This window comes from Pseudomonas sp. NPDC089406 (assembly GCF_044900265.1).
Taxonomy (GTDB): domain Bacteria; phylum Pseudomonadota; class Gammaproteobacteria; order Pseudomonadales; family Pseudomonadaceae; genus Aquipseudomonas; species Aquipseudomonas fakonensis.
Map to the genome: position 1 here is coordinate 1 of NZ_JBJDNC010000049.1, position 42,807 is coordinate 42,807.

General features: G+C 63.7%; 35 protein-coding genes and 1 rRNA gene. 20 read left to right on the plus strand and 16 right to left on the minus strand.

Annotated features, from left to right (window positions below; all coding sequences use genetic code 11):
- Positions 1-340 precede the first annotated feature (340 nt).
- Complete coding sequence (locus tag ACI2KK_RS25095; RefSeq protein WP_404671077.1) at positions 341-805, minus strand: CopD family protein; 465 nt, start codon at positions 803-805, stop codon at positions 341-343.
- Positions 806-903: 98 nt separating this feature from the next.
- Here ACI2KK_RS25095 and dinG point away from each other — a divergent pair, with 98 nt between their 5' ends.
- The 5 genes from dinG to pdxH all read left to right on the plus strand — a co-directional run bounded on the left by dinG (position 904) and on the right by pdxH (position 8,458).
- On the plus strand, positions 904-3,048 hold the full coding sequence (dinG, locus tag ACI2KK_RS25100; protein WP_217842120.1) for an ATP-dependent DNA helicase DinG: 2,145 nt from the start codon (positions 904-906) through the stop codon (positions 3,046-3,048).
- A gap of 82 nt (positions 3,049-3,130) precedes the next feature.
- A complete protein-coding gene (locus tag ACI2KK_RS25105) occupies positions 3,131-5,353 on the plus strand; it encodes a beta-galactosidase (protein WP_404671078.1) in 2,223 nt (740 codons plus the stop codon).
- A gap of 207 nt (positions 5,354-5,560) precedes the next feature.
- The gene (locus tag ACI2KK_RS25110; RefSeq protein ID WP_404671079.1) at positions 5,561-6,706 is read left to right on the plus strand and encodes a serine hydrolase domain-containing protein; all 1,146 of its coding nucleotides are present in this window, start codon (positions 5,561-5,563) and stop codon (positions 6,704-6,706) included.
- A gap of 98 nt (positions 6,707-6,804) precedes the next feature.
- Positions 6,805-7,791, plus strand: coding sequence for an OmpA family protein (locus ACI2KK_RS25115; RefSeq protein WP_404671080.1), 987 nt, complete (start codon positions 6,805-6,807; stop codon positions 7,789-7,791).
- A gap of 19 nt (positions 7,792-7,810) precedes the next feature.
- Positions 7,811-8,458, plus strand: a complete 648-nt coding sequence (pdxH, locus tag ACI2KK_RS25120) for a pyridoxamine 5'-phosphate oxidase (RefSeq protein WP_404671081.1) — start codon at positions 7,811-7,813, stop codon at positions 8,456-8,458.
- A gap of 87 nt (positions 8,459-8,545) precedes the next feature.
- On the opposite strand, the gene ACI2KK_RS25125 is transcribed toward pdxH, so the two are convergent.
- Complete coding sequence (locus tag ACI2KK_RS25125) at positions 8,546-8,776, minus strand: hypothetical protein (RefSeq protein ID WP_404671082.1); 231 nt, start codon at positions 8,774-8,776, stop codon at positions 8,546-8,548.
- Positions 8,777-8,925: 149 nt separating this feature from the next.
- Here ACI2KK_RS25125 and ACI2KK_RS25130 point away from each other — a divergent pair, with 149 nt between their 5' ends.
- Entirely contained in the window at positions 8,926-9,390 is a 465-nt protein-coding gene (locus ACI2KK_RS25130) for a glycine zipper 2TM domain-containing protein (protein ID WP_217842126.1), read from the plus strand.
- Between the two features lie 157 nt (positions 9,391-9,547).
- Here the strand turns inward: ACI2KK_RS25130 and ACI2KK_RS25135 are convergent, their stop codons facing one another.
- Positions 9,548-11,155 carry an NAD(P)/FAD-dependent oxidoreductase gene (locus ACI2KK_RS25135; protein ID WP_404671083.1) on the minus strand — a complete coding sequence of 536 codons (1,608 nt, stop codon included), beginning with the start codon at positions 11,153-11,155 and terminating at the stop codon, positions 9,548-9,550.
- 103 nt (positions 11,156-11,258) lie between these two features.
- Positions 11,259-11,933 carry a COG3650 family protein gene (locus ACI2KK_RS25140; RefSeq protein ID WP_404671084.1) on the minus strand — a complete coding sequence of 225 codons (675 nt, stop codon included), beginning with the start codon at positions 11,931-11,933 and terminating at the stop codon, positions 11,259-11,261.
- A 506-nt stretch (positions 11,934-12,439) separates the two neighbouring features.
- Here ACI2KK_RS25140 and ACI2KK_RS25145 point away from each other — a divergent pair.
- Positions 12,440-13,831: a hypothetical protein gene (locus ACI2KK_RS25145; RefSeq protein WP_404671085.1), complete on the plus strand. Its 1,392-nt coding sequence runs from the start codon at positions 12,440-12,442 to the stop codon at positions 13,829-13,831.
- A 216-nt stretch (positions 13,832-14,047) separates the two neighbouring features.
- Here ACI2KK_RS25145 and ACI2KK_RS25150 read toward each other — a convergent pair whose 3' ends face one another.
- The 5 genes from ACI2KK_RS25150 to ACI2KK_RS25170 form a co-directional block, all read right to left on the minus strand.
- On the minus strand, positions 14,048-14,749 hold the full coding sequence (locus ACI2KK_RS25150) for an ABC transporter ATP-binding protein (protein ID WP_217842129.1): 702 nt from the start codon (positions 14,747-14,749) through the stop codon (positions 14,048-14,050).
- Positions 14,750-15,517: a high-affinity branched-chain amino acid ABC transporter ATP-binding protein LivG gene (livG, locus tag ACI2KK_RS25155; RefSeq protein ID WP_070094357.1), complete on the minus strand. Its 768-nt coding sequence runs from the start codon at positions 15,515-15,517 to the stop codon at positions 14,750-14,752. It abuts the gene before it with no gap.
- Positions 15,514-16,770: a high-affinity branched-chain amino acid ABC transporter permease LivM gene (locus tag ACI2KK_RS25160; RefSeq protein ID WP_217842130.1), complete on the minus strand. Its 1,257-nt coding sequence runs from the start codon at positions 16,768-16,770 to the stop codon at positions 15,514-15,516. Before ACI2KK_RS25160 ends, livG begins: the two co-directional genes overlap by 4 nt.
- Complete coding sequence (livH, locus tag ACI2KK_RS25165) at positions 16,767-17,690, minus strand: high-affinity branched-chain amino acid ABC transporter permease LivH (protein ID WP_404671086.1); 924 nt, start codon at positions 17,688-17,690, stop codon at positions 16,767-16,769. Before livH ends, ACI2KK_RS25160 begins: the two co-directional genes overlap by 4 nt.
- Positions 17,691-17,926: 236 nt before the next feature.
- Positions 17,927-19,042, minus strand: coding sequence for a branched-chain amino acid ABC transporter substrate-binding protein (locus tag ACI2KK_RS25170; protein WP_054891749.1), 1,116 nt, complete (start codon positions 19,040-19,042; stop codon positions 17,927-17,929).
- Positions 19,043-19,402: 360 nt separating this feature from the next.
- Between ACI2KK_RS25170 and ACI2KK_RS25175 the strand changes: the two genes are divergently transcribed.
- Entirely contained in the window at positions 19,403-19,708 is a 306-nt protein-coding gene (locus ACI2KK_RS25175) for a DUF2288 domain-containing protein (protein ID WP_404671087.1), read from the plus strand.
- Positions 19,709-19,933: 225 nt separating this feature from the next.
- Here ACI2KK_RS25175 and ACI2KK_RS25180 read toward each other — a convergent pair whose 3' ends face one another.
- Positions 19,934-22,117: a hypothetical protein gene (locus ACI2KK_RS25180; protein WP_404671088.1), complete on the minus strand. Its 2,184-nt coding sequence runs from the start codon at positions 22,115-22,117 to the stop codon at positions 19,934-19,936.
- Positions 22,118-22,309: 192 nt separating this feature from the next.
- Here ACI2KK_RS25180 and ACI2KK_RS25185 point away from each other — a divergent pair, with 192 nt between their 5' ends.
- Positions 22,310-23,197 (plus strand): NAD(P)-dependent oxidoreductase, encoded by an 888-nt coding sequence (locus ACI2KK_RS25185; RefSeq protein ID WP_404671089.1) that lies wholly within the window; start codon positions 22,310-22,312, stop codon positions 23,195-23,197.
- Here ACI2KK_RS25185 and ACI2KK_RS25190 read toward each other — a convergent pair.
- On the minus strand, positions 23,097-25,361 hold the full coding sequence (locus ACI2KK_RS25190; RefSeq protein WP_404671090.1) for a putative bifunctional diguanylate cyclase/phosphodiesterase: 2,265 nt from the start codon (positions 25,359-25,361) through the stop codon (positions 23,097-23,099). The two genes, ACI2KK_RS25185 and ACI2KK_RS25190, sit on opposite strands and share 101 nt — an antisense overlap.
- A 417-nt stretch (positions 25,362-25,778) precedes the next feature.
- Entirely contained in the window at positions 25,779-28,625 is a 2,847-nt protein-coding gene (gene rapA, locus ACI2KK_RS25195) for an RNA polymerase-associated protein RapA (protein ID WP_404671091.1), read from the minus strand.
- Between the two features lie 126 nt (positions 28,626-28,751).
- Here rapA and ACI2KK_RS25200 point away from each other — a divergent pair, with 126 nt between their 5' ends.
- The 7 genes from ACI2KK_RS25200 to ACI2KK_RS25230 all read left to right on the plus strand — a co-directional run bounded on the left by ACI2KK_RS25200 (position 28,752) and on the right by ACI2KK_RS25230 (position 33,892).
- Positions 28,752-29,447, plus strand: a complete 696-nt coding sequence (locus ACI2KK_RS25200; RefSeq protein ID WP_404671092.1) for a M949_RS01915 family surface polysaccharide biosynthesis protein — start codon at positions 28,752-28,754, stop codon at positions 29,445-29,447.
- 270 nt (positions 29,448-29,717) lie between these two features.
- Complete coding sequence (locus ACI2KK_RS25205; RefSeq protein WP_217842139.1) at positions 29,718-30,050, plus strand: aspartate-semialdehyde dehydrogenase; 333 nt, start codon at positions 29,718-29,720, stop codon at positions 30,048-30,050.
- A 58-nt stretch (positions 30,051-30,108) separates the two neighbouring features.
- The gene (locus ACI2KK_RS25210) at positions 30,109-30,270 is read left to right on the plus strand and encodes a hypothetical protein (protein ID WP_217842140.1); all 162 of its coding nucleotides are present in this window, start codon (positions 30,109-30,111) and stop codon (positions 30,268-30,270) included.
- Between the two features lie 135 nt (positions 30,271-30,405).
- Positions 30,406-30,522 carry a cytochrome c oxidase subunit CcoM gene (gene ccoM / locus ACI2KK_RS25215; RefSeq protein ID WP_011532604.1) on the plus strand — a complete coding sequence of 39 codons (117 nt, stop codon included), beginning with the start codon at positions 30,406-30,408 and terminating at the stop codon, positions 30,520-30,522.
- A 316-nt stretch (positions 30,523-30,838) separates the two neighbouring features.
- Positions 30,839-32,827 carry an FUSC family protein gene (locus ACI2KK_RS25220; RefSeq protein WP_404671093.1) on the plus strand — a complete coding sequence of 663 codons (1,989 nt, stop codon included), beginning with the start codon at positions 30,839-30,841 and terminating at the stop codon, positions 32,825-32,827.
- A complete protein-coding gene (locus ACI2KK_RS25225) occupies positions 32,814-33,020 on the plus strand; it encodes a DUF1656 domain-containing protein (RefSeq protein WP_217842142.1) in 207 nt (68 codons plus the stop codon). Before ACI2KK_RS25220 ends, ACI2KK_RS25225 begins: the two co-directional genes overlap by 14 nt.
- Positions 33,021-33,031: 11 nt before the next feature.
- Positions 33,032-33,892: an efflux RND transporter periplasmic adaptor subunit gene (locus ACI2KK_RS25230; protein ID WP_404671094.1), complete on the plus strand. Its 861-nt coding sequence runs from the start codon at positions 33,032-33,034 to the stop codon at positions 33,890-33,892.
- A gap of 147 nt (positions 33,893-34,039) precedes the next feature.
- Here ACI2KK_RS25230 and ACI2KK_RS25235 read toward each other — a convergent pair whose 3' ends face one another.
- Positions 34,040-34,798 (minus strand): SDR family NAD(P)-dependent oxidoreductase, encoded by a 759-nt coding sequence (locus ACI2KK_RS25235; RefSeq protein ID WP_404671095.1) that lies wholly within the window; start codon positions 34,796-34,798, stop codon positions 34,040-34,042.
- 114 nt (positions 34,799-34,912) lie between these two features.
- Between ACI2KK_RS25235 and ACI2KK_RS25240 the strand changes: the two genes are divergently transcribed.
- Positions 34,913-35,824, plus strand: coding sequence for a LysR family transcriptional regulator (locus ACI2KK_RS25240; protein ID WP_404671096.1), 912 nt, complete (start codon positions 34,913-34,915; stop codon positions 35,822-35,824).
- A 250-nt stretch (positions 35,825-36,074) separates the two neighbouring features.
- Positions 36,075-36,395, plus strand: coding sequence for a DUF2025 family protein (locus ACI2KK_RS25245; RefSeq protein WP_369990124.1), 321 nt, complete (start codon positions 36,075-36,077; stop codon positions 36,393-36,395).
- A gap of 5 nt (positions 36,396-36,400) precedes the next feature.
- Here ACI2KK_RS25245 and ACI2KK_RS25250 read toward each other — a convergent pair whose 3' ends face one another.
- On the minus strand, positions 36,401-38,983 hold the full coding sequence (locus ACI2KK_RS25250; RefSeq protein ID WP_404671097.1) for an EAL domain-containing protein: 2,583 nt from the start codon (positions 38,981-38,983) through the stop codon (positions 36,401-36,403).
- A gap of 51 nt (positions 38,984-39,034) precedes the next feature.
- Positions 39,035-40,111, minus strand: coding sequence for a diguanylate cyclase (locus ACI2KK_RS25255; RefSeq protein WP_404671098.1), 1,077 nt, complete (start codon positions 40,109-40,111; stop codon positions 39,035-39,037).
- Between the two features lie 127 nt (positions 40,112-40,238).
- Between ACI2KK_RS25255 and ACI2KK_RS25260 the strand changes: the two genes are divergently transcribed.
- The gene (locus tag ACI2KK_RS25260; protein ID WP_404671099.1) at positions 40,239-41,333 is read left to right on the plus strand and encodes an MBL fold metallo-hydrolase; all 1,095 of its coding nucleotides are present in this window, start codon (positions 40,239-40,241) and stop codon (positions 41,331-41,333) included.
- On the opposite strand, the gene ACI2KK_RS25265 is transcribed toward ACI2KK_RS25260, so the two are convergent.
- A complete protein-coding gene (locus tag ACI2KK_RS25265) occupies positions 41,330-42,190 on the minus strand; it encodes a formate/nitrite transporter family protein (RefSeq protein WP_404671100.1) in 861 nt (286 codons plus the stop codon). The two genes, ACI2KK_RS25260 and ACI2KK_RS25265, sit on opposite strands and share 4 nt — an antisense overlap.
- Positions 42,191-42,637: 447 nt before the next feature.
- Between ACI2KK_RS25265 and ACI2KK_RS25270 the strand changes: the two genes are divergently transcribed.
- Positions 42,638-42,807, plus strand: a 16S ribosomal RNA gene (locus ACI2KK_RS25270); the annotation flags it as partial.

The window sequence follows — 42,807 nt, forward strand, 5'->3', positions numbered from 1 at the left end:
GAGGGCGACCGGCATGGATGCCGGTCGAGCGCCGATCGGGCCAGGGACGGCCCGTCGGCGCGTACCTCCGGAGCAAGCCCGGAGCGAGGGAACCCGGAGCGAAGCGTAGGGCCGGATGATGGGAGCCAGCGTTTTTTGGTTACTTTTTGTCGCGTTTGACAAAAAGTGACCCGCCGTAAGGGCGGAAAGGTGACGAAAAGCAGCCATCGTCAATGAATGCGCATACATCTACAAAAGCAATCATCATGGACTCCGAACCCGAACCCGAACCCGAACCCGAACCCGAACCCGAACCCGAACCCGAACCCGAACCCGAACCCGACTCCGAACCCAATCCCAATCAAATCAAAACCCGAGAACTCGCCACCGCAACCACCCCAACCCCAATCAGAAGATTAACCCCCACCATCCGCCGAATCCGCCCCAAAACCCCAGCCCCCGAAGCCCAATCCTCAGCCTGCACCGCCGCCCGCAGTTCGGGCAGCAGCAACGACTGAATCCGCATGAACAGCGCAAACATCACGATCCCGCCGCCGATCATCACCTGAACGTACCGCGGCGCGGTCTCGAACCCGGCAAAGCGCAGGTGGATCATGCCCACCCCGCTGACAGCCAGAATCGCCACCGCCAGCCAGACCCATCTGAAGAACCGCTGGAAAACTTCCACCCACAGCCGCAGCCGCGCAGGCCCCTCCAGGGCCGCAACCGTTGCCGGGCGTAGCACCAGCCAGGCGAAGAACATCCCGCCAACCCACACCAGGGCGGCCAGGACATGCAGTGTGTAGGGCAGGGCAAAGGCGAGCATCCGGATCTCCATGCGGCACAAAGGGCAATAGCGGGGTATGATAGCCGGCCCATGCGAAACACTGAAAATATATCCAGCCCTCCGGGCGCCCGCAGACCATGATCAGTACCGAACTCAAAGCCACCATCCAGGGCGCCTACTCGCGTTTCCTCGAAGCCAAAAGCCTCAAGCCCCGCTACGGCCAGCGCCTGATGATCGCCGAAGTGGCCAAGGTGCTCGGCGACATCGCCACCGACGACGAAGGCCGCCGTGCGGGCGAGCCTGCCGTGGTGGCGGTCGAGGCCGGCACCGGTACCGGCAAGACGGTCGCCTACAGCCTGGCCGCCATTCCGGCCGCCAAGGCCGCCGGCAAGCGCCTGGTGATCGCCACCGCCACCGTGGCGCTGCAAGAGCAGATCGTGTTCAAGGACCTGCCCGACCTGATGCGCAACAGCGGCCTGAACTTCAGCTTCGCCCTGGCCAAGGGGCGCGGCCGCTACCTGTGCCTGTCCAAGCTCGACGTGCTGCTGCAAGAGGGCCACGCCCAGTCGGCCACCGCCCAGCTGTTCGAGGAAGAGGGCTTTCGGATTGAGGTCGACGAGCGCAGCCAGAAGCTGTTCAACAGCATGATCGAAAAGCTCGCCGGCAACCGTTGGGACGGCGACCGCGACAGCTGGACCGAGACCATCGAAGACCAGGACTGGGCGCGCCTGACCACCGACCACGGCCAGTGCACCGGCCGGCATTGCCCGAATTTCCAGCAGTGCGTGTTCTACAAGGCCCGCGAAGGCATGGGCAAGGTCGATGTGATCGTCACCAACCACGACATGGTGCTGGCCGACCTGGCGCTGGGCGGCGGCGCCGTGCTGCCCGACCCGCGCGACACCCTGTACGTGTTCGACGAAGGCCACCACCTGCCCGACAAGGCCATTGGCCACTTCGCCCATTACTCGCGCCTGCGCTCCACTGCCGAATGGCTGGAGCAGACCGCCAAGAACCTCACCAAGCTGCTGGCCCAGCACCCGCTGCCGGGCGATCTGGGCCGCTATATAGAGCAGGTGCCGGAACTGGCGCGTGAAGTGCGCACCCAGCAGCAGTTCATGTTCACCCTGTGCGAGCAGGTGGCGGACTTCCGTGCCGGCGAGGACATGGAAGGCCGCGACCGCCCGCGCTACCGCTTCGAAGGCGGCGTGGTGCCCGAGCAGATCCGCGAAGTCGGCATCGAGCTGAAAAAAGGCTTCGCCCGCCTCAATGACCTGTTCACCCGCCTGGCCGACCTGCTCAAGGAAGGCATGGACGGCGAGAACAACATCGGCATCGCCAGCCACCAGGCCGAGGAGTGGTACCCGCTGTTCGGCAGCCTGGTGACCCGTGCCCAGAGCAACTGGGAACTGTGGACCGCATTCACCGCCGAAGACCCGGAAGACAACCCGCCCATGGCCCGCTGGCTGACCCTGGCCGAAAACGGCGCGCTGTTCGACATCGAGGTCAACGCCAGCCCGATCCTGGCCGCCGAGATGCTGCGCAAGAGCCTGTGGAACGTCGCCTACGGCGCCCTGGTCACCTCCGCCACGCTGACCGCCCTGGGCAAGTTCGACCGTTTTCGCATGCGCTCGGGCCTGCCCCGCGATGCCGTGCAGTGCGTGGTGCCCAGCCCCTTCGTGCACGGCGATGCCGGGCTTTTGCGGGTGCCCGACCTGGGTGCCGACCCCCGCGATGCCACCGCGCATACTGCGGCGATCATCCGCGAACTGCCGGCCATGGTCGAAGACGCCCGCGGCGCGCTGGTGCTGTTCTCGTCGCGTAAACAGATGCAGGACGTGTTCGACGGCCTGGACCGCGACTGGCGCAAGCTGGTGCTGATCCAGGGCAACCTGTCCAAGCAGGAAACCCTGAACAAGCACAAGGCGCGGGTCGATGACGGCCAGCACAGCGTGCTGTTCGGCCTGGCCAGCTTCGCCGAGGGTGTCGACCTGCCCGGCGCTTACTGTGAGCACGTGGTGATTGCCAAGATCCCGTTCGCGGTGCCGGACGACCCGGTCGAGGCGGCTTTGGCCGAGTGGATCGAGGCCCGTGGCGGCAACCCGTTCATGGAAATCGCCGTGCCTGACGCCTCGCTGCGCCTGATCCAGGCCTGCGGCCGGCTGCTGCGTACCGAGCAGGACCGCGGGGTGATCAGCCTGCTCGACCGGCGCCTGGTCACCCAGCGCTACGGCAAGGCTATTCTCAACGCACTGCCGCCATTCAGGCGGGAAATCGACTGACCGCCGGAGCACGACGCACCGGCCCCGTTGTCCATCACTCAGTCGCGAGCCCATGAGGGCTCAGAAGGAGAGCAACCGCCCCATGATCCGTCGCACCCTGCCCGCCATGCTTACCCTGCTGTTCAGCGCACCCCTGCTCGCAGGGCAACAGACGTTGTTCAGTTTCGTGCGCCCCGCCTCGGTGGTGAACGTCGTCGCCCAGGACGCCGGGATGCCGCAGTACAACGCCGAGCAGACCGCCGAAGGCGAGGTGTTGCGGCGGGTGGTGTTCAACCCGGTGGCAAAGCCGACGCTGCAACTCACCCCGCAGGCCGGGGCCTGGGACTGGTCGGCCGGGCGCTACCTCACCCTGCGTTTGCAAAGTGCCATGGACTGGGCGCTGACCGTGGATGTGCAGGTGCAGGGCAGCGACGGGCGCACCCTCAGCAGCCGCATCGACCTGCCGGCGGGCCCTGCGCAGACGGTGATGATTCCGCTCACTGCCAGCTCGCCGCTGAGCCAGGGCATGCGCGCCGGCCCGCCGATGCCCTGGGCCCACGAAGGCCAGCGCCTGCTGCTGGCCAGCAGCAGCGGCGAAATCGACCTCAAGCAGGTGACCTCGGTCAGCCTCAGCATCCCCAGCCCCAAGGTCGCCCAGAGCCTGTTGATCGAAAAGGTCGGGCTGCAGGACGACGACCTGGCTTACCAGGCTGCTTACAGCCAGTTGGTCGACAGCTATGGCCAGTCCACCCGTGGCAACTGGCCGGAGAAGGTCACAAGCGACGACCAACTCAAGGCCGCCGACAACCGCGAGCAGGCGCAGCTCAAGGCCTGGCTGCTCGAGCGCGACAAGCTCGGCCTGGACCCGTACGGCGGCCTGCAGGCCGGCCCGGCGTTCGAAGCCAAGGGCTTCTTCCGTACCGAAAAACGTGACGGGCGCTGGCACCTGGTAACCCCCGACGGCCACCCGTTCTACTCGCTGGGGGTCAATGCGGTGGCCGCCGATGGCGGGCGCACCTACGTACAAGGCCGTGAAGGCATGTTCAAGGGCCTGCCCGCCGAAGGCGATGCCCTGGCGGCTTTTTATGGCCAGGGTAACAACGACGACGGCAATGCCTCGTCGCAAGGGCGCGGGTTCAAGCAGGGGCGCTGGTTCGACTTCTATGCCGCCAACCTGCAACGCACCTACGGCAAACCCTGTCCGAGCGCTACCGAGGCTTGCCCGCCGCTGGCGTTCGACGCGCCGCGCTGGCAACACCACACCCTCGACCGCCTGCAGGCCTGGGGCTTCAACACCCTGGGCAACTGGAGCGACCCGGGCCTGGAGCAGGCCCGGCGCATGCCCTACACCTTGCCGCTGGCGATCGTCGGCGATTACGCCAGCATCAGTACCGGCATGGACTGGTGGGGGCGCATGCCCGACCCGTTCGACCCGCGCTTTGCCATGGCCACCGAACGCGCCGTGGCCATCGCCGCCCGCGATCACCGCGACGACCCCTGGCTGATCGGCTATTTCGCCGACAACGAACTGGCCTGGGCAGCACCGGGCGATGACCCCAAGGCCCGCTACGGCCTGGCCTACGGCACATTGCGCCTGACCACCGACGTGCCGGCCAAGCGCGCGTTCTTGAAGCAACTGCGCGACAAGTACCGCAACCAGCAAGGGCTGTCTAAAGCTTGGGGCATCGAGCTGAGCGCCTGGGAGTTGATGGAAGACCCAGGCTTCGAAGCACCGCTGCCCAACCCCGAACACCCGGAAATCGAGCGCGATTACCAGTATTTCCAGCTGGTGTTCGCCCAGACCTACTTCAAGACCATTTCCGACGCGCTCAAATGGCACGCGCCAAACCACCTTCTGCTCGGCGGGCGCTATGCGGTGAGCACGCCCGAGGCGGTCAAGGCCTGTGCCGAGTTCTGCGATGTGCTGAGTTTCAACTTCTATACCCTCAAGCCCGAGGACGGTTACGACTTCGCCCGCCTGGCCGAGCTGGACAAGCCGGTGCTGGTCTCGGAGTTCCAGTTCGGCTCGCGCGATCGCGGCCCGTTCTGGCCCGGCCCGGTAGAGGTGGCGCGTGAGGAAGAGCGCGGCCCGGCTTACGCCAACTTCCTCAAGGCCGCCCTGGCCCAGCCGATGATCGTTGGCGCGCACTGGTTCCAGTACCTCGACCAACCTGCCAGCGGTCGGCTGCTGGACGGCGAGAACGGGCACCTGGGGCTGGTGGGTATCACCGACATGGCCTACCCGGGCTTTGTCGATGCGGTGCGCAGGAGCAACCTGCAACTGACCACGCAATTGCGCACCCAGTTGGAAAAGCCCGCACCGTAAGCGCCCCCCTGTAGGAGCCGGCTTGCCGGCGATAGGGCCATCAGCGTTGGCAACAGGCCCGGCCTCATCGCCGGCAAGCCAGCTCCTACAGGTTGCTACCTTGTTTCATGTGAGCAACCAACCACCCAGCCATCTCCAGTAGGCAAACCGTCCAACTACTGAAACAATGCACGCCTTTGCCAGCCAGGTCGTTCGGAGAGGTAGCGGGTGCAGATCCAGGGTCACTATGAGCTGAAGTTCGAGGCGGTGCGCGAGGCCTTCGCCGCGTTGTTCGAGGATCCCCAGGAGCGTGGCGCGGCGCTGTGCATCCAGGTCGGCGGGCAGACCGTGGTCGATCTGTGGGCCGGCAGCGCCGACAAGGATGGCCACGAGGCCTGGCACAGCGACACCATCGCCAACCTGTTCTCTTGCACCAAGACCTTCACCGCCGTCACCGCCCTGCAGCTGGTGGGTGAGGGCAAGCTGGCCCTCGACGCCCCCGTGGCCCGCTACTGGCCGGAGTTCGCCCAGGCCGGCAAGGACAATGTCACCCTGCGCCAGTTGCTCAGCCACCGCGCCGGCCTGCCGGCCATTCGCCAGCTGCTGCCGGCTGAAGCGCTCTACGACTGGCAAGTGATGGTCGACGCCCTGGCCGCCGAGACGCCCTGGTGGACGCCGGGTACTGAACATGGCTACGCCGCCATCACCTACGGTTGGCTGATTGGCGAGCTGATTCGCCGCGCCGATGGCCGTGGCCCGGGTGATTCCATTGTGGCGCGCACCGCACGGCCGCTGGGCCTGGACTTCCACGTGGGCCTGGCTGATGAAGAATTCCACCGCGTGGCGCACATCGCCCGTGGCAAGGGCAACCCCGGTGATGCCGCTGCCCAGCGCCTGCTGCAAGTGACCATGCGCGAGCCCGAGGCACTGTCGACCCGCGCCTTCACCAACCCTCCGGCGATTCTCACCAGTACCAACAAGCCCGAATGGCGGCGCATGCAGCAGCCGGCTGCCAACGGCCACGGCAATGCCCGCAGCCTGGCCGGCTTCTATGCCGGGCTGCTGGATGGCAGCCTGCTGGAGTCCGAACTGCTCGACGAACTGACCCGCGAGCACAGCCTGGGTCAGGACCGCACGCTGCTCACCCAGACCCGCTTTGGCCTTGGTTGCATGCTCGACCAGCCGGAGGTGGCCAACGCCACCTTCGGCCTTGGCGCGCGCGCCTTCGGCCACCCGGGGGCCGGTGGCTCGGTGGGCTTTGCCGACCCTGAGCACGATGTGGCCTTTGGCTTCGTCACCAATACCCTCGGCCCCTATGTGCTGATGGACCCGCGCGCGCAGAAGCTGGTGCGGGTACTGGGCAGTTGCCTTTGATCGGGTAACGCGGGTATTGCCCGGGCCCTTTGACTATCCTCAATGCCGACGCCTGATTGCGTGGGCAAAATTCCTTTCTATTTCATGGTGTATCGCTGATGTCTTCACATAAAACCTTAGCACTCGCCCTGTGCCTGGCCATGACCGGCTGCGCCAGCCACTCGCAGGAGGCGTCGAAGGACGGCGGCCTGAGCTGGTGGCCGTTTGGCTCCGATAAAGTCGCTGACAAGGAAGTGAAGGCCGCCGTTACCGAAAACGTCGCCAAGGCTGACGCCAAGTCCGAGAGCAGCAGCCGTTGGTGGTGGCCGTTCGGCGGGGACGACAGCAAAGCGCAAGCCAAGGCCGCGGTGCCGAAGATCGACCAGAAGGCCACCCAGGCCTGGCTTGACCAGTACGAACCCAAGGTGCGCGAGGCCATCAAGGGCAGCAAGTTCGAGCTGGAGCGCCGCGAAGACGTGCTGGCGGTGACCATCCCGGTGGATGGCGCCTACAACCCGGACCGCCCGAACATGCTGCTGCCGGTGACCCTCGGCCCGATCACCCAGGTGGCCAAGGCCATCGAGGCCGACAGCAAGACCGCCATCCTGATTCTCGGCCACGCCGACAACACCGGTGCCACCGCTGCCAACCAGAAGCTCAGCCTGGAGCGCGCCGCCTCGGTATCGGCGATCTTCCGCCTGAGCGGCCTGCAGCGTGACCGCCTGATGCTCAAGGGCATGGGCTCGCTGATGCCGCGTGCGGCCAACGACAGCGCTGCCGGCCGCGCCTTGAACCGCCGCGTGGAACTGCTGCTGACTCCGCAGAACACCATGGTTGCGCTGCTGGCCAAGTACCAGCAGCCGGTGCCGCCTGCCGCACCTGCCGCGCTGGTAGCTACCCAGGACGTCAAGGCCCCGGCCGCCGCTGCCAAGCCAGCCGCCAAGCCAGCCGCCAAGCCTGCGGCGAAAAAGCCGGTCGCCAAAGCTAAAGCCCCGGCCAAGGCCACCACTGCCGCCAAGAAGAAAGCCGCCCCGGTAAAACCTGCCGCGAAGAAGGCCGCCACCGACAAGAAAGTCGCCGCCAACAGCCCTGCGAAGACCAACTGATCGTCAAGGAAACGCAGCCATGACCCAATCCCTGGCCGATATGCGCCGCGACTACACCCGTGATGGCCTGGCCGAAGCCCAGGCCCCGGGGGAGCCGTTTGCGCTGTTTCACCAATGGTTCGCCGATGCGGTGAAGACCGAGCAGTTGCCGGTGGAAGCCAACGCCATGACCCTGGCCACGGTCGACGCCGACGGCCGTCCGCATTGTCGGGTGCTGTTGCTCAAGGCGCTCGACGCCCGTGGCTTCACCTTTTTCACCAACTACGAAAGCGCCAAGGGCCAGCACATTGCCGCGAACCCTTTCGCTGCGATGACCTTCTTCTGGCCGGCGCTGGAGCGCCAGGTGCGCATTGAGGGGCGGGTGGAAAAGGTCACGGCCAAGGAGTCCGACGACTACTATCAGGTGCGCCCGTTGGGCAGCCGCCTGGGGGCCTGGGCCTCGCCGCAAAGCCGGGTGATTGCCGACCGCGCCGAGCTGGAAGGGTTGGTGAAAGCCACCGAAGCGCGCTTCAGCGATACCCAGCCCGATTGCCCGGAACACTGGGGCGGTTACCGTTTACTGCCGGAACGTGTGGAATTCTGGCAGGGCCGGGCGAGTCGCCTGCATGACCGGCTGAATTACCGGCTGGTGGATGGGCAGTGGTTGCGTGAGCGCTTGGCGCCGTGAATTGAATCAGGCCCAATCGCCGGCAAGCCGGCTCCTGCAGGCCCTGTAGGAGCCGGCTTGCCGGCGATTGGGCTGCAGCGCAGCCCCTCATCGACCTTTCTCGGCCTCCCGCTGCAACCATTCCCCCAACGCCTTGCGCTTGACCTTCTCCTTGCGCGCCCGCTGCAGCAACGCCAGCATGTAAGCCCGCCGCTCGGGGTCATCCCCGGCCAGCGACAGCGCAAGATCACGATCCATCCAGCGGCGCATGCGTACATACAACCAGCCGTGGAAATACAGGCCGGCAATCGTGACTATGACCACGATGAAGTAATCCATGGCTATCCTTGGTCCAACGTGAAAAGCCCGCTCCACAGCCGCTGCTGGCTGTACCCGAGCTGAATGAGAACAAATTTATAACATTTGCGCCGTGACACCCGTCATGGCTAAGCGTCTAATGCTCACCGTGACTTATGGAGATTTTCCTCATGCGTAAATCCGTTTTGCTGGTGGCGAGCTTCACCACCATGTCGCTGCTGCTGGGCGGCTGCCAGTCGTCGTTGACCGGCGACAGTTACTCCCGTGATGAGGCCCGTCGCGTGCAGACCGTGCGCATGGGTACCATCGAATCCCTGCGCCCGGTCAAGATCGAAGGCACCAAGACCCCAATCGGCGGCGGCGCCGGCGCTATCGTCGGTGGTGTGGCAGGTTCCGCCGTCGGCGGTGGCCGTGGCAGCATCGTCGCTGCGGTGATCGGTGCCGTAGCCGGTGGCCTGGCAGGTTCTGCGGCCGAAGAAGGCCTGACCCGCACCCAAGGTGTTGAAATCACCGTGCGCGAAGACGACGGCAGCATGCGCGCCTATGTGCAACAAGTGCAGCAGAACGAAATCTTCCGTGTGGGTGAGCGCGTGCGCATCATGACCGTGGATGGCACCAGCCGCGTTTCGCACTGACCGGCGTATAAAACAAAACCCCGAACGGGCCTGGCCTGTTCGGGGTTTTTGTTTATCTGCAAGGGCCCTATCGCCGGCAAGCCGGCTCCTACAGGGAAACGCAAAACCATGTAGGAGCCGGCTTGCCGGCGATAGGGCCCGTGCAGGCAGTAAAGCTTCAGCGCCCGAGAATATCCCGCGCCACCGCCTCGGCAATGCGAATGCCGTCGACACCTGCTGACAGGATGCCGCCGGCATAGCCTGCGCCTTCACCAGCCGGGAACAGGCCCTTGAGGTTCAGGCTCTGCAGGTCGGCGCCACGGGTGATGCGCAGTGGCGACGAGGTGCGCGTTTCGATGCCGGTCAGCACCGCGTCGTGCAGGTTGTAGCCCTTGATCTGGCGGTCGAAGGCCGGCAGTGCCTCGCGGATCGCCTCGATGGCGAAGGCCGGCAGGCTCGGGGCCAAGTCGCCCAAGGTGACGCCTGGTTTGTACGACGGCTCGACGCTGCCGATGGCCGTGGACGGGCGCCCGGCAACGAAGTCGCCGACCAGTTGCGCCGGTGCCTGGTAGTTGCTGCCGCCCATCACGTAGGCGTGGGCCTCCAGGCGTTCCTGCAGTTCGATACCGGCCAGCGGGCCGCCCGGGTAGTCACGCTCGGGGTCGATACCCACGACAATGCCCGAGTTGGCGTTGCGCTCGTTACGCGAATACTGGCTCATGCCGTTGGTGACCACGCGCCCCGGCTCGCTGGTGGCGGCGACCACGGTACCGCCCGGGCACATGCAGAAGCTGTACACCGAGCGGCCGTTCTTGGCGTGGTGCACCAGCTTGTAGTCGGCGGCGCCCAGTTTCGGGTGGCCGGCGTACTTGCCCAGGCGCGCCTTGTCGATCAGCGACTGCGGGTGCTCGATACGGAAGCCCACCGAGAACGGCTTGGCCTCCATGAACACGCCCCTGGCGTGGAGCATGCGGAAGGTGTCGCGGGCGCTGTGGCCCAGGGCCAGTACCACGTGGCGCGAATCCAGCTGCTCGCCGCTTTGCAGCACCACACCGGTCAGTTGCTCGCCGTCGGTGACCAGGTCGGTGACCTTCTGCTCGAAGCGCACTTCGCCGCCCAGGTTGATGATTTCTTCGCGCATCTTCTCGACCATGCTGGTCAGGCGGAAGGTCCCGATGTGCGGCTTGTTGATGTACAGGATCTCGTCTGGCGCACCGGCCTTGACGAACTCTTCGAGCACCTTGCGGCCGTGGTGCTGCGGGTCCTTGATCTGGCTGTAGAGCTTGCCGTCGGAAAAGGTACCGGCGCCGCCTTCGCCAAACTGCACGTTGGACTCGGGGTTGAGCACGCTCTTGCGCCACAGGCCCCAGGTATCCTTGGTGCGCTGACGCACTTCCTTGCCGCGCTCGAGCACGATCGGCTTGAAGCCCATCTGCGCCAGCAACAGGCCGGCGAAGATGCCGCAGGGGCCAAAGCCCACCACCAGCGGGCGCTGCGCCAGGTCAGCCGGCGCCTGGCCTACGAACTTGTAGCTGACATCCGGAGCCACGCCGATCTTCGGGTCGTCGGCGAACTTTTTCAGCAGCTCGGCTTCGTTGCTGGTTTCGAGGTCGAGGGTGTAGATGAACAGCAATTCGCTGTTCTTCTTGCGCGCGTCGTAGCTGCGCTTGAACAGGGTGAAGCCGAGCAGTTGCTCATCTGCGATGCCCAGGCGCTGGACGATGGCCGCGCGCAGCTCGTCGTCGGAGTGGTCCAGGGGCAGCTTGAGTTCGTTGATTCGTAGCATGGCAGGGTCCAGTATCCCGGCCATGGGCGGCCGGCGGCTTTACACAAACCGCCAAGTATAAGCTGTTCGCCGCCCCGGCTGGCAGGTTAAAAGTGCCCGGTGGTCAGAGGTCGCGGGCGCCGCCGTAGTAGGCGCAGCCCTGCAGGGTCTTGCCGTCGATGCGCAGCTCGGCCTTGAGGTGGCGGATGGCGCCGGTGGCGGGGTCGACGCAGCGCTGCGGCGCGACCCACAGCTCGACCCGCTGGCCGTTGGCCTCGCTGGACAGGCTCAGCCCACCGCCGGGCATTTCTTCTTCAAGAAACGGCAGCGGCAGTGGCTGCTGGCCGACGCGGTTGAGCACCATGCCCTTGCCGCTGGCCTTGATGTCCCAGTCCGGTTCATGGCCGCTGGCGCGCAGGGTGAGCTGCTTGAAGTTCGGGTCTTCGCAGCCACGGGCGCCAGGTTCGAGGCGGTACAGGCGGGTGACGTCGACCTGGCCGTCGCTGCCGGCCTGCTTGCTGCCGGCCAGGCGGCCGCGCAGGTCGGCGAACAGCTTGTCCTTGGAGTCCTTGGCCAGGTTGGCGGCCTCCTGCAGGATCGCGGTGCTGCCGGCGTCGTTGATGACGAACTGGCGGGCCTCGCTGCAGGGTTTGAACAGCAGGTGGCCGCCGCCGGCACTCAGTTCGCCCTGCATGCGCGTGGTACCGATGTTCGGGTCGGCCGGTTTTTCGGCCAGCATCTGGCAACCGGCGAACAGCGGCAGCAGGGCAGTGAGCAGCAGGGTGGGGGTGAGGCGCATGGGGCGGGCTCCGCAAATCTTGCAAAAAGTGCGGGCCACGTTACTCAGACTTTGGGCCAACCTCAAGTGATGTCTGTCTTGTTGCGCTTGGCGGGTTTCGGCATGTGTCAGATGCAGCACCTGTTAATTCTGCCAGTAGACAGGTCTTGTCGTCAGCGTAAGCTCACTGTCAAGCAGCTGATCTTTTCTGAACGCTGGATAGCGACACTGCTTCTTGCTAATGCAGAATTAATTGTCGTGAACTCGCCAAGATCTTGAGTTTAAGATTTTCTTGGTGTTGAGTTGTTCGGGGTGAACTTGCTAAGTTTTGCCTCGTTATTATGAAGGTCCGGATAATTATTTTTGCCTCTGGTTGGGTGGTTTTGCCTATCACCGGTCCCCGGAAAATTAATCAGCGTCAATAAGAAGGGTCTGCAGAGTGATCTGCATAGCTACCTACAGAGTAGTGATATTCGGGTAGTAGTAAATGACAGGCTGCCACGCAGCTTAAATAAGAGGGCGGAGATATGAAAAAAGTAAACGGTGTTGAGTTGATCAGAGGTGGCAAGGGTATGGCCGCATGCCCATCCGGTACGCTGTGCCTTTATACTCATGCAGACTACAACCAAGGCGAAACGGATGGCGATATTCTCTCAATCGCCCCAGATATTCAACTGGATCAGGCCCAATTGAGAACTTATGGCTTTATCGTAGGCGGACGCTCTGGCGTATCTTGCGTGGTTAATAAAATGAATAAGGCCGGTGCGCTTGTGTCCGGCGCTGATATTAATGGCTACACATTGAACGTCGCTGCGGGGGCTTATTTTTCGGACTTGATGGGAGTGACGTATCCGGGAGGGGGCACATGGAACGATAAAACCCACTCTGTCGTGTCAGCGCCTGTGCAAGAAGTTATCCTGAAAATAAACCTTGAAAATGACATTCTACTGAGTGTTGGTGAGACTGTTGAAACAGACCTGGTAATCGTTAATGAGAGTTCCGTATCCGTAGAGCGTGCTACAGTCGAATTTGTCTCGAGTGTTCCTGCAACAGTTGAAGTCGGAGGCTTTGATACAAGCGTGAATATCCCTTCGCGCAATACGGCTACTGTGAGGGTTCCGTTAACGGGTCGCAAGGTGGGTAATGCACAATTAGCAGCCCGACTGCGAATGCCTGTAGGGTTGATTAACAACGGTGACGCTGAAAAAATAGCAAGCTCCAGTGTTTCTAAGCGGGCTGTTAATATCCGCATGTCGATGGCGCAACAGATGGAAATTACAGCCGGGGTCTCGCTTTATTATGCTCCCCTTGAAATCAAGAATGAAAGCGACGTAGAAATAGCGGGTGTTGTAATTGAATCGACTTCTGCAAATACTACTGTATTGACGGTTGGTGACTTTGAAAATGTTGTGACTCTTCCGCCCAATGGTTCGACGAGGGTGAATATTCCGGTGAGTGGCATCGGGGCGGGGAACGCTGTGTTGACAACAAAGCTCTCGCCTCCGGATGATCTGGTTAATAATGGAGACTCACAAAAGACGATGCTGGTAGTCGTTCACACTAGGCGGGATCTTCGCGTAGATCAGTCGCTCCTTGGTAAATGGAAGAAAGTTTGGGATAAGCCAGAGTTTATTTATAGTTATGATCTGACTCTCCACTCTGAATCTATTCGCGTATCGAGGTGGCGCCTGAGCTTTATTCTGCAGCAGGGGGCCGTGCTGGATCCAGACTGGCTGGAAACACAGAAAGACTGGCTCGAAGTGGATCAGGCGCTGCCGGGTTTTGTTGCGCTCGTCAATAAGGCAGGGCGCACCATTGAGCCGGGAACAGACTTGAAGCTTGCAGTTCAGGTGCTCTATCCCGGAGAGTCAAATTATTACAATGAACTTTACAGTCTTCATTTGAGGCAGTTGGAATAGGCGTTCAGTGAACAATATCGGTAGCGCAAAATAATGATCACTGAACTGCAAGGCGCTCTATACGTTTCAGTATAAATGCCGATTATCAAAAGGCGGTTATTTTCTGCGGCTTGGTAATTCGGCAAAGGCAACCTCGATGTTTACCGCGTTGCACGGTAAGCATCGAGGTTGCAAGCTTGATTCGAATCCAGTTCTCATCGCGCTTTGCAACGGGGGTCAGCCTCCCAGGTACGCGTCGCGCACCTTCGGATCGGTCAACAGCGCTTCGCCAGTTCCCTGCATCACCACCTTGCCGTTCTCCAGCACATAGGCGCGGTCGGCGATCTTCAGCGCCTGGTTGGCGTTCTGCTCTACCAGGAACACGGTCACGCCGTCGCGGCGCAGCTGTTCGATGATGTCGAAGATCTGCTGGATGATGATCGGCGCCAGGCCCAGCGACGGCTCGTCGAGCAGCAGCAGCTTGGGCTTGCTCATCAGGGCGCGGCCGATGGCGAGCATTTGCTGCTCGCCGCCGGACATGGTGCCGCCACGCTGGATGTAACGCTCCTTCAAGCGCGGGAACAGGTGCAGGACTTTGTCCAGCTGCTCCTGGTAGTCACCCTTGTCGGTGAAGAAACCGCCCATGGCCAGGTTTTCCTCGACGGTCAGGCGGGCGAACACGCGGCGGCCTTCCGGCACCACCGCGATGCTCTTGCGCATGATGTGCGAGGAGGGCTGGCCGACCAACTCCTCTCCCAGGTACTTGATGCTGCCGCTGTGGGCCTGGGGCGAGCCGCACAGGGTCATCAGCAGGGTCGACTTGCCGGCGCCGTTGGCGCCGATCAGGGTGACGATCTCGCCCTGGTTGATCTCGACGTTGACGCTGTGCAGCGCCTGGATCTTGCCGTAGAAGGTGGAAACGTTCTCGAACTTCAGCATTTACGCCTCCCCCAGGTAGGCCTTGATCACATCAGGGTTGCCGCGAATCTCTTCCGGCGTGCCATCGGCCAGGGGCGTGCCCTGGTTGATCACCACGATGTGGTCGGAAATGCTCATCACCAGTTTCATGTCGTGCTCGATCAGCAGCACGGTCACGTTGTGGGATTCGCGCAGGTAGCCGATGAGGGCCTTGAGGTCCTCGGTTTCCTTGGGGTTCAGGCCGGCGGCCGGTTCGTCGAGCATGATGATGCGCGGCTGGGTCATCATGCAGCGGGCGATTTCCAGCCGGCGTTGCTGGCCGTAGGCGAGGGTGCCGGCGGTACGGTTGGCGAACTCGGTCAGGTTGACCTTCTCCAGCCAGTACTGCGCGCGCTCCATGGCTTCCTTCTCGCTGCGGCGGAACGACGGGGTCTTGAACAGGCCGGCGAAGAAGTTGGTGTTGAGGTGGCGGTGCTGGGCGATCAGCAGGTTTTCCAGCGCGGTCATCTCCTTGAACAGGCGCACGTTCTGGAAGGTTCGCACCACGCCCTTGCGGGCGATCTGATGGCCGGCCAGGCCCTGGATGGGCTGGCCGTCGAGCAGGATGGTGCCGCCGCTGGGCTTGTAGAAGCCGGTGAGGCAGTTGAACACGGTGGTCTTGCCGGCGCCGTTGGGGCCGATCAGCGCGACTACCTGTTTCTCCTTGACGGTCAGGCCCACGCCGTTGACCGCCAACAAGCCGCCGAAGCGCATGCTCAGGCCGCTGACTTGCAGAATTTCGCGGCTCATCGACGCAGCTCCATGTGTGGACGTTGCATGGGCAGCAGGCCCTGCGGACGCCAGATCATCATCAACACCATCAGCGCACCGAACATCAGCATCCGGTATTCGCTGAACTCACGCATCATCTCTGGCAGCAGGATCATCACGATGGCCGCCAGAATCACGCCCAACTGCGAACCCATGCCGCCCAGCACGACGATGGCGAGGATGATCGCCGACTCGATGAAGGTGAACGATTCCGGTGTCACCAGCCCTTGGCGGGCGGCGAAGAAGCTGCCGGCAAAGCCTGCGAAGCATGCCCCCAGAGTGAACGCCGAAAGCTTGATCACGGTGGGGTTCAAGCCTAGCGCGCGGCAGGCGATCTCGTCTTCACGCAGCGCTTCCCAGGCACGGCCGATGGGCATGCGCAGCAGGCGGTTGATGACGAACAGCGCCAGCAGGGCCAGCAGCAGGGCCACCAGGTAGAGGAAGATCACCTTGTTGATCGAGTTGTATTCCAGCCCGAAGAACTCGTGGAAGGTCTGCATGCCCTCGGCGGCGCGGCGCTCGAAAGTGAGGCCGAAGAACGTCGGTTTTTCGATGTTGCTGATGCCGTTGGGGCCGCCGGTCCAGTCGGTGAGGTTACGCAGGAACAGGCGGATGATCTCGCCGAAACCCAGGGTCACGATGGCCAGGTAGTCACCGCGCAGGCGCAGCACCGGGAAGCCGAGCAAGAAGCCGAAGGTGGCAGCCATCAGCCCAGCGATCGGCAGGCACACCCAGAAGCTCCAGCCCAGGTAGTGCGAGAGCATCGCGTAGCTATAAGCACCGACCGCGTAGAAGCCGACGTAGCCCAGGTCGAGCAGGCCGGCCAGGCCCACCACGATGTTCAGGCCCAGGCCCAGCATCACGTAGATCAGGATCAGCGTGGCGATGTCGACGGCGCCGCGCGAGCCGAAGAACGGCCACACCAGGGCGACCACGATCAGGCCGAGGATGATCCAGCGCTGGGTCTTGGGCAGGGTGAGGAAGTTGCTCACCGCCGGCGATATCAGCTTGCGGTCGGAACGACGGCCCATCACCGCGCTCCACTGCTTGTCGAACAGCACGCGCAGGAACATCAGCACCGAGCACACGCTGATGATGGTCAGGTTGAACGAACCCTGGCTGTGTACCGCCAGGCTGATGCCGTCGATGCTGAGTTTCAGGCCCAGCACCGGGAAGGCCACGGCCCAGACCAGCAAGGCGCTGAAGAACGCCTGTTTGAGATTTCTGTTCATACTTTTTCAACCTCCGGACGGCCCAGGATGCCGGTCGGCCGGAACAGCAGGACGAGAACCAAAAGACCGAATGCCACCACGTCCTTGTACTGGTCGCCGAAGATGTCGGCGCCGAAGGCTTCGGACACACCCAGCACCAGCCCGCCGAGCATGGCGCCCGGGATGCTGCCGATGCCGCCCAGAACCGCCGCGGTGAAGGCTTTCAGGCCTACCAGGAAGCCGGCGTTGGGGTTGATCACCCCGTACTGCATGCTCAGCAACACGGCCGCCACGGCCGCCAGGGCGGCACCGATGACGAAGGTCAGGGCGATGATGTTGTTGGTGTTGATGCCCAGCAGGTTGGCCATCTTGATGTCCTCGGCGCAGGCGCGGCAGGCGCGGCCCAGGCGGGAACGGGAGATGAACAGGGTGAGGCAGGTCATGGCGATCAGCGTCACCACGAACACCAGGATCTGCATGTACGAGATCAGCACTTCCTCGGCGCCGCCGGGGCCGAACGAGAAGCTGCCGGGGATCAGGTTGGGGATCGACTTGTCTTTCGAGTCCTGCGAGAGCAGCACGGTGTTCTGCAGGAAGATCGACATGCCGATGGCCGAGATCAGCGGGATCAGCCGGTTGCTGTTGCGCAGCGGCCGGTAGGCGACCCGTTCGATGCTGTAGCCGTAGGCACTGGTGACGCAGATGGTGGCGACGAAGGCCACGGTCATCAGGATCGGTAGCGAATGGATACCCATCATGGCCAGGCCCGCGAGGGCGATGAAGGCCACGTAGCTGCCGATCATGTACACCTCGCCATGGGCGAAGTTGATCATGCCGATGATGCCGTACACCATCGTGTAGCCGATGGCGATCAAGGCATAGGTACTGCCGATGGTCAATCCGTTAACCAGTTGTTGTAGGAAATGGTAGATCTCAGGCATTACAGCGCTCCTAAAAACCTGATTTGCATTTCACTGGTGGGGGATGACCCCGGCCCATGTTCTCGTGGTCTTCGCCACGTGATCTTTTGCGGGCACTGCCAGGAAACCGCGGGTGACGGTTTTAAGATTTTCAGGTGGGCAGGCTCCCGGATCGCGGGAATCGGGCCCATAGAACCTCGTAAAACAAAGCCCACTGCTCGCACAGTGGGCTTCTCGGTCAGCTATTAGTCACGCAGTTACTGAGGGGAGACTTCGGTCTTCGGCTTGCCGAAGTGCCATTCGTAAACCACGAACTTGAAGTCTTTCAGGTCGCCTTTCTCGTCGTAGGACAGCTCGCCGGTCGGGGTCTTGAACTTGCCGGCGTGGATGGCGGCTGCCACCTTGTCGGTGTCTTCGGACTTGGCCGCTTCGATGCCCTTGGCGATCAGCTCAACAGCCGAGTAGGCCGGGAACACGAACGGGCCGCTTGGGTCTTTGCCGTCAGCCTTGATGGCGTCGACGATGGCCTTGTTCTCTGGGTCGGCGTCGAACGACTTCGGCAGGGTGACCAGCAGGCCTTCGGAGGCGCCCTGGGCGATCTGCGAGATGGAGTCGTTACCCACGCCTTCCGGGCCCATGAACTTGGCTTTCAGGCCCTTCTCTTGCGCCTGGCGCAGGATCAGGCCCAGCTCTGGGTGGTAGCCGCCGTAGTAGACGAAGTCGACATTGTTTTGCTTGAGCTTCTGGATGATCGAGGAGAAGTCCTTGTCACCGGCGTTCAGGCCTTCGAAGACGGCAACCTTGGTGCCTTTCTTCTCGAGGGTCTGCTTGACTGCGGTGGCGATGCCTTCACCGTACTGCTGCTTGTCGTGCAGTACTGCGACCACTTTCGGTTTGACGTGGTCGGCGATGTAGTTGCCGGCAGCCGGGCCCTGGGCGCTGTCCAGGCCGATGGTGCGGAAGATCAGTTTGTAGCCACGGGCGGTGATTTCCGGCGAGGTGGCGGCCGGGGTGATCATGATCACGCCTTCGTCTTCGTAGATGTCGGACGCAGGCTGGGTGGAGCTGGAGCACAGGTGGCCGATGACGAACTTGACGCCGTCGTTGACCACTTTGTTGGCGACGGCAACGGCCTGTTTAGGGTCGCAGGCGTCGTCGTATTCCTTGGCTTCGAGCATCTTGCCATCGACGCCGCCCTTGGCGTTGATGTCTTTGATGGCTTGCTTGGCGCCGATGAACTGCATGTCGCCGTACTGGGTGACCGGGCCGGTTTTAGGGCCGGCGATGCCGATCTTGATGGTGTCGGCGGCAAACGAATGGCTGGCAACCCCGGCCAGAACCATTGCGGCGAACAGCTTGGAAATCTTGATCATAGTGCTCCACTCATTCTGTTGTAATTCTTATAGTCCTGGCGGCCAGGGCTACAGACCGGGCGGGATTTGCGGCTGGCCACGCCTAACCGCAACCCCACCTTCCCCCGAGAATCGTGTCCCGGAACTGTACCGGTACAGTGTAGAGCGCTGCCCGAGCGCTTGAAAAGCGGGCGAAAAGCGTCTGGGCTCGGGGGTGTCGCGTGGTCGACATAAAGATACAGAAAAGCGCCATCGTTTTGCCTGCACCTTCGGCCCGGCCCCACAAGTTCGGGCCTGATCGACCAAATTACGTATTTGAAACCGGGTTTTTCTGCAAAAATGCCGGCCTTTTTGTTGGACGATCTTTGCGCAGGTAAACCCATGACTGATCAAGTAAGCACCCTCTATGCCAAATTGCTCGGCGAGACCGCCATCATCGAGTGGAAAGCCCTGGAGCGTTTCTGGGCCAAGGGTGACCTGATTTGGGTCGACCCCAGCCTCGACCTGATCGCCGTTGCCGAGGCAATGGCCGAGAATCGCAGCGAGATCTTCGCCAAGTGGCGCAGTGATGGCACTGTCGGGCCGCTCAGCGCCGAGCAGGCGCTCGACCTGCAAACCCGCGATCCAGAGATCTGGGCGGTGGTGGTTTCGCCGTTCATCGTGATCCAGGCGAAGAAAACGCAATAAGCCGGTTTTTTTTAGTGCGTGAAAATGCGCAGGCGCACCGCAATGGTGCGCATTGACGCTCACGTAAGGTGGAAGTTGGTAACAGTGGCGGGGCGATTCGGCGGGGCGGTAACAGTTTACGGAATGCGTAATGCATCGCGGGGCAAGCCCGCTCCCACGCCGGGCCGTATTACGACGTGGGAGCGGGCTTGCCCCGCGATATTTTCCGTGACCCCTGGAGGATTATCAGTAATCCACCCGCCCGGTATGGCTGTTCAACGAGATCACCCGGGTCTTGCCGATGCGGTGGCGGAAGATCTCGCGCAGGTACTTCACGGCTTTCTTCACGCATTCGCGCGACAGGCGGATGTCGTTGATCGAGACGAAGCGGCTCTTGTCGTTGATCAGCTCGCGGTACTTCTTCTCGTACATCGGCTTGATCGCGTACCAGTTGGTGTCGAGGATCTTCGCCGGGTTTTCGAACTCGTTGAGCAACTCGTCGATGCGGCCCTCGTCGAAGTGCTCGCTGGTGATGAATTCGAGGATCGCGTTGTCCATGGTGTCGTCGAAGCGGTACGCATTGCGCGCGAAGCAGCGCTTGATGAAGGCGACGATCAGGGTCAGGAAGTCGTCCGACAGGCACGGGCTCTTGGCGATCAGGGTGGTCAGCGACAGGTTGGCCGAGGCGCCGATCACCAGTGCGTAGCGCTTGAGCGTGGTGTTGGGGAACAGGCTGTTGAGGTGGGTCTTGAGCCGGTTCAGGTCCATGTACGACAGCTTGTAGTCCTTGGGCAAGGACACGATCGACACTACCGAGGAGCAGTTCTTGAAGAAGTGCAGATCGTGCAGGGCGGCGGCGTCGTAGCCCGAGGCCTGGTACTGCTCCAGTGCTGCGCGGTAGCGGCGCGACTCGATCGGCAGCAGGCTGATGCCCTCGATGGCCTGGGTCTGCTTGTTGAAGTGCGGCAGGTCGATGGAGCGGAAGAACAGGTCGTCGATGTCCAGGCGCGGCTGTTCGCGCTCGAACACCTTGAACTTGTCGGAGCCGGCCGGCGGCACTTCCGGGACCACGGACTCGGCGTAGGCGATGGCCACAGGGCCTGCCAGGCTCATGAACAGGTCGTTGGCGTCCAGGCGGATGGTTTCGCCGATGTCGATGCCGGCGCGGCGGAAGTAGTTCTGGTCGTAGTCGGTGGTCACCGCCTGGGCGGTGAGGATGTTGAAGATCTGCTGGGAGATGTACTGGTTGGCGTGCTTCTCCATGGCGTTGACGTCGATGTTCTGGATCGTGCCGTCGTCGCTTTCTTCGGCGTAGCGCATGATGTCGTTGGAGATCAGCATCATCGCGTTCCATGGGCGAATACGGCCCATGACGCTGGCTTCGCTGCTGTCTTCGTTGTCGAAGTTGTACGAAAAATCCCATTCTTCCGACAGGTATTTGCACAGCAGGCGCCCGGCGTTGATGTGCAGCGCCTCGGACATTTCGCTGCGGTGGTCGGAGGCGTTGGGCAGCACGCAGATGCCGCTGGTGAAGATCGGCTCGAAGACGAACGAATGCCCGCTCTTGCCGTCGTTCTCGTCGGCAGGCTTGGTGTCGAAGGTCTTGTTCATGTACGAGTACTGCTGGGCCAGGCCGAACTCCGAGGCCATGCCCGAGCCGGTACCGCCGCCGGCACTGAAGATGTAGAAGTACAGGCGCGACTGGTTGGCCTTGATGCCGCAGGAGTCGATCAGATACGAGTGGATCAGCTTCCAGTCGGCGCTGGAAAAACGCTGGGTATCCTTGTTGAGGATGATCTTGGCCAGGTACTGGCCGAGGATCGGCGCGTTACCGGCACCGCCCGCGTGTACCTCGGACAGGTCCATGATCTTCATCTTGCTGTAGTCGCGCAAAAAGCCGCCGCGCTCGCCCTTGCGCGAGAAGCGGATGCGCCCGGCGATGTCCTTGTCCAGGTCGCCGAGCATCACCAACGGCTCGACCAGAAACACCGGCTTTGCGCCCTTGTTCTGCACCAGGCGCAGGTTCTGGCGGATCCAGCGCGCCGGGCTGTAGCCCCCTTCACCCTTGAAACGGTCTTCGTTGTTGAACTCGTTGAGGAAGAAGGTGCGGGCGTTGTACACCAGCTCCGCCACATCCAGGGCGATGTTCGAGCCGCAACGGCCCAGGCCGATCAGGCACACCGACGGGAACTGCTGCTCCAGGCGCAGCTGGTCTTCGTCCTCGACGTGCAGGTTCTGCGGGAACACCAGGTCGCGCAGGCCGTCGAGGTTGTCGAGGATGCGCTGGATGTCCTGCTCGGTGAAGTACAGGTACTGCGCCGGCTGCGTAACGCGAGGGGCCGGCAGGTCTCGAGCACCGCCTGCGGTCAGCGAGGTGGACGGGAGCGACGACTCGGGGACCGCATTGGCAGAAGTGTTCGTAGAGGTCATAGTGCGCCATTTGCCTGGGGGGTTGGGTTCCCCGACACATGCCATTTGGCCATCATTCGGGGGTTTCGCGACTGTACCAGCGCGGGTTTTCCTTGTGCGATCAGGGATTTCCCTATTCCCTTCGAGGTTTTTGCGGTGCACCGCACTGCATCGTCCAATTGTCACGCTTCTTTAATCTGCTTGGAGTCGCTCATGAGTAGTGCATTGCCTTCACTGGGGTTTGCCGGCATCGGCCTGATGGGGTTGCCGATGTGCCGGCGCCTGCTGGCGGCCGGCTACCCGCTGACGGTGTGGAACCGCAGCCCCGAGAAATGCGCCGAACTGGTGGCGGCCGGTGCGCGCCTGGCGCACAGCCCGGCGCAGCTGTGCCAGAGCGCCGACCTGGTGCTGCTGTGCCTGGCCGACACGGCGGTGGTGCGCGAGGTGGTGTTTGGCGAGCAGGGCATCGCGGCCGGTGGGCGCAGCGGCCAGTTGCTGGTGGACCTGTCCAGCCTGGAACCCGCCGCCACCCGCGAGATGGCGGCAGAGTTGGCGGCCCTTTGCGGCATGGCCTGGCTGGATGCGCCGGTGTCTGGCGGCACCCCGGGCGCCGAGGCGGGCACCCTGGCGATCATGGTCGGCGGCGAGGCGGATGACCTGGAGCGGGCGCGCCCGGTGCTGCTGACCCTGGGCCAGCGGGTGACGCACATGGGCGGCGTGGGGGCCGGCCAGGTGACCAAGGCCTGCAACCAGATGATCGTTGCCTGCAACGCGCTGGTGATTGCCGAGGTGGTGGCGCTGGCCGAGCAGTCAGGGGTGGACGCCCGGTTGATCGCCGAGGCGCTGGCCGGTGGCTTTGCCGACTCCAAACCGCTGCAGATCCTGGCCCCGCAAATGGCCGAAAGCCGTTTTGAACCGGTGAAATGGCATGTGCGCACCTTGCTCAAGGACCTCGACGGCGCGGTCAAGCTGTCCCGCGAACAGGGCGTGGCAACGCCGGTCAGTGGCCTCGCGGCGCAGCTGATGCGCCTGCATGGTAGCCAGGGCTATCTGGAAAAAGATCCGGCGACCCTGGTTGAGCTGTATCGCAACCAGCCATGAGCGCGCCATGCGGGTGGTTCAGGCGCTCCAGTACCGGGCGCAGCCCGCTGGCCGGCACTGGCCGGCTGAGCAGGTAACCCTGCAGGTAGTCGCAACCCTGGGCGGCCAGAAAAGCCTGTTGTTCGGCGGTTTCGACGCCTTCGGTGACCACTTTGAGGTGCAGGGTGTGGGCCATGATGATGATCGCCTGGACGATCTCGCAGTCCTTCTGGTTGCCCGGCACCTCGAGCACGAACGAGCGGTCGATCTTCAGCACGTCCAGCGGCAGGCGCTTGAGGTAGGCCAGTGATGAGTAGCCGGTGCCGAAATCGTCGATCGACAGCGCCACGCCCTGGGCACGAATGCGTTTGAGCAGGTTGATGGTGTGGTGGATGTCCCCCATCAGGGCATTCTCTGTTACCTCCAGCTCCAGCTGGCGGGCTTCGATGCCGGCCTGGAACAGCGCCAGCTCCACCTCGGTGGCCAGTTCTTCACGGCCCAGGGTCAGCGCCGAGCAGTTCACCGTCACCTTGATATCGCCATAGCCATACTGGTTGAGCTGGGCCAGGTCGGCGCAGGCGCGGCGCAGCACCCACAGGTCGAGTTCGGCGATCAGGCCGTTGGCCTCGGCGATGCCGATGAAGCGGTCCGGCCCGAGCAGGCCATGCTGCGGGTGCTGCCAGCGCACCAGCGCTTCGAGCTTGGCCACCTTGGCGCTGCGCAGATCAAAAATCGGCTGGTAGTGCACGCACAGGCCGCGCTCCTCGAACAGCGCCTCGCGCAGTTCTTCTTCCAACTGCAGCTCCAGGGTGGCGCGGGCCTTCAGGCCGTTGTCGAAGAAGTTCAGGCTGTTGCGCCCGCAGGCCTTGGACTGGTACAGCGCCAGGTCGGCGTTTTTCAGCAGCTCTTCGGCGCTGAGGCCGTCATCGGGGAATACGCTGACGCCGATACTGGTGGTCATCACCAGGCGCCGCCCGCCCAGGTCGATGGGCTCCTTCATGCGCAGCATGATGCGCTGGGCCAGGTGGCGGGCTTCTTCGCGGTTGTGCAGCGGGGTGACGATGCAGAACTCGTCGCCGCCAAAGCGCGCCACCAGGTCGTTGCTGCGGGTGGCGGCCTTGATATGGCTGGCGATCACCTTCAGCAGGTCGTCGCCGGCGGCATGCCCGAGGCTGTCGTTGATGCGCTTGAAATGGTCGATGTCGAGGAACATCACCGCCAGGCGGCCTTCGCTGGCGGTGTGCTCGGCCAGGCGCTCGGCGAACACCTGGTTGAAGCCGCGGCGGTTGACCAGGCTGGTGAGGGCGTCGTAGTGGGCGGCCTGTTGCAGCGAGGCGCGGGCCTGGTCGAGCTGGCTGAGCAGCACGTTGACCCGGCGCAGGTCGTGTTCTTTGCTTTGCAGTTTTTTATCGGCCAGGGCGGCGCTGATGCTGCTGCCGCTGATCAGCAAGGTGATGAAGGCGATGGTCACCGCCAGTTGCGCGGCGTTGTCGATGCTGGGCAGGTGCAGCGGCTTGGCTTCGGGCAGCACCAGGGTCATGGCGGCCATGCCGGTGAAGTGGGTGAGCACGATGCCGGCGCCCATCAGCAGGCAGGCGCCGTGCTTCATGGCCAGGTGCAGGGTGCCGCTGCCGTTGCGAAAGTGCCGGGCCATCAGCAGCGCCACCAGGCTGCTGGCCACGGCCAGGCCCACCGAGGCCAGCAGCAGGCCGGTCTGGTAGTACTGGCGGGCGCCGGTTTGCAGGGCGGCCATGCCGGTGTAGTGCATGGCGCTGATGCCCAGGCCGATGAACAGCGCCGTTTGCAGGTAATGGCGCAGGCGCATTTCGTTGCGGTTGAGGCTGTTCATGGCCAGCCACGCCGCCAGCAGGGCAATCAGCAGCGACAGGGCGGTGAGGGTGGCGTCGTAGTGCACCTCGAGCGGAGCCTGAAACGCCAGCATGCTGATGAAGTGCATGGCCCAGATGCCACCGGCCAGGCAGCAGGCGCCGAGTATCCGCCATTGGCGGCGGGCCAGGCGGTTTTCGCAGTGGCTTTGGCGTTCGGCCATGTCGAGGGTGGCGAAGCAGCCAGCGCAGGCCACGGCATAGGCCAGCAGCACCAGCAGGGGGTTGTGTCGGCAGTCGAGGATGATTTGCCCGTTCGCCGGCAGGTCGGCGAAAAATTGCAGTCCCAGCCATTCCATTGCAGGTCTCTATCGTCGAGTTTGCACTCGTCCCCGAAAAGCGCGGCTGGAGACAGTTCCTGCTCGAGTATAGGAAAAGGTGTTTAAACCTTCCTGATTAATGGCACTTTGATTTCTATCGTTTGGATATGAGGGTGATAGCGGAGGGATCTAACTGGGTGTTGCGAGGAGGGGGTGTATCACTCTGCCGACGCCATCGCGGGCAAGCCCGCTCCTACAGGCAGCGCGTTTGCTTCAGGCTTTGCGTCAACTTGCCGGCGATTGCCGTGCCGAGGCCATCGCGGGCAGCGCGTTTGTTTCAGGCTTCGCAGCACCCTGTAGGAGCCGGCTTGCCGGCGATGGGGCCTTGGCAGGCAATTGCGATTGCCGTGCCGACGCTATCGCGGGCAAGCCCGCTCCTACAGGGGTATGCCAGGTTTAGCCGGCTACCAGCACGCGGATTGCCTCGAGCCGCAACGCCGCTTTGTTCAGTGCTGCCAAGCCATCTTCACGCTGCTTGCGCACCGCATCGACTTCGCTGTCACGCACGCTCGGGTTGACCGCCTTGAGCGCGGTCAGGCGCGCCAGCTCTTCGTCGGCCTCGGCGGCCAGGCGCTGCTGGGCCTCGGCCACGCGGGCCTCGTGGGCCGGCAGGATCTTCGCTTCGCCGGCGCTGATGCGCTGGGCGAGCACGTCGCGCTGGGCCTGGATGAACTTGTTGGCGCTGGCCTTGGGCACGCTTTCGAGCTGGTCGTTGAGGGTTTCGAAGGCGACCCGCGGGCCCAGGTCGTTGCCGTTGGCGTCCAGCAGGCAGCGCAGCGCTGCCGGCGGCAGGTAGCGGCCCAGCTGCAGGCTGCGCGGCGCGACCACTTCGCTGACGTACAGCAGCTCCAGCAGCACGGTGCCGGGCTTGAGCGCCTTGTTCTTGATCAGCGCCACGGCGGTGTTGCCCATCGAGCCGGACAGCACCAGGTCCATGCCGCCCTGCACCATGGGGTGTTCCCAGGTGAGGAACTGCATGTCCTCGCGCGAAAGCGCCTGGGCGCGGTCGTAGGTGATGGTCACGCCTTCGTCGTCGCCCAGCGGGAAGCTGGCGTCGAGCATCTTCTCGCTCGGCTTGAGCACCAGGGCGTTTTCGGAATGGTCCTCGCTGTCGATGCCGAAGGCGTCGAACAGGGTTTCCATATAGATGGGCAGGGCAAACTGGTCGTCCTGTTCCAGGATGGCTTCGACCAGCGCCTGGCCTTCACCGGCACCGCCGGAGTTGAGCTCCAGCAAGCGGTCACGGCCGCTGTGCAGTTCGGCTTCGAGGCGCTCGCGCTCGCCGCGGGCATCAGCCACCAGCGTGCTCCAGGCCTTGTCGTCGTCTTCGGCCAGCAGCGGCAGCAGGCGTGGGCCGAACTGATGCTGCAGGGCGTTGCCGGTGGGGCAGGTGTTGAGGAAAGCGTTGAGGCCTTCGTGGTACCACTGGAACAGGCGCTCTTGCGGGCTGTTCTGCAGGTACGGGATGTGCAGCTGGATGGTGTGCTGCTGGCCGATTCGGTCGAGGCGGCCGATGCGCTGTTCGAGCAGGTCGGGGTGGGCCGGCAGGTCGAACATCACCAGGTGGTGGGCGAACTGGAAGTTGCGGCCTTCACTGCCGATTTCCGAGCAGATCAGCACCTGGGCGCCGAATTCTTCGTCAGCGAAGTAGGCGGCGGCGCGGTCGCGCTCGAGGATGCTCATGCCTTCGTGGAAGGTCGTGGCAGGGATGCCGGAGCGCACGCGCAGGGCGTCTTCGAGGTCCATGGCGGTTTCGGCGTGGGCGCAGATCACCAGCACCTTGGTGCGCTTGAGCATCTTCAGGGTGTCGATCAGCCAGTCGACCCGCGGGTCAAAGCGCCACCAGCGCTCGTCATCGCTGGTTTCGCCCTGGGCCTGGAAGGCCACTTCCGGGTACAGCTCGGCGCGCTCGCCGGCCGGCAGCGCGGCATATTGCTCGGGGTTGGCCAGCGGGTAGGGGTGCAGCTGGCGCTCGGGGAAGCCCTGGATGGCTGCGCGGGTGTTGCGGAACAACACGCGGCCGGTGCCGTGGCGGTCGAGCAGTTCGCGGATCAGCCGCGCGCTGGCCTGGGTGTCGCCATCGCTGACTGCGGCCAGCAGCGCTTCGCCTTCGGCACCCAGGAAACCCTGGATGGTGGCGTGGGCTTTGGGCGACAGGCGGCCTTCGTCGAGCAACTCCTGCACGGCTTCGGCCACCGGGCGGTAGTTCTCGCTTTCGGCGCGGAACGCGGCCAGGTCGTGGAAGCGGTTGGGGTCGAGCAGGCGCAGGCGGGCGAAGTGGCTGTCCTGGCCGAGCTGTTCAGGGGTGGCGGTGAGCAGCAGCACACCGGCGATGACCTGGGCCAGTTGCTCGACCAGCGCGTACTCGGCGCTGGCCTGTTCTTCGTGCCAGACCAGGTGGTGGGCTTCGTCGACCACCAGCAGGTCCCAGCCGGCGGCGAACAGCGCGTCCTGGGCCTTTTCGTCGTCCACCAGCCATTCCAGGGCCACCAGGGCCAGTTGGGCGTCTTCGAACGGGTTGCTGGCATCGCTTTCGATGAAGCGTTCGGCGTCGAACAGCGCCACCTGCAGGTTGAAGCGCCGGCGCATTTCTACCAGCCACTGGTGCTGCAGGTTCTCCGGCACCAGGATCAGTACGCGGCTGGCGCGGCCCGAGAGCAGCTGGCGGTGGATCACAAGGCCCGCTTCGATGGTCTTGCCCAGGCCCACTTCGTCGGCCAGCAGTACGCGCGGGGCGATACGGTCGGCCACTTCACGGGCAATGTGCAACTGGTGGGCGATGGGTTGTGCGCGCACGCCGCCCAGGCCCCACAAGGTGGAGAGCATCTGCTTGCTGGTGTGTTGCAGGGTGTTGTAGCGCAGCGAGAACCACGACAGCGGGTCGATCTGCCCGGCGAACAGGCGGTCGCTGGCCAGGCGGAACTGGATGAAGTTGGACAGCTGCGTCTCGGGCAGGGTGCGCGGCACGTTCTGCGCGTCGATGCCGTGGTAGACCAGCAGGCCGTCGGCGTCGTCGACTTCGCGCACGGTCAGCTTCCAGCCCTCGAAGTGAGTGATCTGGTCGCCCGGCGAGAAGCGCACGCGGGTCAGCGGCGCGTTGCGTAGCGAGTACTGGCGGGTGTCGCCTGTGGCCGGGTAGAGCACGGTCAACAGGCGGCCATCCTGCGCCAGGATGGTCCCAAGACCGAGCTCGGCTTCGCTGTCGCTGATCCAGCGTTGCCCCGGTTGATACTGCTGCGCCATACTGCCAAAACTCCCGCGGTGAAAAAGCCGGCTATGTTAACGGATCGGCTTCGCCAGACCAATGAATCAAAGAGTCTAGCGTGTTCATCGCCTAATACCGTGCCGTCGCGAGGGCCCTGCACCAACATGTTTGCCAAGCATCGCTGGTTGAACGTATTCATGGGGCTGGGCAGCCTGGCGCTGCTGGCCGGTTGCGAACAGAAAACCTTCGAGGTGCTGGCGCCGATCCCGGTGGAGCAACTGGAAGTACTGGGCGTGCAGACGCCGCTCAAGAGTGTGCACTTTCACGACCGCGAGGGTGAAGGGCTGCTGGTGCTGAGCCGGGTCGACGGCCAGGCGACAGACCCGGACACCGAAGAAGAAGTCGACAAGGTGGTGCTCAAGGCCACCTTGTACGGGCGCAGTGCGTCGGCCGATGCGTTCAAGCCGCGTTGGCAGATCGAACAGGAAACCACCTGCGCCGGCCTGGACCTGGATGTCGACTTCTATACCGACGTCAGTGATGTCAGCGACCTGAACAAGGATGGCATCGGCGAAGTGACCGTGGCCAGCCACGCGTTCTGCGGTGGCGGCATCGACCCCCACGACATTGCCATCGAGCTGCGTGAAGGGCAGGCGGTGTACAGCGTCACCGGCCAGTCGCTGATCAGCCCGGCGGGCGAGGAACCCTTCGGTGGCGAGCGCGAGGACAGCGCTTCGCTGAAAAGCGCCCCGCAGGTGATTCGCGAGCACATGGATGCGGTTTGGCAGAAGGTCTACAAGCGGCCGTGGAGCGACAGCTCGGCGCCGGCTGACGACGGGCCTGACGACGATGGCGAGTAAATGTTGTCCCTAGTGTCCTGTCTCGGAAATAAGCTGTTCACTTTTGGCGGCGTCTTGGGCGCCCGGCCTGCGTTGCCACTCCTCGCCATAGCCCTGCTATGACTCGTCGCGGCGCCTTGGCCGAACACCCAAGCCACTCGCCAAAAGAGAACGTATTTCCGAGACAGGACACTAGCGGCATGGGCGTGGTTGTGACGCGCCGCACACCTTCATCCGCAGGTATTCAAGGCGGCTGAGCAACGGCCGATAGAATGGCCATAGGAGAACCCCATGCTGCCGCCGATCATCCCCCTCAGCGCCGCCCCCGTGACGACGCAACAAGACCCGGTCAAGCCGACCCCGAACATTCCGGCGGTGGCCCCGGCGCAGCCGTCCTCCAGCGAAAGCACCATCGACCTCAAGCACCAGCGCGACCCTGACGAGCAGCTTTACCTGCTGCACGAGGAGCAGCGGCGCAAGCAGCAGCAACGCAAGCAGCGCGAAGATGACGAACACCGCTTCGAGGCGCTGCCGGGCGATGAACTGAACGCCGACAACACCGTGCCGGTAGCCCCTCTGGGTGAGAGCACCCGCCAGGGCCTGTTGGTGGATATCGAAGTCTGACTGGTCAGCGCGGGCATCTGCCTTCATTATTGGGCTTCTGCTGTCCGTAGAGCCTGCCATGAGCCAAGACAACCTGATCGACTTCGGCGCCGAGCGCGCCAAACGTATCCACGACCTCAACGACAAGCGCCTGGACGACATGCGCAAGGCCTTCGAGCAGGCCATGCCGTTGGCTTCGGGCAAAAAGAAGAAGCCCAAGGGCAAGCCGAAGAAGCGCTGAACCTTGATGCAGGTCAAGCCTGCACCCGCCTCGCGTGCCCGGCCCCGGGCAGCATTGACGCCGATCAATTCCCCACCGCCCGCCATTGGTTACCTTGCTCCCATCGGATCACGGCACACCAAAGGAGGGGCCGACATGTTCTTCGACAACGTGGTTATCGCCGGTGTGGTAACGGTCGGGTTGATGTTGGCGTTCTTCGCCGGTCTGGGGATTTTCATCTGGAAGGATTCGAACAAGCGCAAGCAGCGCTGATCCTTCCCGATTCACGAGCACGCAAGGCATTTAGGGCGACTTCGGTCGCCCATTTTTTTGTCTGGATTTTTGCGGGCCTAATGCAGGCGCCACCAGCGCTGGCCTTTTTCCCTGTAGGAGCTGGCTTGCCAGCGATGAGGCCAGGCCTGCAAGCGCATTGCTCCTGCACCGGCCCTATCGCCGGCAAGCCGGCTCCTACACGGCGCGCTTTTGATTAAACAAGATGATTAGCTAGCTAATTATTCGTCTGCGCCTTATTCTTGCCGCAGTTGTCTATCTTTCTATCTGTAGACCCACCACCGGCAAGGTCCGATTCGTGCCCATCACCCTCCAGGCCCTGTTCGCACCCAGCAGCCTCGCCCTCAAGTTTGCTGCCAAGACCCTGCTCGGCGGCGGCCTGGCGTTGTGGCTGGCGATGCGCTGGGGGTTGGAGCAGCCGTCGTGGGCGTTGATGACCGCGTTCATCGTTGCCCAGCCGTTGTCGGGCATGGTGGTGCAAAAGGGCCTGGCACGGCTGGCCGGTACCGTGGTCGGGACCTTCATGTCGGTGGTGTTCATCGGCCTGTTCGCCCAGACGCCCTGGCTGTTCTTGCTGACCCTGGCGTTGTGGCTGGCGCTGTGCACCGCAGCCTCCACTCAACTGCGCAGCGCCTGGGCCTATGCTTTCGTGCTGGCCGGCTACACCGCGGCGATCATCGCCTTGCCGGCGATCAATACGCCGCTGCAGGTGTTCGACCAGGCGGTGGCGCGTTGCACCGAAATTTGCTTAGGGATCTGCTGCGCCACGGCCGTCAGTGCCCTGGTGTGGCCGCTGCGGGTCGAACAGCAGCTTGCAGGCCAGGCCCGCCAGGCCTGGAGCAACGGCTTGCAGGCGGCCAGCGCCATGCTTGGCGGTGAAGACGATGCGCGCAAAGGGCTGTTGCAGACCTTGGGCGGCATTGTCGCCATCGACGCCCAGCGTGAACATGCCTGGTTCGAAGGCAGCCGCGGCCGGCAGCGGGCCCGTGCGATCAATGGCCTGAGCCAGAAGCTGATGGTGCTATTGCGCATTTCGCGCTCGGTACGCCGCCAGTGGCGCCAGCTCGATGAAGCCGAAAGCGCGCAGATGGCGCCTTGGCTCGACGAGGTGCGCGGGCAACTGGCCGCGCCCGATCAGCCGACCCTGCTGGTGCTGCGCCAGCGCATCTGGGATGCGGCCCACGACGAGCACATCAGCCCTGCCGAGCACTACTGCCTGGCGCGCATGGCCCTGCTGCTGGACTTTGCCATGGCGGCCACCCAGGCGCTGGACGATGTGGAGCAGGGCCGGGCGCCGAAGCAGGCGGTGCAGAGCCTGGCGGCTCACCGTGACCTGTCGCTGGCGCTGCTGTTCGGTTCGCGCAGTGCCCTGGCTTTTTTGACCATGAGCAGCTTCTGGCTGGCCACCGCCTGGCCGTCGGCACCGGGCGGGCTGGTGCTCACCTGCGTGGTCTGCAGCTTGTTCGCCAGCCGTGAGAACGGCGCGCAAATTGGCCTGAGCTTCCTGCGTGGCATTCTGCTGGCGGTGCCGGTGGCGTTTTTCGTCGGGCAAATTCTGCTGCCGCAGTGGAGCAGCTTCGCCATGCTCTGTTTAGGGATGGGCGTGCCGCTGTTCTTTGGCGCCCTGGGCATGGCCCACCCGCGTACCGGGGCCACGGCCACCTCCTACTGCCTGCATTTCATCGTGCTGGTGGCGCCGCTCAATGCCATGCAGTTCAACGTTGCCACGATGCTCAACAGTGCACTTGCCATGCTGATCGGCGTGGGGGCTGCGGTGATGGCGTTCCGCTTGCTGGTGCTGCGCCACCCGGCCTGGCTCGGCCGGCGCCTGCGCGCGGCGACCCAGGGCGACCTGGTGCGCCTGACCCGTCGCGACCTGCGCGGCGCCGACAGCTGGTTTGGCGGGCGCATGGCCGACCGCCTGATGCAGCTGGCGCGCCACGCCAGCGAGTTACCCGAAGCCGAGCGCCAGCGTTGGGACGATGGCCTGCACGGCCTGGATATCGGCGACGAACTGGTGCACCTGCGCATGTGCCTGGCGGTGGCCCAGGCGCCACTGGGCGGTGCCGAGCGCCAGTACCTGCAACAGCTGGAGGCGGTGCTGGCCAGTGGCCCGGCGCCGGGGCGCGGCCAGCGCCTGGATGCGGCCAGCGAGCAATTCATCGAAGCGCTGCGCCAGCAGCCGGCCAGCGACCCGCTGCGCCTGGCCATCGGCGCGGTGCTGCAGTTGCGCAAGAGCTGGGGTAAATGGTGCCGCTGGCAGGAGGAAACCCATGGGGTTGCGTGAATGGGCGCTGGGCGGCGTGCTGCTCAGCCCGTTTCTGATCTATGTGTTGATGGCGCTGGTGCTCACCGGCGTGTTGCGCGTGCTGGTGCAGGCCACCCCCCTGGGGCGCTGGATCTGGCACGAAGCCTTGTTCGATGCGGCGTTGTTCGTTTGTGTCCTGTACCTGGTGGTGCGTCTGCTGGGACCTTTGTGAGGAGTAAGTCCATGCGTACAGCCGTACGTGCCCTGGTCACCCTGTGTGTGGTGATGGTTGCGCTGTTTGCCGGTTATCAGCTTTGGCAGTACTACATGCTCACGCCCTGGACCCGGGATGCCCGGGTGCGTGCTGACGTGGTGGTGATCGCCCCGGATGTGTCCGGCTGGGTGAGTGGCTTGAAGGTACATGACAACCAGCAGGTCCAGGCGGGTGACCTGCTGATGACCATCGACCGCGAGCGCTTCCAGGCGGCCTTTGACCAGGCCACTGCGGTGGTCGAGACCCGCGCCCAGCAGCTGCGCCTGCGCGAGCGCGAGGCGGCGCGGCGCACGGCTCTGGGGCCGGAGGCGATCAGCGCCGAGCTGCGCGAGAACGCGCAGATCAACGCCGCTGTAGCCCGGGGCGAGCTGCACGAGGCCGAGGCGCAGCTGAAGGTGGCGAAGATCAACCTGGCCCGCAGCGAAGTGCGTGCACCGCGTAGCGGGCATATTACCAACCTGCGCCTGGCCGAGGGCAACTACGTCAATGCCGGGCAGTCGGTGATGGCGCTAGTGGATGACGCCACCTTTTATATCCAGGCTTATTTCGAGGAGACCAAGCTGCCGCGCATTCGCGTGGGCGATTCGGTCAAGGTGTGGCTGATGGGGGCGGGGGAGTCGATGCAGGGGCAGGTGGAGAGCATCAGCCGTGGCATCACCGACCGTAACTCCACCCCGGACGGGCAGTTGCTGCCCGAGGTGGAGCCGACCTTCAACTGGGTGCGGCTGGCGCAGCGTATTCCGGTGCGGATTCGCCTGGAGCAGATACCTGAAGGGATGAATCTGAGCGCCGGGATGACCGCCAGCGTGCAGGTGCATGAAGATCAGTGAGCTTTAGAGGCCATCGCGGGGCCCCGAACCGCGCCTTCCACGCCGGCCTCATCGCCGGCAAGCCGGCTCCTACAGGTATTGCACAGGTTTGAAGGCTATGCGGTCCCTGTAGGAGCGGGCTTGCCCGCGATAGGCCTCACTTGGCCTTCAAAGGAACATGCCCCCCGAAACCTCCAGGCGCTGCCCGGTGATCCAGCCATTGCCATCCTCCAGCAGCAGCGCAATCGCCGCGCCGATGTCATCCGGCAGGCCAACCCGCCCGAGCGCGGTATTGCCGGCGATGAAGTCGTTCACTTGCTGGTTGTCACGCACCACGCCGCCACCGAAATCGGTCTCGATCGCCCCCGGCGCCAGGATGTTCACCCGGATGCCCCGCGCCCCCAGTTCCTTGGCCTGGTAGCGGGTCAGTACCTCCATGGCCCCTTTCATCGCTGCATAGGCGGCGTAGCCGGGCAGGGCGAAGCGGGTCAGTCCGGTGGAAATGTTGACGATGCGCCCGCCGTCGTTCAGCAGCGCCAGCAAGTGCTGGGTGAGGAAGAACGGGCCCTTGAGCTGGATGTTCAGCAACTGGTCGAACTGTGCTTCGGTGGTTTCGCTGAACGGCACGTTCAGGCCGATGCCGGCGTTGTTTACCAGAAAATCCAGCTTGTCGGTGCCGAAGCGCTGTTTGAGGGTGTCGGCCAGTTGCCCGGCAAAGGCGGCGAAGCTGGCGCTGTTGCTGACGTCCAGTTGCAGCATGGCGGCGCGTACGCCGGCCTGTTCCAGCGTGCTGACCACGCTTTGCGCTTCGTCGGCCTTGCTGTGGTAGGTGCCGATGATGTCGATGCCACGGGCGGCCAGGTGCTCGGCGGCGTTGCGGCCCAGGCCGCGGCTGGCGCCGGTGATCAGGGCGATTTTGCGGGTCATGTCGGTTACCTCGATGGGTGGAGAGTGACGACAGGTTATTGGTCGGTCAGGGGCTGTTAAATCCCGTGAAACCGGAAATACTGTTCGTTTAATCCAGACAATTGGCGGCTGCGGATGAACAAGCTCGAACTGCTGCGCACCTTCGTGCGGGTGAGCGAACTGAACAGTTTCACCCTGGCCGGCGAGAGCCTGGGATTGCCGCGCTCGACCGTTTCCGAGCAGGTGCGCGCGCTTGAGGGGCTGCTGGGCACGCGCTTGCTCAACCGAACCACCCGTCGGGTGCAGGCCACCCAGGATGGCGCGCTGTTGTACGAGCGTAGCAAGGACCTGCTGTCGGGGATGGACGAGATCGAAGGGTTGTTTCGCGCCGACGATGCCGAGCTGGCCGGCACCTTGCGCATCGACCTGCCGACCATGATGGCGCGGCGGGTGATCGTGCCGGCTTTGCCGGCCTTTCTTGAGCGCTTCCCGCGGTTGGAGGTGGAGATCAGTTGCACCGATCGGCAGGTCGACCTGCTGCGCGAGGGCTTCGACTGCGTGATGCGCATCGGTGCGTTGAGCGACCTGGATGTGGTGGCCCGACCGGTGGGGCAGTTGAGCATGCGCAACTGTGCAAGCCCCGCATACCTTGAGCGTCATGGTGTGCCGGGTTGCCTTGAGGACTTGGCCGGGCACCGGCTGGTGCATTACGTACGCAACCTTGGCGCGCGCAGCCAGGGGTTCGAGTACGAGCAGGAGGGCGAGCTGCGCTTTCAGGCCATGGGCGGCGTGGTCACGGTGAACAACGCCGAGGCGTATTCCGCCGCATGCCTGGCGGGGTTGGGCATCATCCAGGTGCCGGCGGTGGGGGTGGATGAGCACTTGCGGCGGGGCGAAATGGTGACGGTGCTGGAACCCTGGCAGGCCCGGGCCATGCCGGTGTCGTTGCTGTATGCCCGGCAGCGGCATGTGCCACGGCGGGTGCAGGCGTTCATGAACTGGTTGGCGGGGGTGCTGGCGTCGCAGGTGGATGCGCCAATGGGATGAGCGGGTAGGTCGTCGGGCCTTTGGGCTGGGAACCGACAGCGTGGGAGCGGGCTTGCCCCGCGATGGTGATGTTGAATTTGATATCGCAATCGCGGGCAAGCCCGCTCCTACAAAATCGAGGTCAGTCTTGGAACCGCTGCTTGCCGACCAACGCCCCGCGGCGTTAGGCTGCCCCTTGCGCGTTGCCCGTCAGAGGCGGCCGCTTCCCGCCCGGCGTGCGTCACTTCCGATTTTTTTGCGAGGTAACGCCATGGCCATCACGTCCCAGGACATCTGCAACGCCGCCGACCAGCTCAATGGTTTTGTCGGTTACCACGGCAAGCGCGGCACCCATATCGTGCGCTTTTCCGAAGACTCGTTCGGCATGGATGTGGCCGACGACAGCATCACCCCGTGCAGCGAATTCGTCTGGCGCGCCGATGGCGAGCAGCGCATGGCGCTGTGCCGTGAGCGCCTGGCACTGCTGTTTGGCCAGCATGTGGACGACCGGCTGAATATCGGCGAGCCCCTGCGGCTGTATCTCAAACGCACCGATCTGCCGGAAATCGTCGCTGAACGTACCGTGCGCTAGGCGCATCAAGAAGCATCGTGGCGCTGCCCGCTGTCGGCCAGCAGCGCCTCGAAGCCTTCGCGGTCCACCGGCCTGCTCAGGTAAAAGCCTTGTACTTCGTGGCAGCGCTCCTTGCCCAGTGCGCGCAGTTGCTGCTCGGTCTCGACGCCCTCGGCGGTCACGGTCAGGCCCATGGCCTTGCCCAGGTTGATGATCGCCTGCACCACGGCGCGGTCGTTGCCGCTCTGGTTGGTCAGCCCGGCAATGAAGTGTTTGTCGATCTTGATGCTGTCGAACGGGTAGGTGCGCAGGTAGCCCAATGACGAATAGCCGGTGCCGAAGTCGTCCATGTTCAGGCGTACCCCCAGCTCCTTCAGCGCGAGCATGGTGCCCAGGGCGCCTTCTATGTCGTTGAGCATGACGTTTTCGGTGATTTCCAGCTCCAGGCGCTGGGCCGGGAAGCCGGTTTCCAGCAGCACCTCGCGTACATCGGCCACCACATCGCTGCGCAAGAACTGCGCGGGTGACAGGTTGACCGACACCAGCAGGTGCTCAGGCCACTGCCGCGCGGTGCGGCAGGCCTCCAGCAGCACCCAGCGGCCGAGGGCGACGATCAGGTCGCTCTGTTCGGCGAGCGGTATGAAGGTGTCCGGCCCCAGCAGGCCCTCTTGCGGGTGTTGCCAGCGCAGCAGCGCTTCGACCGACACGATGTGCAAATCGTCGAGGCGGTAGCGGGGTTGGTAGTGCAGCACGAACTCCTGCTGCTTGACCGCCCGGCGCAGGTCGTTCTCCAGCTGCCGGCGGTACTGGATCTGCTGGCTCATTTCAGGGGAGAAGTAGCGCCAGGTGTGCTTGCCGTCGGCCTTGGCCTGGTACAGGGCGATGTCGGCGCAGCGGATCAGCTCGCCGGCGTCGAAACCCTGGGCACGGCTCTGGGCGATGCCGAGGCTGGCGCCGATGTGCAGCTGGTGCTCCTCGAACAGGATGGGTTGCTGCAGCAGGTCGATCAGGCGCGCGCAGAAGCGGTCGATTTCGCTGCGGTTGTCCAACCCTTGCAGCACCAGCACGAACTCGTCGCCGCCCAGGCGTGCCACCAGGTCGCCGTCGCGGGTGCTGTCGCGCAGGCGCGTGGCAACCTCCTGCAACACAGCGTCGCCGGCGGCGTGGCCGAGTGAGTCGTTGATCGGCTTGAAACTGTCGAGGTCGAGCAGCAGCAAGGCCAGCGGCGGGGCGTCGCTGCCGCGCAGCAGCAGTTGCTCCAGGTGGCGCGAGAGCTTGTTGCGGTTGGCAAGGCCGGTGAGCGCGTCGTGCATCGACAGGTGCTGGATACGCGCATGGGCGTCGACTTCGTCGGTGATGTCGCTGGCGGTGCCGCGAAAGCCGGCAAGCTTGCCGTCGAACAGGATGGAACGTGCGGAAATACGGCAGTAGCGGTGCTCGCCGTTGTGGTCGCGGTAGGCGCAGCGCAGGTTGGCCAGTTGCTGCGGGTCGCTGTCGGCCTGGGCGTCGAGCCAGGGCAGTAGCGGGGTGGTGTCGCAAGCCAGCAGTTGGTTAAGCGGTTGGCCGAGCCATTCGTCGACCCGGTAGCCGGTGACTTTGGCGAAGCGTTGCGATAGGTAAGTGAGGCGGTGATGGCGGTCGGTTTCCCAGATCCAGTCGGACGCGGCCTCGGCCACGGCACGAAAACGCTGTTCGCTGGCCTCCAGCGCCTGGTTGCTCTGTTGCAGGCGCAGCAGGCTCTGGTCGATGGCGTGGGAGCTGCGCAGCGCGTGGCGGAACAGGTACAGCAGCACCAGGCCGAGCAGCAGCAATACCCCAAGTAAAGGCGGCAGTACCGCCCAGAGTAGTTGGTGGCCGGGCTGCGGGCTGTCCCAGGCCAGGTGGAAGCCGGTGTCGCCCAGCTCGATATGGGGTTGTCGGGTATTGGCGCTGCTGTCCTCTTCCAGGCGCATGCCCTTGAGCCCGGCGCCTTCGCCAAGGCGGGCCAGCTTTTCGGTGGTCAGTTGGTCGACGAACAGCATGACCGGGGCATTGCGCACCTCGCCGTCGAGTACATCCGTGTCGGGGCGCACAGCTGCGGCGCTGAGCACCGCAGGCCAATCGTTGAAGCGCACGAAGTGGGTGACCTGCTCGCGTGCCGGCGCCGCTTTGCGAGCCTCGGCGATGATCGGCGCCAGGTCGCTGCCGATGAAGGCGGTGGCCGGCGATTCACTGGGTTTGCCTTTGAACAGGGCGTAGCTGGTGCCACTGTCGGTGACCACGAACACGCCTTCGTAACCGCTTGCGCTGTACAGCGATTCGCCGACGTTTTTTTCCTCATACGCCCACTGCCAGTCGGCTTGGCCGTTAAGGTGCTCGTAGGCGGCGTCCCAGACCGCGTAGCTGGAGAGGAACTGGCGCGAGCCCAACAGCCGTTGCTGCAGTGCCTGGTTGGCCTGGAAACTGCTGCTTTGCTGGGCTTGCTGGTCGAGGGTGGCAGCGATGTTGAACAGGGCGCCGAGGGCGATCAGGCAGCCCAGGCCGAACAAAGCGCAGAAACCGCCGATCAGTCGGCGTACCTGCAGGTTGGAGGTGTGGGGCGGGGCGGGACGGTCTGCATTCCTGTGCATGTGCGGGCGGCTCCTTGTACTGCGCCTCCCGCCCGGGGCCTGGGGGAAGGTCTACTCAGGATAGGCCAGCCTGAGCGCGGTGGCCTCGCCGCGGGCCAGATTCACCTGGTCACGGCCCTGGTGCTTGGCGCTGTAGAGGGCCTTGTCGGCCACCAGCAGCCAGTCCTCGGCACTGGCAAGGCCTGGGCGAAAGGCTGCAAGGCCGATGCTCAGGCTGATGCGCAGGCCCGGCAGTTGCGGGTTGCGGTAGGCGGCGACACGTTCGCGCAGGCGTTCCATGGCCTGGCAGGCCTGGGCTTCGTGGGTGTCGGGGAAAATCAGGCAGAACTCGTCGCCACCGTAGCGGCCGGCTTTGTCGTGCTCGCGCAGGCTGCGTTGCAGTTCGTGGCTGAGCTGGCGCAGCACGCAGTCGCCGACCACGTGGCCGTAGGTGTCGTTGATGGCCTTGAAGTGGTCGATGTCGATCAGGGCGATGACCGCCGGCAGCTGTTGCTGCTGGCTGAGCTGGAACTTGTGCTGCAGCAGGTCTTTCCACGAGCCGTGGTTGAGCAGGCCGGTGAGGCTGTCGGTACGGCTCAGTGTGCTGAGCTGGCGCTTGTGGTCGGCCAGCTGGATCGCCAACTGGTAGCACACCCAGCCCAGGGCCAGCGGGTAGAGGGTGAGCATCGGCAGGCTGGCATAGACTTGCGCCATGCTGGTATGCAGTTGCAAGCCAGGGCCGAGCAGGGCCATGGACAGCAGCATGCCGGCCAGTTGCGCGAGCACGCCGCGGACGACCATGGGCTTGCCGCCCGCGGCGACGTTGTTCATGGTCACCATCGACAGAATGGTCAGGCTTGGCAGTGGGTTGAAATGCATGGTCGCCGCCCAGAAGCCTGCGGCTACCGAGTCCAGCTGCAGGTTACGCAGCTCGGCCTGGTACGGCTTTGCCGAGCGGCGCGCCCAGTGGTAGGCCACGTGCGGCCAGGCCAGGCCGTTGAACAGCATCAGCAGCCAAACCCAGTGGGGCTGTTGCAGGGGGGCCACCGCCGCAGCGGCGGCGATCAGGCCGATAGCCTTGCCGATGATGCGGGGGCGGTAGATACGGCGGACAAACGAGAGTCCCTTGCCGCTGCTGGTGTCCGTCATGGTTGTCCATTCTTTTGTGAGGCGCCGTTTATCGCATAAGTCGCATGAATATTGTTGAACATTCATTCATCGGCGAAAAATGGCCTTACAAGCCAATTCACGGTTGATGCAGTACCTCTGGAGTAACATGAAGCCTTTCTTCCTGCTCGGAGTGCTCTTGCTCATGGTCCCCATGGCTACCCCTGCCGGCGAGCCGGCGCCCCACCGCGACGGGCGTTTTCACAATCAGGTCGAGTTGCCCAAGGATGGGGTGCTTAAAAAGCTGCGCATCGGCCTCAAGTACCTTTTGCTGCGCAAACCACCTGAAACGCGGCCGGGTGCGGCATTGGCGCTGCAGCCGATGACCCGCCAGCAGGTGCTCGATGCGCCCGACCACAGCTTGTGGCGGCTGGGGCATTCCACCGTGTTGCTGAAACTGCGTGGGCGCTTCTTCATTACCGACCCGGTGTTCGCCGAGCGGGCATCACCTGTGCAGTGGGCCGGGCCGTTGCGCTTCCATGCACCGCCGTTGTCGCTGGATGACTTGCCGCCGCTGACTGCGGTAATTCTTTCCCACGACCATTTCGACCACCTCGACGAGCAGGCCATCCGCCGCCTGGTGCCGCGTACCGAGCATTTTCTGGCGCCGCTCGGGGTAGGGGACCTGCTGGTGGAATGGGGGGTGCCGGCGGCGAAGGTGCAGCAACTGGACTGGTGGCAGGAGGCCGAGGTGGCTGGCGTGCGCTTTGTTGCCACGCCGGCGCAGCACTTTTCTGGCCGCGGGCTATTCGACAGCAACCGCCGGTTGTGGGCGTCCTGGGTGGTGATCGATGAAGGCCTGCGGGTGTTCTTCAGTGGTGATACCGGGTACTTCGAGGGCTTTCGCGAAATTGGCGAGCGTTATGGGCCGTTCGATCTGACTCTGATGGAAACCGGCGCCTACAACCTGGCCTGGCCCAACGTGCACATGCAACCCGAGCAGAGCCTGCAGGCTCACCTGGATTTACGCGGGCGCTGGATGCTGCCGATCCACAATGGTACCTTCGACCTGTCCATGCACAGCTGGCAGGAGCCGTTCGAGCGCATTCTTGCGTTGGCCGAGGCCGCGCAGGTGCAACTGTGCACGCCACAGATGGGCGAGCGTGTCAGCCTCGACTCGCCGCACGCCGGGCAGAACTGGTGGCGGCCCAAGGCTGCGCCGCGTCATGGCCGGGCAGCCGAGCGGGCGGTGGCGGCGCGTTAGTCGTCCTTCAATAGCTGTGAGGGCGGCTTGCCGCTGTCGCTGCGTACCTGGGCGTGGCTGATCAGGGCAAAGATGAAGCTGCCACCAATGATGTTGCCAGCCAGGGTCGGCAGGGCGAAGTCGAGCCAGAAAGCTCCCCAAGTCTCGTCGCCGGCCCACACCAGGTACGACACCTCCAGTGAGCCCACTACTATATGGGTGAAATCGCCCAGGGCCATCAGGTAGGTGATCAGCAGGATGATCCAGATCTTGGCGTGCTCCATCGACGGGATCATCCAGACCATGGTGGCGATCATCCAGCCCGAGACGATGCCCTTGGCGAACATCTGGCTGATGTCGTTCTCCATCACCTTGCGGCCGACTTCAAGGAAGGCGATGTCGGTCTTGCTGTCGAAGATCGGTAGCTCGAGCATCACCCAGGCCACCAGCAAGGTGCCGGCCAGGTTACCCAGCAGCACGATGCCCCACAGGCGCAGCAGGCGGCCGAGGTTGGCCAGGGTCGGGGTGGTCATGACCGGCAGCACGGCGGTGAGGGTGTTTTCGGTGAACAGCTGCTGGCGTGCGAGTATCACCCCGAGAAACCCTGCGCTGTAGCCGAGGCTGGCAATCACCTGTGCGCTTTCGCCCTCGGGCAGGCGGGCATAGAACAGCCCCATCGCCATCAGCGACAGGCCCATGGTCAGGCCGGCGGCCAGCGCCGACCACCACAGGGCGGCGAGAGTGCGCTCCAGTTCCTGGTCGCCCTGCAGGCGGATGATCTCGTGCAGTACCGCCGCCCGTGGCGGTTGGTTGTGGCTGACCTCCTGCTCTTCGTCCGGCGACAGCCCCGGGGTCTTTTCGTTTTGCGTGTCGCTCATGGCCATTGCGCTCCGCTTGGGTGTTTCTCTACAGAGCGGGGGAGGGGCTGAATAGTTGCTTGAGTGTGTTTGAAACTTTTTTAGGGCAGGGTGTTGACTCTGATTTCAAAGCGCGTATTATTCGCCTCCTCGCAGCGTTGAACGCAACGAGGCAAGCGGTAAGTTGTTGAGGTTGAAGGTGTTTTCAAAAACAGCTTCGAAAAAAACTTCAAAATAAACGCTTGACACGAAATGAGGAAAGCGTAGAATGCGCGCCTCGGTTGAGACGAAAAGCTCTTAACCAAACGCTCTTTAACAAATTGAATCAAGCAATTCGTGTGGGTGCTTGTGAGTACGGTTTGATAGTCGCCAAGATTATCAGCATCACAAGTGGCCATGCGAGAAATCACATAGTCATTTGAGATTGCTGAGCCAAGTTTAGGGTTTCTTAAAAACCCAAGCAGTATTGAACTGAAGAGTTTGATCATGGCTCAGATTGAACGCTGGCGGCAGGCCTAACACATGCAAGTCGAGCGGATGACGGGAGCTTGCTCCTTGATTCAGCGGCGGACGGGTGAGTAATGCCTAGGAATCTGCCTGGTAGTGGGGGACAACGTTTCGAAAGGAACGCTAATACC

Excerpts from the sequence above, each read along its gene's own strand:
- livG (WP_070094357.1), bottom strand. The coding sequence starts at position 15,517 with ATGAGCCGCGAAATTCTGCAAGTCAGCGGCCTGAGCATGCGCTTCGGC.
- ACI2KK_RS25265 (WP_404671100.1), bottom strand. The coding sequence starts at position 42,190 with ATGAGCGACACGCAAAACGAAAAGACCCCGGGGCTGTCGCCGGACGAA.
- ACI2KK_RS25200 (WP_404671092.1), top strand. The coding sequence starts at position 28,752 with ATGTTTGCCAAGCATCGCTGGTTGAACGTATTCATGGGGCTGGGCAGC.
- ACI2KK_RS25245 (WP_369990124.1), top strand. The coding sequence starts at position 36,075 with ATGGCCATCACGTCCCAGGACATCTGCAACGCCGCCGACCAGCTCAAT.
- ccoM (WP_011532604.1), top strand. The coding sequence starts at position 30,406 with ATGTTCTTCGACAACGTGGTTATCGCCGGTGTGGTAACGGTCGGGTTG.
- ACI2KK_RS25190 (WP_404671090.1), bottom strand. The coding sequence starts at position 25,361 with ATGGAATGGCTGGGACTGCAATTTTTCGCCGACCTGCCGGCGAACGGG.
- ACI2KK_RS25140 (WP_404671084.1), bottom strand. The coding sequence starts at position 11,933 with ATGCGCCTCACCCCCACCCTGCTGCTCACTGCCCTGCTGCCGCTGTTC.
- ACI2KK_RS25240 (WP_404671096.1), top strand. The coding sequence starts at position 34,913 with ATGAACAAGCTCGAACTGCTGCGCACCTTCGTGCGGGTGAGCGAACTG.
- ACI2KK_RS25095 (WP_404671077.1), bottom strand. The coding sequence starts at position 805 with ATGCTCGCCTTTGCCCTGCCCTACACACTGCATGTCCTGGCCGCCCTG.
- ACI2KK_RS25135 (WP_404671083.1), bottom strand. The coding sequence starts at position 11,155 with ATGCTACGAATCAACGAACTCAAGCTGCCCCTGGACCACTCCGACGAC.
- ACI2KK_RS25210 (WP_217842140.1), top strand. The coding sequence starts at position 30,109 with ATGAGCCAAGACAACCTGATCGACTTCGGCGCCGAGCGCGCCAAACGT.
- ACI2KK_RS25175 (WP_404671087.1), top strand. The coding sequence starts at position 19,403 with ATGACTGATCAAGTAAGCACCCTCTATGCCAAATTGCTCGGCGAGACC.
- pdxH (WP_404671081.1), top strand. The coding sequence starts at position 7,811 with ATGACCCAATCCCTGGCCGATATGCGCCGCGACTACACCCGTGATGGC.
- ACI2KK_RS25180 (WP_404671088.1), bottom strand. The coding sequence starts at position 22,117 with ATGACCTCTACGAACACTTCTGCCAATGCGGTCCCCGAGTCGTCGCTC.
- livH (WP_404671086.1), bottom strand. The coding sequence starts at position 17,690 with ATGCCTGAGATCTACCATTTCCTACAACAACTGGTTAACGGATTGACC.
- ACI2KK_RS25160 (WP_217842130.1), bottom strand. The coding sequence starts at position 16,770 with ATGAACAGAAATCTCAAACAGGCGTTCTTCAGCGCCTTGCTGGTCTGG.
- ACI2KK_RS25255 (WP_404671098.1), bottom strand. The coding sequence starts at position 40,111 with ATGACGGACACCAGCAGCGGCAAGGGACTCTCGTTTGTCCGCCGTATC.
- ACI2KK_RS25250 (WP_404671097.1), bottom strand. The coding sequence starts at position 38,983 with ATGCACAGGAATGCAGACCGTCCCGCCCCGCCCCACACCTCCAACCTG.
- ACI2KK_RS25145 (WP_404671085.1), top strand. The coding sequence starts at position 12,440 with ATGAAAAAAGTAAACGGTGTTGAGTTGATCAGAGGTGGCAAGGGTATG.
- ACI2KK_RS25150 (WP_217842129.1), bottom strand. The coding sequence starts at position 14,749 with ATGCTGAAGTTCGAGAACGTTTCCACCTTCTACGGCAAGATCCAGGCG.
- ACI2KK_RS25230 (WP_404671094.1), top strand. The coding sequence starts at position 33,032 with ATGCGTACAGCCGTACGTGCCCTGGTCACCCTGTGTGTGGTGATGGTT.
- dinG (WP_217842120.1), top strand. The coding sequence starts at position 904 with ATGATCAGTACCGAACTCAAAGCCACCATCCAGGGCGCCTACTCGCGT.
- ACI2KK_RS25130 (WP_217842126.1), top strand. The coding sequence starts at position 8,926 with ATGCGTAAATCCGTTTTGCTGGTGGCGAGCTTCACCACCATGTCGCTG.
- ACI2KK_RS25115 (WP_404671080.1), top strand. The coding sequence starts at position 6,805 with ATGTCTTCACATAAAACCTTAGCACTCGCCCTGTGCCTGGCCATGACC.
- ACI2KK_RS25185 (WP_404671089.1), top strand. The coding sequence starts at position 22,310 with ATGAGTAGTGCATTGCCTTCACTGGGGTTTGCCGGCATCGGCCTGATG.
- ACI2KK_RS25125 (WP_404671082.1), bottom strand. The coding sequence starts at position 8,776 with ATGGATTACTTCATCGTGGTCATAGTCACGATTGCCGGCCTGTATTTC.
- ACI2KK_RS25170 (WP_054891749.1), bottom strand. The coding sequence starts at position 19,042 with ATGATCAAGATTTCCAAGCTGTTCGCCGCAATGGTTCTGGCCGGGGTT.
- ACI2KK_RS25235 (WP_404671095.1), bottom strand. The coding sequence starts at position 34,798 with ATGACCCGCAAAATCGCCCTGATCACCGGCGCCAGCCGCGGCCTGGGC.
- ACI2KK_RS25260 (WP_404671099.1), top strand. The coding sequence starts at position 40,239 with ATGAAGCCTTTCTTCCTGCTCGGAGTGCTCTTGCTCATGGTCCCCATG.
- rapA (WP_404671091.1), bottom strand. The coding sequence starts at position 28,625 with ATGGCGCAGCAGTATCAACCGGGGCAACGCTGGATCAGCGACAGCGAA.
- ACI2KK_RS25205 (WP_217842139.1), top strand. The coding sequence starts at position 29,718 with ATGCTGCCGCCGATCATCCCCCTCAGCGCCGCCCCCGTGACGACGCAA.
- ACI2KK_RS25105 (WP_404671078.1), top strand. The coding sequence starts at position 3,131 with ATGATCCGTCGCACCCTGCCCGCCATGCTTACCCTGCTGTTCAGCGCA.
- ACI2KK_RS25225 (WP_217842142.1), top strand. The coding sequence starts at position 32,814 with ATGGGGTTGCGTGAATGGGCGCTGGGCGGCGTGCTGCTCAGCCCGTTT.